Below are 56,234 nucleotides of genomic sequence, written 5' to 3' on the forward strand. Positions count from 1 at the left end.
GTCGTCACCCGCATCGCGCTGGCCGGACCGAAGCCCGAAGCCCGCGGCAAGCGTCGCCGCACCACCGCGATCAAGATCACCCCGGACACGATCGATACCTACCTGGGCGTGCGCCGCTTCGACTTCGGTCGCGCCGAAGCGCAGCCCGAGATCGGCCTGGTCACGGGCCTTGCCTGGACCGAGGTGGGCGGCGATCTGCTGCAGATCGAAGCCACCCTCATGCCGGGCAAGGGCAACCTGCAGCACACCGGCCAGCTTGGCGAAGTGATGCAGGAATCGGTCAAGGCGGCGCTGTCGGTGGTGCGCGCGCGCGCAGAACGCCTCGGCCTCGATCCGGAGTCCCACCAGAAGCACGATATCCACGTGCACGTGCCCGAAGGGGCGACGCCCAAGGATGGTCCGAGTGCGGGCATCGCCATGTGCACCGCGCTGGTGTCGGCGCTGTCGCGCGTGCCGGTGAAGCCGGGCGTGGCGATGACCGGCGAGATCACCCTGCGCGGGCGCGTGCTTCCCATCGGCGGCCTGAAGGAGAAGCTCCTGGCGGCGCTGCGTGGCGGCATCCGCACGGTGATCATTCCGCAGGAAAACGCCAAGGATCTGGCCGAGATACCGGAGAACGTCACCACCGGGCTGGAGATCATTCCGGTGCGCTGGATCGACGAGGTGCTGGACCTCGCGCTGGTGCAGCCGCTGGCACCGGTGTCGCCGCCGCAGGAACCTGCGCCGACCGAGCCGATGCCGCGCGGCAAGGCGGCCCCGGCACGCCGGGCCCACTGACTCCGGAGAGCCCGGTGCCGCACAGTTGACGAAACGCAGCAGTTGTGCCGTGTGCAAAATCGGCTGAAAACCGCATGGGGCTTGGTAATTTCGTGTTGCACGGCCTTGGGGGCGCTGGTATAAATCCAGCCCACCCGCGGGCCGGTGCAGGATGCGCAGCCCGGTGGAAATGGCCGATGGCAACGGCGCGCGACCAGGCATCGAATTCCTGGTCGCCCGGGCACCACGGCAGGTTCTCGTCTCGCACTCTGGAGTGACACATCAAATGAACAAGTCCGATTTCGTCAATGCGGTCGCCTCGGCTGCCGAACTTTCCAAGACCGACGCCGGCAACGCCGTTGACGCGGTCATCGAGGTCATCAAGAAGGCGCTCAAGAAGGGCGACAGCGTGTCGCTGGTCGGCTTCGGCACTTTCGAGGTTCGCAAGCGCGCCGCGCGCACCGGCCGCAATCCGCGCACCGGCGAGACCATCAAGATCAAGGCGTCGAAGATTCCTTCGTTCAAGGCTGGCAAAGCGCTCAAGGATGCTGTAAACTGATCGTCTTCGCAGGGTGCTTAGCTCAGCGGTAGAGCGTCGCCCTTACAAGGCGAGGGTCGGGGGTTCGAAACCCTCAGCACCCACCAAAGCACCATGCAGCGTCAATGCGCGGAGTGGTAGTTCAGTCGGTTAGAATACCGGCCTGTCACGCCGGGGGTCGCGGGTTCGAGTCCCGTCCACTCCGCCACCATACCGAGGGCGCCTGGAAGCAGGCGCCCTTTTTTTTGCTCCGTCGCGCCGCGTCTGGCGTGTGGCTTCCCTCACTGGATTTGCGAAGACTTCCCGATGTTGCAGACACTCCGTGACAAGACCACCGGCTGGGTGGCCGTGGCGATTCTGGTCCTCCTCTCCGTTCCGTTCGCGTTCTTCGGCGTGGAGAACTATTTCCAGGCGCAGGTTCCGACCTACGTCGCCAAGGTGAACAAGGTCGAGATCGACCAGGACCAGTTCCGCCAGCGCTTCGAAGACCACCGCTCCCGGATGCGGCAGATGCTTGGTGACCGCTACGACGCGCGCGAATTCGACACGCCGATCGTCAAGCGCCAGGTGCTCGAGAGCATGATCGACGAAGAGGTGTTGCGTCAGGCCGCGACCAAGTACGGCCTGGTGGTTGCTCCTGCCACGCTGCAGAAGGAAATCGCCGACATCGATGCCTTCCACGTCAACGGCAGCTTCGATGCGAACCAGTACAAGCTGGTGCTGGCTGGCGCGGGCATGACGCCGCGCGGTTTCGAGGCGCGCATGGCCAGCGACCTGCTGACCCGCACCATGCCGATGGGCGTGAGCCAGAGCAGCATCGTCACCGATGCCTACGTCAACGACTACCTCGCGCTGCGTGACCAGACCCGCAGCTTCGACTACCTGGTGCTTCCGGCACCCGCCGAGGACGCGATCGGAGAGATCAGCGACCAGGACATCGGCGCGTACTACGACGCCCACCCGGACTCCTACCAGAGCCCGGAGACCTTCGAGGTCGAGTACGTCGAACTGGATGCCTCCAAGCTGGACGTTGACGAGAGGCCGGATGAAGCGACCCTTCGCCAGCGCTATGAAGAAAACAAGGGCCGCTACATCGAGCCCGAGGAGCGTCTCGCCTCGCATATCCTGATCCAGACGCCGGCCAATGCCGACGCGGCGGCGGTGCAGGCCGCGCAGTCGAAGGCGCAGGCAATCGCGGAAAAGGCGCGCGCCGACGGCGCGGACTTCGCGGCGCTGGCGCGCGAATCCTCCGAGGACCCTGGTTCGAGCGCTGCCGGCGGCGAGTTGGGCTGGATCGAGCGCGGCGTGACCGACGCGGCGTTCGAGGCGGCGCTGTTCTCGATGGAGCCGGGCGTGAGCGATCCGGTCAAGGGCGCTGACGGCTGGCACGTCATCTGGCTGCGCGAAATCAAGGCCGAGACCGGCAAGGGTTTCGAGGATGTGCGCGTCGACCTCGAAAAGGAATACCTGGAGAGCGAGCGCGAGCGCCGCTACAGCGACCGTGCCGGTCGCCTGATCGACGCGATCTACCGTGATCCGAGCACGCTCGACAATGCCGCCGCCGAACTCGACCTCACCGTGCAGAAGGCCGGCCCCTTCACCCGCGCGGGCGAGCCGGGCCTGTTCTCAAACCCGGACGTGCTGCGCGCCCTGCTGTCGGACAGCGTGCTGGTCGAAGGTCTGGTGAGCGATGTGGTCGAGGTCGCCCCTGGCCACGGCATCGCGCTGCGCATCAGCCGGCACGTTCCCGCCGCCACGCGCCCGCTGGAAGAAGTAAAGGAGCAGGTCGAGGCCGCCGTGCGCGGCGAGCGCCTGGCCGAACTCGGTCGCGATGCGCTGGCGAAGGCGCTCGAATCGATCACGTCGATCGACACCATGAAGACCTATGCCGAAGCCCACGCGCTGGAAGTGCGGAATGCGGAGGACGTGGGCCGTATGGGTGCCACGGTGGATCCATCCATCGCGCAGGCCGCGTTCTCCCTGCCGCACCCGGTCGAAGGCGGCAGCAGCGTTGGCAGCGCGCCGCTGGTCGGCGGTGCCAGTGCAGTGATCGCGCTGACCAAGGTGACCGATGCCGATCCGACGAAGATCGATGCCGCCCAGCGCGAGATGATCCGGGACCAGTTGGCGCAGGCAATCGGTGGCGTGGAGGCAACCGAGCTGATCAAGGCGCTGCGCCGCGAGGCCAGGATCGACGTGGCGGAATCGCGCATGTGACGCGCGCGTCGATGCAGGTCGACGGCCCCGCGAAACGAAAAGGCCCGGCAATGCCGGGCCTTTTCGCATCCGGGTGCGCCGCCGTGGCGCTCACTCCATGCCGGCCATGCCCAGGATGTTGTAGCCGCCGTCCACGTAGGTGACCTCGCCGGTGACGCCGGCGGCCAGGTCCGAACACAGGAAGGCACCGACGTTGCCGACATCCTCGATCGTGACATTGCGCCGCAGCGGCGAGTGGGCTTCCACGTGGGTCAGCATCTTGCGCAGGTTGCCCACGCCGGCGGCCGCCAGGGTCTTGATCGGACCGGCGGAAATCGCGTTGACGCGGATGCCTTCCGGCCCGAGGTTGAGCGCGAGGTAGCGCACCGAGGATTCCAGCGCGGCCTTCGCCACGCCCATGACGTTGTAGTTCTCCAGCGCGCGCTCGGCACCGAGGTAGCTCAGGGTGAGGATGGCACCCTGACGCCCCTGCATCATCGGGCGCGCCGCGCCGGCCAGTGCGGCCAGGCTGTAGGCGGAGATGTCCAGCGCGATGCGGAAGCTCTCGCGCGTCAGATGGTCGAGGAAGCCGCCGTCGAGCGTCTCGCGCGGTGCGAAGCCGACCGAATGCACCAGGATGTCGAAGCCGTCCCAGCGCTCGCCCAGCGTCTTGAACGCGGTCTCGATCTGGGCGTCGTCGGCCACGTCCAGCGGCAGCACGATGTCCGAGCCGTACTCGCGCGCGGCGTCTTCCACGCGCGACTTGAGCTTGTCGTTCTGGTAGGTGAAGGCCAGTTCGGCACCTTCACGGTGCATGGCATCGGCGATGCCGTTGGCGATCGAACGCTGGCTGGCGATGCCGACGATCAGGGCGCGCTTGCCCGCAAGAAAACCCATGGTGTTGCCTCCGCGAATGCTGCAGGACGCGCCTGCAAGGTAGGTGGGACCGCAATGCGCCGGCGGCAACGGGCGGCATCGCGAGGTCGGGAAAGGCGAAGTTTGACGCCTGTTCGCTCAAGGCGCCAGACGCAGGCGCTGGCCGGGGCGCAGGATCGAGCGCGCGTTCAGCCCGTTGAGCTGGAAGAGGGTCTGCAGCCGTACCCCGTGGCGCTGCGCGATGGCACCGAGCGTATCTCCGCGGCGCACCGTGTATTCCCCGGCAAGCGGCTCGGGCGGCAGGGCTGGCGTCGGCGCGTGCGGCAGTTCGAAGCCATCGAAGCGGTCGCTCAGCGACTGCGGCACCAGCAGGGTGCGCGGTGCGTCGGGTGCGATGAATCCGCCGCGGAACGCCGGGTTGAGCGAAGCCAGCCGCTGCGGCGCGATGCCGCGATCGGCGGCGATCAGCGCGAGCGTGGACTGGCCCGGCGGCAGCGTCACCGACACCAGGGGGTCGAAGCCGGTATCGTCCGGCAGTTCCAGTCCGTGGCGCTCCGGCGCACCCAGCAGGCAGGCCAGTGCGCGGGTGCGGGCCAGGTAGTCGACGGTGCCGGCGGGAAGTCCCGATGGAGTGCCGGTGCCTGACGATTCCTGCGGCTCCGGATCGCGCTCCAGCAGGCGCGCCACGCGCTGCGGGCCGGCGTTGTAGGCGGCCGCGGCGATCTGCCACTCGCCGAAGCGGTTGTGCAGGCGCGCCAGATAATCCAGCGCCGCGTCGGTGGATGCGAGCGCATCCATGCGCCCGTCGTAGTGGCGCGTGATTGGCAGTTCCAGATACGCAGCGGTGGATCGCCCTATCTGCCAGAGCCCGACATGGTCGCCGGCCCCGCGCGCGTCGGCGCGGTACCAGCTTTCGGCAATCGGCAGCAGGGCAAACTCGCCCGGCAGGCGATAGCGATCCAACTCCGCGAGGGTCAGCGCGAGCCACGGCAGGATCGCTTCGATCTGCCCGGCGAACCGCTGCGGCGATCCGGCATAGCGACGCTGCCACAGGCGCACCTGCGGGCTGTCGCCGCAGGGGGCTTCGATCAGGCGTTCGCGCAATTGCGCCAGCACCTCGGCGCCGGTCGTGGGGAGCGATGGTTCGACGGGCAGGAAGCGTTCCGGGACAGGCTTCGGCTCAGATGCGGGAGCGGGAGCGATCACCGGCACCGGCGCGGCGACAGGATCGGCCGCGCCTTCTTCCGGGGAGGCGCGCTGCGGCATGCCCTGACAGGCGGCCAGGAGCAGCAGCGCCACGATGGCGCAGGCGCGACACCGCAAGCTCATGCGGCGAAGCCGTCTTTCCAGCGCCGCAGCGCCGCGAACACGGCCACCGGGTCCGCGGCGTCGCAACCGCCGTGCTCGGCCACACGGGCCGCAAGCCGCGGTTCGCGGCAGCGCAGGAACGGGTTGGTGCCCTGTTCCGAGCCGATGGAGATCGGCACGGTGGGGTTGCCGAGCGCGCGCGCCTCGCGCGCCTGCGCCGCGCGTCGCACCAGCGCCAGGTTGCCCGGATCCACCGTGAGCGCAAACGCGGCGTTGCCCAGGGTGTATTCGTGCCCGCAGCAGACCCGTGTTTCCGGCGGCAGGGCGGCAATCCGTTCGAGCGAGTCGAACATCTGCGCCGGCGTGCCTTCGAACAGCCGCCCGCAGCCGAGGCTGAAGAGCGTGTCGCCGGTAAAGACCAGGCCTTCGCCCGCGAAGGCGATGTGGCTCCGGGTGTGGCCGGGAACCGCCATCACCGAAAAGGACAGGTCGGCCTGGGCCACGTTGACCACATCCCCCTCACCCACGCGCACGCAGTCGCCGACGATGCGCGGATCGTCGGGCGCATACACGATCGCACCGCAGCGTTCCGCCAGGGCGTCGACGGCACCGGTGTGGTCGCGGTGGTGGTGGGTCACGAGGATGGTGCAGGGGCGCAAACCCTGTTCCATGGCCTCGAGCACGGGTGCCGCCTCGCCGGGATCCACGATGACCGCACGGCCGTTCGTTCCGGCCAGTGCCCAGATGTAATTGTCAGCCAGTGCGGGCAGGGCGGTGGGGAGTGGCATGGCAGGCAGGGTACACTGACGGCTTGTGCAGGACGTATTGGCGCAACATGCCGGCAGCTTCCCCGCCCCGTCAACCCGAGAGCCCGCCATCCTGGTTCGATGGCGGCGTCGGGCGCGCGTTCCTCGACGCCGAGCTGGGGCTGATGATGCCGCTGCTGCTGCGCCGTCCGGGCCTGCGGATGTGCTGGATCCTGCCGACCGAAGCGAGCGCGGGGCGCGCGCCGCCGGTGCTGATGCCCGGCGAGACGCGGCTGTGGCGCAAGGGTGAGGCCTGGCATGTGGGCAGTGAGCCGGTCGCGACCGTGCCGCAGCAGGAAATGGATCTGGTGGTGGCGGCGCACGTCATGGGGACGGCGATCGACGCAAAATGGCAGCTCGATGCGGTCCACGCCATGCTGCGGCCGGGCCGGACCGCTTTTTTCGTCGAACTCAACCCCTGGTCGCCGTTTCGCTGGCAGTGGCGAGGCAAGGACATGCACGCCCCGTCGGTGTGGAGTCTGGCCGAACGGGTGCGCGACAGCGGCCTGGCCGTCGAAGCCAGCTACGCGCTCAATCCCTCGGCCTCACGCGATTCGGTGGGCACGCTGCTGCGCCACGACTGGCGCACGCCGGCGTGGCTGCCGCACCGCGCCTTCGCGATCCGCGCGCAGCGCCGGGAACCGGGAATGACGGCCGTCGGATCTTCGCTTCCCGCCGGCTTCGCCTTGGGGGCACCGGGCGGATGAGCGGCGAGGATGCGGTGCTCATCCACACCGACGGCGCGTGCCTGGGAAATCCCGGGCCGGGCGGCTGGGCGGCGCTGCTGCACCATCGCGGACGCGAGCGCGAGATCTCCGGCGGCGAGTCGGACACCACCAACAACCGCATGGAGCTGATGGCCGCGATCAAGGCGCTGGAAGCCCTCAAACGCACCTGCACGATCCGGCTGCGCACCGATTCGCAGTACGTTCGCCAAGGCATCACCCAGTGGCTCCCGAACTGGATTGCGCGCGGCTGGCGCACGGCCAGCGGCGACGCGGTGAAAAACCGGGATCTCTGGGAGCGTCTGCAACGCGCTGCGGCACGCCACGAGGTCCATTGGGAATGGGTGCGCGGGCACGCCGGCGATCCGGACAACGAGCGCGTCGATCGGCTCGCGCGTGCCGCCGCCGAAGCGTTCCGGGTTGCGCCCTGATGCATCACGGATACTGGAGCGATGAGCATGCGACAGATCATTCTTGATACCGAAACCACCGGCATGTCGCTCGAAGCGGGCAACCGCGTCATCGAGATCGGCTGCCTGGAGCTGCTGGGGCGCCGCCCCAGCGGCCGGCACTTCCACCGCTACCTCAATCCCGGGCGCGACAGCGAGCCGGGCGCGCTGCGCGTGCACGGGCTGACCAGCGAGTTCCTTTGCGACAAGCCGCGCATCGAGGATGTCGTCGACGAGTTCCTCGACTTCATCCGCGGTGCGGAGCTGGTGATCCACAACGCCGACTTCGACCTCTCCTTCCTGGATGCCGAACTCAGGCACTGCGGGCCGCAGTACGGGCGCGTGATCAGCCACGTCGCCGGCGTGCTCGATACCGTGCGTCTCGCGCGCGAGCGCTTCCCCGGCCAGCGCGTCTCGCTCGATGCCCTGTGCCGGCGTTTCGGCATCGACAACACCCATCGCGCGCTGCACGGGGCGCTGCTGGATGCCGAGCTTCTGCTCGACGTGTACCTCGCGATGACCTCGGGCCAGTTCGACCTGGCCCTGGCGTCCCACGATGAACCCGTGCGGCGCGGCGACGCGACGGCGGCGTCGCCGCCGCCACGCGAGATCCGCGTGGTGCGCGCGAATGCGGACGAGCGCCTGCGCCACGAGGCGCGCCTGGACGATCTTCAAAAGATCGCCGGTGTGCGCCTGTGGCCGGTATCGGACGGAAGCTGAGGATGCCGTGAGCCGCGAAGCCGCACCGCAGGTTCCCGGGTTCCGCATCCTGCGCCGGCTGGGGGCGGGATCCAGCGGCACCGTCTACCACGCCATCCAGGACGGTACCGAGCGCGAAGTGGCGCTCAAGGTGTTCGAGCCGGCCGATGACCCGGACGCCACCACGCCGGCCCAGATCGAGCGCGAACGCGAAGTGGCCGCCTCGCTGCGGCACCGCCACCTGGCGCGTATCCATGCCATGGGCGAACACGGCGACCGGCGCTGGCTCGCCAGCGAATACCTGGCCGGCGGCAGCCTGGCCGAGCGCATTGCCGCGCGCATGCGCGTGGGCGAGGTGCTGCAGGTGGTCCGCGACGTGCTCCAGGGCCTTGGCCACGCGCATGCGCGCGGGGTCGTCCACGGCGACGTGAAGCCGGGGAACATCCTGTTTCGCGGTGCCGGCGATGCCGTGCTGGTCGATTACGGCATCGCCGCCTTCGCGCGCGAGGGCGATCGCCGGGTCAGGATGCAAGGCGGCACGCCCGAATACATGAGCCCCGAGCAGGCGCGTGGCGAGCCGGTCGACGGGCGCTCCGATTTCTTCAGCCTGGGCGTGGTGCTGCACGAAATGCTGACCGGGCGCGTGCCCTGGCCGGCGGATGCCGGCGGCGAGGCGCGCGATCGTGGCCAGGCCCCGCTGCTGCCGGCGCGGCACCGCTGGCTGCAGCCCCTGCTCGATGCCCTGCTGGCCGAGCGCCCGGAAGATCGGCCCGAGGATGCCCGCGCGCTGCTGTCCCTGCTGTCCTCGCTGTGCGCCGCCTCGCCCGAGGCCCAGAGCCTGCTGCCGCACCCCGGCGACGACATCGAAGCGGGGCGCGTACACGGCCGGTACGAATCGGTGCGGGCGCGCCGCCGGCAGCTGCGGCGCGCGTCGGCGCGAGCGCTGCTGGTTCTGGCCCTCGTCCTGATCGGCGCGTTCCTGGCGACGCGGCTTTTCGCGGGCGACTGAACGGCTGCGGCGAAGGGATCGCGCCGGTCGCCGATCACTCCGCCTCGTCGGGATCGAACAGGCGCTGCTGTGCGCTCCAGGCATCGGCATCGACGAAACCGGACAGGCCCACGCCCACGAGGCGATAGCGCGTGGCGTCGGGCAGGGCGACCCGAGCATGCAGGGCCCAGGCGGCATCGGCCAACGCCTCGGCGCTGGTGGGCGGCTCGGCGAAGGTCAGGCTGCGGGTGAGGATGCGGAAGGCCGAGGTCTTGAGTTTGAGCGTTATCGTGCGGGCGATGCGCGAGGCGTCGCGCTGGCGCTCGCGGCGGTAGTCGGCGAAGGTGCGCGCGGCCAGCTGGCGCACCAGCGGCTCCAGCTCCAGCAGGGGCAGGTCGGTTTCCAGCGTGTCCTCGCGCGAGATTTGCAGCGTCGGGCGGTCCGGCTCCACCGGATGCTCGTCGATGCCGTGCGAAAGCTCGTGCAGGCGCCGGCCCCAGCGCCCGAACAGCGACTCCAGCCGCTGCGCGCCCAGTGCGCGCAGCTGCGCCACGGTTTCCACACCCAGCGCCGCCAGGCGCGCCGTCATCACCTTGCCCACGCCAGGAATTCGGTCCACCGGCAGCGGCAGCAGTACCTCGTCGATGCGCGAGGGGCGGATCACGAACAGGCCGTCGGGCTTGTTCCAGTCCGAGGCGAGTTTGGCAAGAAACTTGTTCGGCGCGACCCCGGCCGAAGCCGTCAGCCCGGTTTCCTCACGGATCGCGGCACGGATCGCTTCCGCGCCGGCCGTGGCCGAAGGCAGCGGCAGCTTCGGTGCGGTGAGATCCAGATAGGCCTCGTCCAGCGACAGCGGCTCGATGAGATCGGTGTAGCGAGCGAAGATGCCGTGCACCTGCCGCGACACTGCCTTGTAGCGGGAAAAATCCGGCGGCACGAAGGCGGCCTGTGGGCAGAGGCGCTCCGCGGTGACCGCTGGCATCGCCGAGCGCACCCCGAAGCGGCGTGCCTCGTAGCTGGCCGCGCACACCACCGAGCGCGCGCCGCGCCAGGCCACCACCACCGGGCGACCGCGCAAGGACGGATCGTCGCGCTGCTCCACCGAGGCGTAGAACGCGTCCATGTCCACGTGCACGATCTTGCGCGGCGGGGCGTTCACGTCAGCTCGGGCGAGCGCTCCAGCAGCCGGCCGATGCCTTCCGTTTCTATCCGTGCCAGCGCGGCCGATACGGCCGCAGCCGCGACGTCGGCATCGAAGCCCAGGCGGAAGTGCACCTCGCCCGCCGGCGTGCGCGAGGAATGGATCGAGGCGATGCTCACCCCTTGACGCTCGAAGGCGTGCAGCAGGCGGCGCAGTGAGCCGGCCTGATCCTCGGGCAGGTGCATCGAGACGCTGCGTTCGCCGGCCAGATCCGCCAGCAGGTAGCCGACCCGCTCGAACGTGTAGTTGCCCTCCGCAATCGCCGGCTCACCCAGCGCCGCGTGCGCGTCGGTGAAAAAGCGCCGGCGAAAATCCGCCCGCGCCGCGTCGTCGCCGCGCGCCACCAGCCCGCGCAGACCCTCGATCTGGCGCACCAGCGCCCCGAGCATCGGGCCGGCGTAGGGGTTGCAGAACTGGATGTCCTCGTAGATCGCCGGATTCATCGCGAGGATGCGCGAGAGCATCGCGGTATCGAGCTCGAACGAGGCCGAGCGGAAGGGCAGCAGCGCCTCCAGCCCGCCGAGCCGGTCCGCGTATTCGCCCAGCACTCCGCCCTGGGCCAGATGCGTGGCGTGCACCATCGCCTGCACCAGAGCCATGATCCGGTCGTGCTGCTCGGGCGTCGCGCGCACGCACTGCGCCCGCAGCGCGCCGAGGAAACCCGCCAGCCAGCCGCGCCAGACGTCCAGCCGCGCCTCGCACACCACCATCGCCCGCCCCTTGAGCGTCGGTGCCTTGGGTGCCGCCGTCATCGGATGCAGACCCACCACCTCCGCCTGCGAGGCCAGCATCGCCGCCACCGGGGTTTCCTTGATCGAGGTGACATCCAGCCACAGCGCCCCGCGCTCGCGCCCGCCGGCCCGCTTCACGTAGTCGGCAATGATTGCCGGCGTGTGCCGGATCGGCGCGCAGAACACCAGCACCCGACAGCGCGCGATCAGTTCCTCCGGCTCGACCGTACCCGGCTTGCCCGGATCGGACCCCAGCACGGCAAGACCCATCCGCGTCTCGAAGAATCGCCGCAGCCAGCGCCCGTAGCTGCCTTCGCTGCCGATCAGGCCGATGGTGGGGGAGGATGTCATGGGGCGGGATTCCATGGGTTAACGCGCCCATGATCGCACCGCGCGTGCGTGCGGGCGACGCCATTGCCGCGCGTCATCGCCCGCTTGCGCCCCATCGCATCGGTGCGCGCCGGCCCTATGCTGCACGCCGTTCCTTCCGCCGCGTGACCGCCATGGATTCTCCCGCCTGGGCCGCCCTGCATCCGCCCGACGTGCCGCCGGTGCGCCGGCGCGAGGTATTCGCTTGGGCGATGTTCGATTTCGCCAACTCCGGCTATACGACGGTCGTGATCACGGCGGTGTTCAACGCCTGGTTCGTGGCGGTGATCGCCGCTGGTGCCACCTGGGCCACGCTGGCCTGGACGAGCGCGCTCTCGGTGTCCTATGCGCTGATCCTTTTGACCGCGCCGCTGATCGGTGCCTGGGCCGACCTGCGCGCGAACAAGCGCGAACTGCTCGTCGCCAGCAGCGCGCTGTGCGTGGTCGGCACCGCGGCGCTTTCGCTGTGCGGCCCGGGCGACGTGATGCTGGCGCTGGCGCTGGTGGTCGTCGGCAACTTCGCCTTCGGCACGGGTGAAAACCTGATCGCCGCTTTCTTGCCTGAACTGGTGAAGCCGCAGGCCATGGGCAAGGTGTCCGGCTGGGGCTGGGGATTGGGTTATCTCGGCGGCATGGCGACGCTGGGGCTATGCCTGTGGTGGATCCAGGGCACGGGCCGTGCGGCGGGCGTGGCGGTGCCCCAGACGATGGTGCTGACCGCGCTGGCGTTCGCGCTGGCGGCACTGCCCACGCTCTTTCTCCTGCGCGAACGGGCGCGCCCGCAGGTGGGCGTGGGTGCAGATGCCTGGGGGCTGGCGCGAAAGCGCGTGCGCGGGACCCTGCGCGGCAGCGAGGGTCTGACGGATCTGCGCCGCCTGCTGCTGTGCATCGTCTGTTACCAGGCCGGCGTGCAGACCGTGATCGCGCTGGCGGCGATCTACACCGAACAGGCGCTGGGTTTCACCACGGTGCAGAGCATCACCCTGATCCTGGTGGTGAACCTGACCGCCGCGGTCGGCGCGCTGGTCTTCGGCTTCGCGCAGGATCGCTTCGGCCATCGCCGCGTCCTCGCGATCACCCTGGTCGGGTGGATCATTGCGATCGCGATGATGTGGGCGGCGCAGGACATGGCGCTGGTGTGGATCGCGGCCAACCTGGTCGGCCTGTGCCTGGGCGCGTCGCAGTCGGCCGGCCGGGCGCTGGTTGGCTACATGTGCCCGCCGCAGCGCGAGGCGGAGGTCTTCGGGCTGTGGGGGCTGGCGGTGAAGCTGGCCTCGATCCTGGGCCCCTTGAGCTATGGCCTGGTCAACGCACTCACCGCGGGCAACCACCGCATCGCCATTGCGATGACGGCGGCGTTCTTCGCGGTCGGGCTGCTGCTGCTGGCGCGGGTGGACGTGGCGCGCGGGCACGCGCTGGCGCATCCACCGGGCACCGATTCCCGCGATGGCGCGGCGCGGGCGTGACCGCCTGCGAGGACCGCCGATGATTGCCTGCGTCGCGGGTGACCGATAGCATTCCATTCCTTTTCCCGCGCGATCCGGCACCCACGCAGGGCCTGGCCGGCGCGAGCGCGTCATTCCGGAGTCTTTCATGCGTACCCATTTCTGCGGCCTCGTCGACGAAGCCCTGATCGGCCAATCGGTGACCCTGTGCGGCTGGGCGGACGTCGCCCGCAACCTGGGCGGGGTCTGCTTCATCGACCTGCGCGACCACGAGGGCATCGTGCAGATCCTTGCCGAGCCCGACCAGGGCGAGGTGTTCGATGTGGCCGCCAAGGTGGGCTACGAGTACTGCCTGCGCGTGACCGGCACGGTGCGCGCGCGCCACGCGGTGAACGACAGGATCCGCTCGGGCAAGGTCGAAGTGGTGGCGACGCGCATCGAGATCCTCAACGCCGCCGACACCCTGCCGTTCTACCTGCACGAAACCCCGGGCGAGGAGGCGCGCCTGACGTATCGCTACCTCGACCTGCGCCGCCCCGAGATGCAGCGCATGATGCGCACCCGCACGCGGCTGGTGCAGGCGCTGCGGCACTGGCTGGATGCGCGCGGCTTCCAGGACATCGAGACCCCGATCCTGACCAAGGCCACGCCGGAAGGCGCGCGCGATTTCCTCGTTCCGGCGCGGATGCACGAGGGCGAGTTCTACGCCTTGCCGCAGAGCCCGCAGCTGTTCAAGCAAATCCTGATGATGGCCGGCTTCGACCGCTACTACCAGATCGCGCGCTGCTTCCGCGACGAGGCGCTGCGCGCCGACCGGCAGCTCGAATTCACCCAGCTCGACATGGAGTTCGCCTGGGTGGACGAGGCCGAGGTGCAGGGCACCACCGAAGCGATGATGCGCGACGTTTTCGCCGAGGTGATCGGCGTGGCGCTGGCCGACCCGTTCCCGCGCATGAGCTGGGCCGAGGCGATGCGCCGCTACGGTTCGGACAAGCCCGACCTGCGCATCGCGCTGGAGCTGGTCGACGTGGCCGAGGCGGTGAGGGGCTGCGAATTCAAGGTGTTCACCGATGCGGCGGAGGATCCGGGCGGCCGCGTCGCGGCGCTGCGGATTCCCGGTGGTGCCACGCTCTCGCGCAAGCAGATCGACGAATACGCCGCGCACGCGGCGAAGTTCGGTGCCAAGGGCCTGGCCTACGCCAAACTGGGCGAGGACGGTGCGGTCAACTCGCCCATTGCCAAGTTCTTCGCCGAAGGTGACTTCGCCACGCTGCTGGCCCGGGCCGGCGCGCAGCAGGGCGACATCGTGTTCTTCGGGGCCGGCGAGTACGGCGTTGTCAGCGCCTTCATGGGCGCGCTCCGGCTCAAGGCGGGCAAGGATTTCGGCCTGGTCGAGAACGCCTGGCGCCCGCTCTGGGTGACGGATTTCCCGATGTTCGAATGGGACGAGGAGGAGCGGCGCTACGTGGCGCTGCACCACCCGTTCACCGCGCCGGCCGTGGACGACATCGCGGATCTGAAGGCCAACGCCCGCACCGCGGTATCGCGCGGCTACGACATGGTGCTCAACGGCAACGAGATCGGCGGCGGCTCGATCCGCATCCACCGCAGCGACATGCAGAGCGCGGTGTTCGAGCTGCTGGGCATCGGCGAGGAGGAGGCGCGCGCCAAGTTCGGCTTCCTGCTCGACGCGCTGCGCTTCGGCGCGCCGCCGCACGGCGGGGTGGCCTTCGGTATCGACCGCATCGCGGCGCTGATGGCCGGCACCGAGTCGATCCGCGACGTGATCGCCTTCCCCAAGACCACCGGCGCGCAGTGCCTGATGACCGGCGCGCCCTCGCCGATCCCCGATGCGCAGTTGGCCGAGGTGCATATCCGGGTGCGGGAGAAGGCGCAGGACGTCGCGGGCGAATCGTAGGTCGGGGCTACGCCCCCGACGCGGTGTCTTTTTGCGTATCGTGCGCGCGGATGAAGTCGCGCACCTGCGGGTAGATCGTTTCGCGCCAGCGCCGGCCGCTGAAGATGCCGTAGTGGCCCGCGCCCTCGGCCACGAGGTGGCGCTTGCTGGCGTCGGGGATGCCGCGGCACAGGTCGATCGCCGCCTCGGTCTGGCCCAGGCCGGCGATGTCGTCCAGCTCGCCCTCGATGGTGAGGAGCGCGGTGTCGCGGATGTCCTCGGGCGCCACGCGGCGGTCGCGCACGAACCATTCGCCGCGCGGCAGCAGGTGCTTCTGGAACACGATGTCGATGGTGTCGAGGTAGAACTCGGCGTCCATGTCGAGCACCGCGTTGTATTCGTCGTAGAAGCGGCGGTGCGACTCGACGTCTTCCAGATCCCCGCGGCGCAGGTTCTGGTAGAACTCCCAGTGCGACTGGAAGTGCCGGTCCGGATTCATCGCGATGAATCCGGCGTGCTGCAGGAAGCCCGGATACACCTTGCGCCCGTGCCCGGGATAGTTGGGCGGCACTTCGTGGATGACGTTGCTGGAGAACCAGCTCAAGGGCTTGGTGGTGGCGAGCGTGTTGACCTGGGTCGGACTGCGGCGCGGATCGATCGGCCCGCCCATCATGGTCATCGAAAGCGGCGTCTCTTCGCCGGCCGAGGCCATCAGCGAAATCGCGGCCAGCACCGGCACGGTCGGCTGGCAGACCGATATCACGTGCAGCCTGCGCGCGCCGATGTGGCGGATGAAGGCCTGGATGGTCTCGATGTAGTCGGTCAGCGAGAAGGTGCCGGCCGCCTGCGGCACCATGCGCGCGTCGATCCAGTCGGTGATGTAGACCTTGTGGTCGTGCAGCAGGGTGCGCACGGTGTCGCGCAGCAGGGTGGCGTGGTGTCCGGAGAGCGGTGCCACCACCAGCACCGCGGGGTCGTCCTTGAGCTCGGCGATGCAGCCGGGATCGTCGCTGAAGCGTTTGAAGCGCAGCAGGTGGCAGAACGGGGTTTCGATCGTCGTGCGCTGCAACACGGCGATCTCGGTGCCGTGCGCCTGCACCTGGTTGAGCCCGAACTCGGGCTTCTCGTAATCCTTGCCGATCCGGTAGGCCAGCTCGAAGTCCGCCGCCAGGTGCGAGGCGCCGGGCATGCGGGCGTAGAGGCTGCCCGGCTCCGAAAAGATCCGCGAGCCGGCTTCCGCCAGGTAGGTGTAGGGCGAAAGCAGGGCGCGTTGCATCTCGTGCAGGGCGTAGAGCATCGGGTGACTCCGGACGACAATCGGCCGATTCTACTGCGATGCAGCATCCGGCGGGTTCGTACCTTGGTCACAGCCCCGGCGCCTCGCGCGCGAGGCTTGGGCTATCATGGCTGGCTTCATGAGGGCGTGATGGCATGCGGGTACTGGTAAGCAACGACGACGGGGTGGACGCGCCCGGTATCAAGGTGCTGGCGCAGGGGCTGCGCGACGCCGGCCACGGCGTGGTCACGGTGGCTCCCGACCGCGACCGCTCGGGCGCGTCCAATTCGCTCACGCTCGATCGACCGCTGCGCGCGCGCGTCGTGGACGAGGAAACCTGGTGCGTGGCCGGCACGCCGACCGATTGCGTGCACCTGGCGCTGGCCGGGCTGCTGGATTTCGAGCCGGACATCGTGGTGTCGGGCATCAACACCCACGCCAACCTCGGTGACGACGTGATCTATTCGGGCACGGTCGCGGCGGCGATGGAGGGGCGCTTCCTCGGCCTGCCGGCGATCGCGATGTCGCTGGTCTGGAACAACGGCGGCGAGCGCCACTACGCCACCGCCGCGCGCGTGGCGACGGAGCTGGTGGCGCGGCTGATCGTCGATCCGCTGCCGGCCAACACCATCCTCAACGTCAACGTGCCGGACGTGCCCTGGGCCGAGCTGCGCGGCTTCGAGGTGACCCGCCTGGGCCATCGCCAGCGCGCTGAGCCCTGCGTCGCGCAGGAAGATCCGCGCGGCCGGCCGATCTGGTGGATCGGCATGGCCGGACCGGAGCTGGACGCGGGGCCGGGCACGGATTTCCACGCGATTCGCTCGCGCTGCGTTTCGATCACGCCCATCCATGTGGACCTCACCCGCTACCAGGCGCTGGAGAAGGTGTCCGGCTGGGTCGGCGGCCTGACCCGCGCCATGGAGGCCACGCAGTGATGACGTCGCACGCGGCGCGCGACGCCGACGGATCGGGCATGACCTCGCTGCGCGCGCGCGAGCGCCTGGTCGAGAGCCTGCGCGCCAACGGCATCCGCGACGAGCGCGTGCTGGAGGCGATGCGCAGCGTGCCGCGGCATCTTTTCATCGACGAGGCGCTGGCGAGCCGTGCCTATGAGGACACCGCGCTTCCCATCGGGCGCGGCCAGACGATCTCCCAGCCCTGGGTGGTGGCGCGCATGACCGAGGCACTGCTGGAAGCCGGCGCGCGCGGCAAGGTGCTGGAGATCGGCACAGGCTCCGGTTACCAGGCCGCGGTGCTGGCGGCGCTGGTGGACGATGTCTACAGCGTCGAGCGCATCGACGAGCTGCAGCGCGCGGCGCGCCGGCGCTTCCGCGCGCTGGGGCTGCGCAACATCCACTGCCGCCATGACGACGGGCGCATCGGCTGGGCGGAACACGCGCCCTACGATGGCATCCTGGTCACGGCGGCGGCCAGCGCGCTCGATCCCGAGCTCCTGCGCCAGCTTTCGCCGCAGGGCGTACTGGTGGCACCGGTGGGCGAGCCGGGCATGCAGCGGCTGATGCGCTGGAGCGCGAAGACCGGCGACTGGCAGCCCGAGGTGCTGGGCGCGGTGTCGTTCGTGCCGCTGCTGGGAGGAACGGCGTGAAGCTTTTCGCGCCGCTCTACGAGCGCATGCTGGCCTGGTCGCGGCACCGCCGCGCGCCGGCGCTGCTGGGCGGAATCAGCTTCCTGGAGGCGATCGTTTTTCCGATCCCGCCCGAGGTGATGCTCGCCCCCATGTCGCTGGCGCAGCCGCGCCGCGCCTACCTGTTTGCCGCGATCAGCCTGCTGGGTTCGCTGCTGGGCATGTTCATCGGCTACGCCATCGGTTACTACGCGATCGAACTGGCGATGCCGCTGCTCGAGCGTTTCGGCTACGCGGCCCAGTTCGAGGAAATCAAGCGCCAGGCCGGCGAGAACGGCTTCTGGCTGCTGTTGCTGGCCGGCTTCACCCCGGTGCCGTTCAAGGTGTTCACGCTCGCCTCGGGCGCGGTATCGATGCCGCTCCTGCCGTTTTTTTTCGGAGCGCTCATCGGCCGCGGCAAGCGCGTGTTCCTGGTGGCCTGGGCGATCCGGCTCGGTGGCGCGAAGGCGGAGATGGCGCTGCGGCGACATATCGAACCGATCGGCTGGACCGCGCTTGCAGCGCTGGCCGGACTGATCCTCTGGCTTGTGCTGCGGGGAAGCGCGGGATGAGCCTGTTTCGCCTTCTTGCGCTGCTGCTGATCCTGCCGCTGCTGGCGTCCTGCGGCGTAACGCCGCGCGCCGTGGTGAAGCGTGACCCGGCGGCCGTCGCCGCGTCGAAAACCTCGCCCCGCCCGGCGGCGCAGCCGATGGCGGGCAGGACGCATCGGGTGGTTCGCGGCGACACGCTCTATGGCATCGCCTTTCGCCATGGGCTGGATTACCGCGACCTGGCGCGCTGGAACGCGATTGCGCCGCCCTACACGATCTATCCCGGCCAGCGCCTGCGGCTGGGTGCGGAACCCGCGGCCCGGGTGTCCGCGGCACCCGCACCCTCGGCGACCACGCGCGCGAACGCGCCGGCGGCCCCGCCGGTGCGGAACACCGCGCCGGCGGCACCCGCAGCGACGCCCGCAGCGGTGCCGGTGGTCGCCTCCGCGCCGAAGCCCGTCGCCGCCGCACCCGCGCCCGCGAGCGTGCCGCCGTCCAGCGGCAGCGTGGCCTGGCGCTGGCCGACCAGCGGCCAGATCATCGGCAAGTTCGTGGCGGGCGAACCCACCAGGCAGGGCATCAACATCGCCGGCAGCGCCGGACAGCCCGTGGTCGCGGCCGCCGCGGGCGAGGTCGTGTATTCCGGTTCGGGCCTGATCGGCTACGGCGAACTGATCATCATCCGCCATTCCGACACCTTCCTCTCGGCCTACGGCCACAACCGCAAGCGCCTGGTGGCCGAGGGCGAAAAGGTGAGCGCCGGCCAGCAGGTGGCCGAGATGGGACGCAGCGGCGCGAGCCGCGACATGCTGCACTTCGAGATCCGCCGCAACGGCAAGCCGATCGATCCGCTGCCGCTGCTGCCGGCGCGCTGATGCGCGTGGCACGGTTGCCGGCCGCGGTCAGGCCGAACGCCCTGATCCACCATCACGTCCGCGCGCGCCGGCGCGACGGAGTCACGCTCAAGCCCGTCGCCTGATATCCTTTCCCGCCCAGCGTATGCCGCCGCAGGAGCCACCCGACGTGGCCCGCAGCGCGGCCTTTGCCCATTGCGAGCCCATGAAAACCAGCGCCGAAATCCGCCAAGACTTTCTCGACTTCTTCCGCAGCAAGGCACACGCCATCGTGCCTTCGGCACCGCTGGTGCCGGCCAATGATCCGACCCTGTTGTTCACCAACTCGGGCATGGTGCAGTTCAAGAACGCCTTTCTGGGCAGCGAGAAGCCGCCGGCGGCGCGCGTGGCCGACGTGCAGCGCTGCCTGCGCGCGGGCGGCAAGCACAACGATCTGGACCAGGTGGGCTACACCGCGCGCCACCACACCTTCTTCGAAATGCTGGGCAACTGGTCGTTCGGCGACTACTTCAAGAAGGACGCCATCGTCTGGGCCTGGGAGCTTCTGACCGAGGTCTGGAAGCTGCCGGCCGAGCGCCTCCTGGCCACGGTCTACATCACCGACGATGAGGCCTACGCGATCTGGCGCGACGTGATCGGCCTGCCGGAAAGCCGCATCGTGCGCATCGGCGACAACAAGGGCGCGCCGTTTGCTTCCGACAACTTCTGGCAGATGGCCGACACCGGCCCCTGCGGCCCGTGTACCGAGATCTTCTACGACCACGGTGCCCACATTCCCGGCGGCCCGCCGGGGTCGCCGGATGAGGATGGCGACCGCTTCATCGAGATATGGAACCTGGTGTTCATGCAGTTCGATCGCCAGCCCGACGGCGTGCTCGTGCCGCTGCCGGCACCGTGCGTGGACACCGGCATGGGCCTGGAGCGCCTGGCCGCGATCCTGCAGGGCGTGCATTCCAACTACGAGATCGACCTGTTCCAGGCGCTGATCCGCAGGGCGGCCGAGCTTACCGCCACGGCCGACATCGAGAACAAGTCGCTGCGCGTGATTGCCGACCACATCCGCGCCTGCAGCTTCCTGATCGCCGATGGCGTGCTGCCGTCCAACGAAGGCCGTGGCTACGTGCTGCGCCGGATCATCCGCCGCGCGCTGCGTCATGGCTGGATGCTGGGTCAGCACCAGCCCTTCTTCCATCGCCTCGTCGCCACCCTGGTCGAGCAGATGGGCGCGGCCTATCCGGTGCTGGTGGAGCAGCGCCAGACCATCGAGCAGGCGCTCAAGGCCGAGGAGGAGCGTTTCGCCGAGACCCTCGAGCACGGCATGAAGCTGCTCCAGACGGTGCTTGGCGACGAAGGTTCGCTCGCGGAAAAGCAGCGTCAGGTGCCGGGCAAGACCGCCTTCACCCTGTACGACACCTACGGCTTCCCCGTCGATCTCACCGCCGACGTCGCGCGCGAGCACGGCTGGGGCGTGGACATGGCCGGCTTCGAGGCCGAGATGGAGCGCCAGCGCGAGCAGGCGCGCGCGCACAGCAAGTTCGCCGGCAGCGCCATGCTGCCGGCGGATCTCGTGGCCATGCTGTCGCCCACGCGCTTCCTGGGCTACGAGCAGACCGCGGCCGAAGGCGTGCGCGTACTGGCCGTGGTGCGCGACGGTGCGCCGCTGGTCTCGCTGTCCGCCGGCGAAAAGGGCAGCGTGATCCTGGATGCCACCCCGTTCTACGCCGAATCCGGCGGCCAGGTGGGTGATACCGGCGAGCTGACCGCAGCGGGCGTCCTGTTCAAGGTGGAGGATACCCAGAAGCTGTCCGGCAGCTATTTCGGCCACGCGGGCACGCTCATGGCCGGCAGCATCAGGGCCGGTGACGTGCTCGATGCGCGCATCGATACGGCGCGTCGCCAGGCCATCGTCCTCAACCACTCGGCCACACACCTCTTGCACGCGGTGCTGCGCGAGGTGCTGGGCACCCATGTCACCCAGAAGGGTTCGCTGGTGGCTCCCGATCGCCTGCGCTTCGACTTTTCGCACTTCCAGCCGATCGGGCGCGAGCAGCTGGCCGAGATCGAGCAGCGCGTCAACGCGCGCATCCGCGGCAACGCCGAGGCGGAAATCCGCCACATGGGGATGGCCGAAGCGCTGGAATTCGGTGCCATGGCGCTGTTTGGCGAAAAATACGGTGATGAGGTGCGCGTACTTCGGATGGGCGAGTATTCCACCGAGCTGTGCGGCGGCACCCACGTGAACAGCACCGGCGACATCGGTCTGTTCAAGATCGTTTCCGAAGGCGGCGTCGCCGCCGGCGTTCGCCGCATCGAGGCGGTGACCGGCCAGGGCGCGCTGGATCACATCGCCCACGAAGCCGGGCAGCTGGACGCGGTGAGCGAGCTGCTGGGTGGAAGCCGCGGCGACGTGGTGGAGAAGCTGCGCCAGCTGTTCGATCGCCAGAAGAAGGCCGAGAAGGAGCTGGAGTCGCTCAAGGCCCGTGCTGCCGCCGGCGCGGCCGCCGATCTCGCCGCGTCCGCGGTCCGGGTGGGCGATGTCCGCGTCGTGGCCGCGCGCCTGGAGAACATGGACGCCAAGGCGCTGCGAGAGAGCGTGGACAGCCTCAAGCAAAAGCTGCCGGACGCCGTGATCATTCTGGCGTCGGGTGATGGCACCAAGGCCGCGCTGGTGGCCGGCGTGCAGGGCAGGGCGCTGGAGCAGGTCAAGGCCGGCGACGTCGTGGCCTTCGTCGCCGCGAGGATCGACGGCAAGGGCGGTGGCCGCGCCGACATGGCGCAGGGCGGCGGCGAGGACGACGCCCGCCTGCCGGTGGCGCTGGGCGAGGTCGCGCGCTTCGTGCAGGAGCGCTTCCAGGGTTGACGAGGGAGCGCGATTGCCTCTCATCCGGGCGAGGTTCGGGCCAGCGAATTCGCCCGCTCCGGTGCGTTTGCAGAAGTTGACGCGGCTGCGCTAGTATCTGGCCAGTTTCATGCACCATTCAGGTGCGTGCCAAGGATCGGCAGCATCGCCCCGCGATGCCGCACAGTGGGCAACCCGCCGCGGTGGGTTGGGCATCGAAGGAGCGAATGCAACATGTTGATTCTTACCCGCCGGGTAGGCGAGACCCTCATGATCGGAGAGCAGGTCACCGTGACCGTCCTCGGGGTGAAGGGCAACCAGGTGCGCGTCGGGATCAGCGCCCCCAAGGATGTGTCGGTACATCGGGAAGAAATCTTCCAGCGCATCCAGCGCGTGGATGGCGAGGCCATCCTGGCGCGCGACGTTCGCGCCGAATAGAGCACGCTGCCGCGCGACTCCCGCACGCGCGGCCGGCGGTTTGGAGCGCGTTGAGAAAGCCGGCGCACATTGCTTGTCGAGGTTTGGTGCCCGTCATGCGTGCATCGCGGTGCGCGTGCGCCTGGTTGGCATGCCCATGCGCCCACGAAAAAGCCCGCGCTGGGCGGGCCTTTTGCAAACCGTCGGTTTGATGGTCGGGGAGACAGGATTTGAACCTGCGACTTCTACGTCCCGAACGTAGCGCTCTACCAGGCTGAGCTACACCCCGAATCTTCGAGCCGCCCATTCTACAGGGGAGAAAGGCGCGCAATCAAGATGTCCGAAGGGCAGGCGTCTTGATGGCCATCGCCCGGCGCGGACCTGTCGATGATCCGGCCTTTCCGGTGCGCCGGGGCGGGTCCCGCGCTCGCTCGGGCCCAAGGTGTCGTGCGCGACGCGCGGGAATGGATGCCGATGCGGACGTCCGGTGACGCGGACCCGGTGGCGGCCACGCAATAAAAAAGCCGCGGTTTCCCGCGGCTTCTTCCGGATCGGACGCTGTGCGTGAGGATCAGGCCAGGCCAGCCTGCTTCATCACTTCGGCCGCGAAGTCGTCTTCCTTCTTCTCGATGCCTTCGCCCACGACCAGGCGCTGGAACGAGAGCACTTCGGCCCCTTCCTTGGCCAGCGCCTGGGCGACGCTGATGTCGGTATCGAGCACGTAGGCCTGGCCGGTCAGGCTGATTTCCGCGAGCGTCTTGTTGAGCTTGCCGGAGATCATCTTCTCCTGGATTTCCGCCGGCTTGGCGCGGTCCTTCTCGCTCATCTGGGCGAGCGCGATTTCCTTTTCCTTGGCCACGAACTCGGCGGGGGCATCGGCCGCGGTCAGGTACTGCGGATTCATCGCGGCGATGTGCATCGCCAGACCCTTGGCCAGCTCGGGCGAGCCGCCCTTGACGTTCACCAGCACGCCGATGCGGCCGCCGTGGACGTAGCCACCCACGTTCTGGCCGCTGGCCAGCGCGGCGAGGCGGCGGACCTGCACGTTCTCGCCGACCTTGGCGATCAGCGCGGCGCGGGATTCCTCGATCGTCGCGCCGTCGGCGAGCTTGACCGCCTTGAGCGCCTCGGCGTCGGCGGCAGCGCTGGCCAGCGCTGCCTGGGTGATGGCGTCGACGAACTTCACGAAGTTCTCGTCCTTGGCCACGAAATCGGTCTCGGAGTTGACCTCGACCAGCACGGCGCGGGCACCGTCGATGGCCATCGCGATGCGGCCTTCGGCGGCGACGCGGTCAGCCTTCTTGTCGGCCTTGGCCAGGCCGGTCTTGCGCAGGTGCTCCATCGCGGCGTCGATGTCGCCGTTGTGCTCGGTCAGCGCCTTCTTGCATTCCATCATGCCGGCGCCGGAGCGCTCGCGCAGTTCCTTGACCAGGGCGGCGGTGATTTCCATGGTTACCTCGGTGTGTTCCAGAAACGTGGGGCGCGCGCCGCCGGGGCGATCGCGCGCGGGAGTGTTGGCCGCCCGCCTCGGGCCGGCGGCCGTTGGGCGGGGCCGATTATTCGGCGGCTGCGCCCTTGTCGGCGCGCGGAGCGCGCTTGGCCGGTGCCTTCTTGGCGGGCGCGCGGCGCGGTGCCTTCTTCGCTTCGGCGTCTTCCTTGACGATCGGGTTGCCCTGCTCGTCGAGTTCGATGAACTCGTCGTCGCCGGCAGACGCCATGATCGGCGCGGCGGACTTGCCTTCCAGCACCGCGTCGGCGACGGCGCGGGCGTACAGCTGCACGGCGCGGATGGCGTCGTCGTTGCCGGGGATGGCGTAGTCGACCAGGTTCGGGTCGTAGTTGGTGTCGACCACGGCCACCACCGGGATGCCGAGCTTGCGGGCTTCCTCGACCGCGATGTTCTCGTGGCCGATGTCGACCACGAACAGCGCGTCAGGCAGGCCGTTCATGTTCTTGATGCCGCCCAGCGACTTCTCGAGCTTCTCGCGCTCGCGCTGCAGGCTCAGCACTTCGTGCTTGACCAGCTTGGCGAAAGTGCCATCGGTCTCGGCCGCTTCCAGCTCCTTGAGGCGGGCGACGGACTGCTTGACGGTGCGGAAGTTGGTGAGCATGCCGCCCAGCCAGCGCGCCGACACGTAGGGCATGCCGCAGCGCGCCGCTTCCTCGGCGATGGCATCGCGCGCCGAGCGCTTGGTGCCGACGAACATGATGGTGCCGCGCTTTTGCGCCATGCCGGAAACGAAGTTCATCGCGTCGTTGAACAGCGGAACCGTCTTTTCCAGGTTGATGATGTGGATCTTGCCGCGCGCGCCGAAGATGTACGGTGCCATCTTGGGATTCCAGTAGCGGGTCTGGTGGCCGAAGTGGACGCCGGCTTCCAGCATCTGACGCATGGTGATCTGTGCCATGGTTTGCAACTCCTGAAGGTGGAACCGCTCGCCGCACGGTGGCTGTCGAAGAGAGCCGTGCGGGCCTGGCGCGGGCCGATTGGGCAGGTGCGCCACGATTCCGGGGTTGGGCCTCCGCGCGGTGCCGTTGCCGAACCCCGAAGGGCACCCCGGAACGGACGATGGCCGCGCGTGTGTATTCGCCGCTGACGTACGGCGTGGACGGCGCAGGGCAGGGTTTGCCCGGCAAAGCCGAAGCATTGTACGCGATGGGCGCGGTTGCGGCAATTGCCGTGGGTTCAGGAAAAGGCCGAAGGACGGACCGCCGTCCCTGTGCTTCAGTGATCGCCTCCAATGAGTCGGATACTTTCAGGCTGCGTGGCTAAGCGTGCCGGGTGTCGCATTTTGTCCGGCCATTTTGCTCATTTCATCGAGGCTCCCATTGCACGCTATTCTGGCCGTTGCGGAACCCGCGTGCCGGACTCACGACGTCCCGCCCGCGTAATTTGACGATGGCTGTCGGGAGAGTCGCGATGCCACTGTCTGTCCTGATCGAGTCGATGTACCAGGCCGCACTTCTGCCCGATCGCTGGCTGGTCGTGCTTGAGGCCCTGTGCCGGATTTCCGGGTCGGCCAGCAGCTCCCTGCTGGTTGCCGATGGGCGAAGCCCGCCGCTCTGGCAAACGACTGCGCGCACGCAGGCGCTGATGCAGGAGTTGTCCGGTACCGATGCCTGGAGAGCGCCGCAGCGCAGTGCGGATCACCTGCTCTCGCAAGACTCCGGAGGCGGGCGCTTTCACTGCGTCAACGATCTGATGTCGCGCCACGAGCTGGAGGCCGACGCGGTCTACCGCGCCTTCCTGCGCCTCGGGCTGTCGTGGCAGGTGGGGATGGCCATTCCCCTGCCGAGCGGCAGCACGATGATTTTGACGCTGGAGCGCGATGTCGGGGCCGGCCGACATCCCGCTGATCAGCTGGCGCGCCTGTCGCCGCTGTGGGGGCACCTGGCACAGGCCGGGCGAATTGCATGCGGCCTTTCGCAGGCGCGGGCGCGCGGTGCACTGGACGGACTGGTGGCCTTTGGCCTGTCCGCCGTCCTGCTCGACCGCCATGGTCGGCTGCTCGATTCCAACCCACCGCCATCGGGCGGATGGAACGGATGGATCAGCCTGCGAGCGGATGGACGGATCAAGCTCGGCGATGCCGCAGGCGATGCGCTGCTGGAGTCGATCCTGCGCAAGGAAACCGGGCTGCGCCCCATTGTCTTGCCCGCGGCTCCGGCCAGGCCGCGTCGCGTTGTCCACCTCATCCCCTTGCCAGGCGAAGCGCGCGAACTGTTCGGCGGTGGTCTGTGGCTGCTCACCATCCATGTTCCGGGTGCCGATGCGCGCGCCCCGGAAACGCACCTCCTGTGCACGCTCTACGACCTGTCTGCGGCCGAAAGCCAGCTCGCGGCGAAGCTCGCCACCGGCGCAACGCTCGCCGTAGCCGCGATGCAGTGCGGCATCCGGCTGAGCACGGCGCGCTCCTATCTGGAGCAGGTCTTCCACAAGACCGGCTGCCACCGCCAGGCCGAACTGGTCGCCCTGCTCGGGGGCATCGCGCGCATGACCATGTCGAACGCCTCCGACTGAACGGCACGCCTACCGGCAATTGCCGGTAGCGGCAGTTCCACAAGCCGCCTAGTGTGGCCCCCGAAGCCGGACAGATTCAGGGGGAGGGCAGGTCATGCGCACATTCTTTCTCGTCTCGATATTGCTGATTGCCGGCGCGGGATTGGCCGTGCCGCAGGTGGCGGCGCAGGCGGTGCCGTGGGAAGCGCACGCCAGCGAGCCGCAGGGCAGCAGCCTGGGGCCGGCGCTCGACCCCGATCCTGCGTTCGGCAGCGGCGGCACGGCGCTCTTTTTTCTCGACTACCCGGACGCGCTGATCGGCAATGGCCTGCGCGTCCATTCTCTCGGTGGCGCGGGCTGGTACGTCCTGGCCAGGCACAAGGCCCAATCGGGCTACTGGGATGCCGCGGTGATTCGGGTGCGCCCGAACGGCACCCAGGACGGCATCTGGCTGATCCCGACGCCGCTGAAGGACATCGCCGATGCGGTGATGGATGAGGCTACCGGCAAGTTCTATTTCGCCGGCAGCGGCAAGAGTCCGCTCCTGCCCGGATCTGATCGTGACTTCGCGGTGACCTGCGTCGATATCCAGAGCGTTCCGGGCGGCGGCACCTGCGCGGGATTCGGTAGCGCCGGCACCGCCTTCGTCGGCTTCGACCTCGGTGGAGGCAGCAACGACTACGCCCGGCGCGTCGTGGTGCGCCCGAACATCGGCCTGATCCTGATCGGCGTGGCCGAGTTGAACGATATTCGTGATGCGCCGGTGATGGCCTCGCTATACCGCGCTACCGGCGCGCTGTACGCGGGATTTGGAATCGGCGGGCGGCAGGTTGTCGGCTGGCACCTGCCGACCGATCAGGTTCGCATTCATGTCAATGACGCAGCCCTGACGAACGATCCCGATGCGCAGACGCGCCTGTATTTTGCCGGTGACCTGTGGGTCAACGATCCGCTCGACAAGACCGGATACGTCATCGACGTAAATGCCATGACCGGTGCGCCGATCGCAGTGCGCTATGCCGACCTCAGCTTTGGCAATTGCAGCACGGACTGCTCCGACGCGGTGACCGCCATCCGTGTGCTGGCCAACGGCAAGCTCGCCGTCGGCGGCTGGACTACGGACGCAGCCCTCAATCGACAGCTGATGCTCGGACGCCTCAACGTGGACGGGAGCTGGGATGCCGGCTTCAACGACGGCGGACTGTTCGCGGCGTACATGGGTCTGGAGTCCACGCTGGGTCAGGCGGTTCCCACCGCCCTCGCCGAGCGCCCCGACACGGGTGAGCTGGTCGTGGCGATGGATCACCGCCTGGATGGCGCTGCGGCAACACCGACCCGTCAGGCGCTCGGCTGGTTTACCGCCAACGGTCGGGAAATGCTGGCCTGGCACGACTTCGGCTTCGGAGCCGCCACCGACGAAACGCCCCGGACCACCGGTGCCAGTCTGCTGGTCGATCCGCAGTCCATCATGCTGGTCGGTACGCGGCGCTGGAATGCGACCGACGACGACGTCACGCTGACGCGCCTGCTGTTCCGCGACGGCGAGTCCGTGTTCGCCGACTCCTTCGAATCGCCGGCCCCCGTCCTGAGAGCCACGGCAGAGGATGCACGTTTTCCCTTGGAGTGAGCGAGACGCACTCGGCCAAGGCTACGGCGCAGCCGTGCCGGAAGCGTGTGTCGGATCGTTCATCACTCAAGAGGTCCGGCTCGCGACGGAGGGCCGCAATGGCCCTCCGCCGCGCGCTCATCACAGTTCGCCGCCGCCGAACCTGTGGGTGTACTGCAGGTAGAAGCTGCGGCCCTGGGTGTCGAACCAGGAGATGTCGTAGTACGGATAGCTGGTGTAGGTTGGGTCGACCGGCGGCATCTTGTCGAACAGGTTGACCACGGTCAGCGATAGCTGCGAACGACCGGTGAAGGCGTACTGCAGGTTGCCGTTGTAGCGCCACGTCGCAGGGATCGTCGGGCCCGGATCGCCGTCTTCCCACACCTGATCGTACGACCACCCGTTGGGCAGGCGGCCGATGCGGGTGCCCTGGACCGACGCCGCCCATGCGCTGCGCGACCAGGACAGGCGCACGCTGCTCTTGGTGCGCGGGATGTCGTAGCCGCTGTTCACCGCGAACATGTCGATCACCGGGGCGTCGGAATAGAGCCGGATCTCGTGGCGGTCCACCCAGGTGTGCTGGGCACTGAGGCGGAAGGTGCCGATGGGGCTGTCCCAGCGGACGTTGGCGCTGGCGTCCGCGCCGCTGGTGGTCTCGCGCGCGACGTTGACGGGGTTGACGTGGACGCCGTAGATCGCGCCGCCCGCGGTGCGGGTGATGCGCGACAGCATGTCGGCGCAGGTTTCCGGGCTGCCGCCGGCATTGCCGAGGCGGCAGTCCCGCTCCCAGCGCATCACGTCGTTGGCGCGCATGTCCTGGACCTGATCGCGCATGTCGATGTCGAACCAGTCGAGCGAGAGGTCCAGGAACGAGGTCGGCGACCACACCAGGCCCATTGTCCACGACGTGCTGGTCTCGGGCTCGAGATCCTTGCTGCCAGTGCGGCTGCGGATGATGCCCTCGTCGCTGTAGCTGCAGTCCTCGATGCTCTCGTCAGGCTCCTCGCTGGCGCAGCGGTAGTAGTCGATGACCGAGGTTTCATCGTTGCCCGGGCCGGCGAAGACGTAGTGCAGGTCGGGCGCGCGGAAGGCGGTGCCGTAGGAGCCGCGGACCAGCAGGCTGTCGAGCGGGCGCCACTCCAGGCCGGTGCTCCAGGTGAACTTGCCGGGGCTGCGTCCCGCGAAGCGGTACTGGTCCTGGCGGCCGGCGACGCTGAGGCTGAGGGTATCGAGCACGGGCATGCGCAGTTCGCCGGCGACCGCCCAGCGGTTGCGGCTGCCCTTGCCGTCGGAATCCTTCCAGCTGTAGTAGTAGTACTGCGTCGCCAGCGGATCGGGCTTCAGGTCATAGCCCTGGTGTCCCACTTCTGCCGTCGCCGAGAAGCCCGCCGCGCCGCCGCGCAGTTCGAACAGTTCGGCCTGGGTCAGGGTGAAGGAGAGGGTCTGGCTGTCGGACTGCGGATGGTAGGTGGTGTAGGCGAAAATGCTGTCGTACTCGCTCCGGCTCAGCGGGGTGTAGAGGCGGTTCGGATCGGCATTGAAGATGGGGTATTCGTCGCCGCGCCAGGTGTGGCTGCCCGGCTGCTGCTCGCCCAGGAACAGCCGGTTGGCGCTCGCGGCCACGATCTGCGGCCAGCTGATCCTGGCCTTGTACTGCGAATGGCTGAAGGCCGCCTCGTAATCCCAGTTGCCCCGGAGGATGCCTTTGAAGCCGGTGGTCAGGCCGAAGGTGTCCTGGGTGGTGTCGACCATGCCGCTGTCGAGGCCGCCCATTTCCTCCAGGGTGAAGCGGCGCTGCCAGTACTCGATCTGCTCGGTGGCCTGGTTGTAGAAATATCCCTCCTCGTTGCCGTCGGGCATCATCAGCGACCAGGTGCGCGGCGCGCGGAACAGGGACACCTTGTGGTGGCCGGCCTGCACGTCGGCGAACCACTCGCTGCCGTTGCCCAGTTGATAGCTCATCGAGGCATAGCCGTTGGCACCGCGCCGCTCGCTGATCATGGTGCGATAGGCCACGCCGCGCTCGCTGCCGCAGTAGTTGCCGTAGTTGCGCCGATAGGCGTAGCCCATCGTGCCGCCGTTGAGGTGCGAGAGCGCGGCGCAGGTGTCCTCGCCCGGGTCGAGGTAGTCGTCCCACCAGTCGGTGATCAAAAAGTCGCGCGGCGGGTAGCCGTAGCGCGCGGGGTTGGGCGCATCGGCGCTCGAATCCTGCTGCTCGCGCTGGTAACCCCAGAGCGGGCGCTGGTCGCGGTATTCCAGCCCGGCGACCAGGTTGAAGTTGCCGCGGGAAAAACCGCTGGAGAGGTTCAGCACGCTCGACTGCCCGCCGCCTTCCTCTGTCCAGCCGTAGCGGTAGTCGATCGTGGTGCCGTCGGCCTGCTTCTTCAGGATGAAGTTGACCACGCCGGAAATGGCGTCCGAGCCGTAGATGGCCGAGGCGCTTCCGGTGAGAATCTCCACCCGGTCGATCATGCCCAGCGGGATGCTGGAGATGTCGGTGAAATTGCTGCGGCCCTGGAAGGGCAGGGGAAAGTCGGCGATGCGGCGACCGTTGACCAGCACCAGGGTATGGTTCGGGCCGAGGCCGCGCAGGTCGACCTGCTGGGCACCGGGCGAAAAATCGGCACCGCCGGCCGATTGCTGGCTCTGGGTTTCGCCGCCGTTGACGGTGAGCGAGCGCAGGAGGTCGGGGATGGTGGTGAAGCCGCTGGCCTTGATTTCCTGCGCCGTGACTACCGAAATCGGGGCCGGACCTTCGACCTGCGCGCGCGGGATGCGCGAGCCAGTGACCTGGATGGTCTCCAGGGTTTCCGGTTCCTCCTGCACCGGCGCGGGCGGCGGTGCGGGCGTGTCGATCTGGACCGCGGCCTCGGCGGAACGGCTATCGGATGCGGGCGCGCCGGCCAGGACCAGCACCGCGCCGGAGTCATCCCGATTCGCCCGCAGCCCGCTGCCTGCAAGCAGCTGTTGCAGCGCCTGGTCGGCGCTGGCGGCACCGCGCGCGCCGCCGGTCCGGTGTCCGCGCACCTGCTCGGCACGGTAGACCAGCTGCAGGTCCGACTGCCGCGCCAGCGCGTTGAGGGCCGTCGCCAGATCGCCGGCAGGCACGTCGAACGGGCCGGGCGGCGTTTGCGCCTGGGCCGCCAGCGCGGCGGAGCAGGCCAGGCTCAGGAGCAGGTGTCGGATCGGATAGCGCATGATGTTTTCCCCAGTGAGGCGCTCGGGGCGGCGCCTTTCAGGAGGGATGACGAACAAGCGATGCCGATCCCGCCCCGCGCGTCGGCATCGCTTCAAAGCGAGTGCAGGACGATGCGGTCGGGCAGGCGCTCGGCCCGTACCGGAAAACCGCGCTCCAGCAGGTGGATGAAACCCTCGAGATTGTCCCAGCGGAAGTTTCCGCCGATCCGGAGGTCCGCCACGCGGGCGTCGGCCAGCTCCAGTTTGCGCAGGTTGAAGCGGTTGAATTCGGCGGCGGCGTTGGCGAGCGAGGTATCGTCGAAGCCGAGGTAGCCGCTGCGCCATTCCAGCAGGCGCTCGGCCTCGGCCGGCGTCATGGATTCGATCCGTACGCCCGCGCCGTCGGCGAAGGCGACGTGGCCGGCCGAGAGCAGGGTTACGGGCGGCGCGATGCCGTTGCCGTCGGCATCGCGTTCGAATCTGACGCGGCCTTCGGTCACCACCACCCGCGCGTCCGGGCCGGCGCGACGCACCGAGAAGCGGGTACCGACGGCGGTGATGCGGGTGGCATCCAGCGCCACCACGAAGGGCCGGGCCGGGTCGTGGGCCACGGTGAAGATCGCTTCGCCCTGCAGCAGCCGCACGCTGCGGCGGCGGCGCTTCATGGTCACCTCGATGCGGCTGTCGCTGCTCAGGGTCACCCGTGTGCCGTCGGCCAGCGCGACCGATTCGACCTGTCCCAGACTACTGGCGAACAGCGCGTGATGCCGACCTCCGGCCTGCCAGCCGAGGACGCCGGCGACGCCGACGGCCGCCAGCACCAGCATCGCCGCGATGCCGCGCCTCCAGCCGCCGCCGCCGTCGTCCGGGCGGTGGTAGGTCATGTGGATACCGCGCAGGTCCGGCGGGAACGGCGGCATGACGCCATCACCGGCCGGCGCGGCACCGTACTCGTGCCAATTGCCGCGTTCGGGAACGTGGCCCGACGGGATTCCCGCCCCCAGCGCGCGCAGGCGAGCGGCCTCGCTCCAGGCTTCCTGCAGGCGCAGGAAGGCAATCCGATGTGCGGTGGATTCCTGCAGCCAGGCGCGCAGCTGCGCCTCCTCGCGCGCAGTCCAGCGGCCCGATTCGCGCTGCGCGAGCCAGCGCGATGCCTCGCGCTCAGTCTCCGCCGTGCTGGTCATGCCGCGCCTCCCGCTGGCTCGCTCCGGGCGTTTCGCGCCCTGCCGCACTGCCGTAGAGGCGGTCGGCAAGCAGGCGCATTCCCTTGGCAAGGTGTTTTTCCACGGTTTTCTCGGCGATGCCCAGATGGCGGGCGACGTCCTTTTGCGGCAGTTCCTCCACCCGGCGCAGCCACACCACCTCGCGGCAGCGGTCGGGCAGGGCGTCGAAGGCTTCGGCCAGTCGCCTGAGCAGCTGGCGACCGCCCGCCCAGCGTTCGGGCGAGACGTCCTCGATCAGGTAGACGTTCGAAGATTCCAAATCACCCATCGCCTCGATCGACACCACCTTCTGCCGCCGGATCCGGTCGGCCATCAGATTGCGCGCGGTGGTGAAAAGGAAGGCGCGCGGGGACAGCGGGCGCTCGCGCAGCGCCGCTTCGTAGACGCGCACGTAGATTTCCTGGCGCAGGTCCGCGACCTCGTCGCGCTGGTTCCATCGCCGGAGCAGGAAGTGCATGAGCGCCGGCTCGTGCACGAGCACCTCGGAGGCAAACCAGCGGTCAAGGTCATTGAGCATGCGGGCACTCTAGCGCAGAGCGATGGTGCCGCGGCATGGGGGAATCGGACGGGCGATTCGTCTACATTGGACGAGCCGCCATCGTGGCGGAACCCGTCCGATGGGAAACATGCACATGCAAAAAGCTGGCCTCCGGTTTGCGACGCATCTGGCTTTGGGTTTCATCTGCCTGCTCTTGGCGGGGCAGGCGCTGGCGGCGGGGCGGTTCGATCACCACGTCATCGGCGACCTGCGCGCCCGCACGCCCGGTGCGGTGGAACCGGGCCTGCTGCTGATGGGCGGCGGCGACCGCAATCTCGAGGCGCTGCGCTGGTTCATGGGCAAGGCCGGCCACGGCCACATCGTGGTGCTGCGCGCCTCGCAGGGTGGCGAGATCGGCGAAGAGTTCTTCAACGAGGTCGGCGGCATCGCCTCGGTGGAAACGTTCGTGTTCCATGATCGGGAAGCCGCCTTCGACAAAGCCATTCTCAAACGCCTCCGGCGTGCCGACGGCATCTTCATCGCCGGAGGCGACCAGTCGCGCTACGTGCGCTACTGGCGCGGCACGCCCGTGGCCGAAACGCTGGACGCCCACGTCCGCGCCGGCAAGCCGCTGGGCGGCACCAGCGCCGGGCTGGCGATCCTGGGCGAATACCTCTACGGCGCGATGGACGGAGGCAGCCTCATCAGCCCCAATGCGCTGGCCGATCCGCACGGCGCGGAAAACACCATCGAAAGCGGTTTTCTCCATATCGCCGCGCTGCACGGATTCGTCACCGACACGCATTTTTCCGAACGCAATCGCCTGGGTCGCCTGTTCGCCTTCATCGCCAAGGCCGAGCGGATCGCTGGAAAGCCGATCCGCGGCCTGGGCGTGGACGAGGATGCCGCCGTGGTGGTGGAGGGCGACGGCAGCGCGCGCGTGCATGCGACGGCACCGGGCGCGGGTGCGAGCCTGGTGCTGGGCGGCTTCCCCGAAACCGCCGAGGACGATCCCCTGCACCTGCCGCGCGTCGAGGTGATCGGCGTGGGGCCGGATTCGCTGCTGCACCTGCCCTCCGCGCGGGTGGAGCGCCCATCTTTCCGCCGCCACTACGCGGTCGATCGCGGCATCCTGATGGCGCTCGACCAGCCGCTGCTCGCCATCCACGGTGGCGCGGGTGTGGAAAAGGGCGACCTGTCGCCGGAGGACGCCGCCGCGGCGCGCGCCGCGCTCGAGGCGGCCCTGCGCGCGGGTCACGCGCGCCTGCGCGAGGGTGCGGCGGCGCTCGATGCCGTCACCGCCGCCATCACCGTTCTGGAAGACGCGCCGCAGTTCAACGCCGCGCGCGGTGCGGTGTTCACCCACGATGGCCGCAACGAACTGGACACCTCGATCATGGACGGTGCCAGCGGCAAGGCCGGTGCGGCGGCCGGTCTGCATCGGGTGAAAAACCCCATCCAGCTGGCGCGCGCCATCATGGACCACTCGCGCCACGTGATGATGGTGGGCGAAGGCGCGGAGAGGTTCGCGGCCGAGCAGGGCATCGAACTGGTCGATCCTTCCTGGTTCCGCACCGAGAAGCGCTGGGAACAGCTGCAGCGCGCACTGAAGGCCGAGACTGAATCGACCGCACGCGGCGAAGCGCCGATCAAGCTTCCCGGCAAGGCCTATTTCGGCACCGTGGGTGCGCTCGCACTGGATGCCACAGGTCACCTGGCAGCAGGCACCTCGACCGGCGGCATGACCAACAAGCGTTACGGCCGCGTGGGCGACTCCCCCATCATCGGCGCGGGCACCTGGGCTGACGCGCGCTGCGCGGTATCGGGCACCGGCTGGGGCGAGTTCTACATCCGCCATGCCGCCGCGCACGATATCTGCGCGCGCATGGCCTATGCCGGCCAGTCGCTGCAGCGCGCGGCCGATGCGGTGATCAACAAAGTCATCGTTGAAGCCGGCGGCGACGGTGGCGCGATCGCCCTGGCCGCCGATGGCACGGTGGCGTTTCCGTTCAATACCGAGGGCATGTACCGCGGCTGGATCGGTGCCGACGGAGTGCCGCATGTGGCGATCTTTGCGGACGAGGCGCTGTTGATGCCGCGGTGAGGGGCGGTGTCGGCGGGTTTTTGCCTGGCGCGCGGCTTCTTTCGCCTGCGCTTGGGTACTGTCGCAGGGTTTCGACCGCCTCGGCGGCCGCCGGGGATGGCGAAATCCTGCGACCACGCACAGTCAGAAGCAAAAAAACCACACAGGGCAGGTCAAACCTGCGAAGCGCCAGACCTCCGGCTCAGGACACCGGCAGCGCCCGCATCCGCTGGATCAGCGCATCGAGCTCAGGGTCTTCCGGCCGCTCGCGGCCCAGCAGCCAAGGCCACAGGCGGGTGTCCTCGCACTCCAGCAGGCGGACATAGCTGGCGCGCTCGGCGGCATCGGCCTGCGACCAGCGCTGGTCGAGGTAGCGGCGCAGCAGGAGGTCCAACTCCATCATCCCGCGTCGGCTGCGCCAGCGGATGCGGGAGAACAGTTCGGATTCGTCGCTCACGAGGATCGGGCGTCGCGGCTCAGACGCCGCGACGCTCCACGATGAGCTTCTTGATTTCCGCGATCGCCTTGGCCGGGTTCAGGCCCTTGGGGCAGGTGCGGGTGCAGTTCATGATGGTATGGCAGCGGTAGAGCTTGAACGGGTCTTCCAGCTCGTCCAGACGCGCGCCGGTGTCCTCGTCGCGCGAATCGATGATCCAGCGGTAGGCCTGCAGCAGGATGGCCGGACCGAGGTAGCGGTCGCCGTTCCACCAGTAGCTCGGGCAGGCGGTGGAGCAGCAGGCGCACAGGATGCACTCGTAGAGTCCGTCGAGTTTTTTGCGGTCGGCCGGGGACTGCAGTCGCTCCTTGGTCGGCGTCGGACTCTGGGTGCGGACCCAGGGACGGATCGAGGCGTATTGGGCGTAGAAGTGAGTGAGGTCGGGGACCAGATCCTTGACCACCGGCATGTGCGGCAGCGGGTAGAGCGGGACCTCTTCCTTGGCGCAGTCGGCGATCTCGCGCGTGCAGGCCAGGGTGTTGGTGCCGTCGATGTTCATCGCGCACGAACCGCAGATGCCTTCGCGGCAGGAGCGGCGGAAGGTGAGCGTCGGATCGACCTCGTTCTTGATCTTGATCAGCGCATCCAGAACCATCGGCCCGCAGCTGCCCAGATCCACCTCGTAGGTGTCGGTACGCGGGTTGGCGTCGTCGTCCGGACTCCAGCGGTAGATCTTGAAGGTGCGCACCGGGCCCTTGGGGTTCTCCACCGGGTAGTGCTTGCCCTTCTGGACGCGGGAGTTTCTGGGAAGTCGGAAGTCGGCCATGGTTTCGGATCCGGGAATCGTGAATGGAGGATGGTGGGACGGGGAGGCGGGGTTCAGGCTTTTTCGATTCCCGATTCCCGACTCCCGATTCCCGCCATCAATACACGCGCTTCTTCGGCGGGACGACGTCCACGTCGCTGCTGAGCGTGTACATGTGAACCGGGCGGTAGTCGAAGCGCACCGTGCCGTCGGCGTCGAGCCAGGAGCAGGTGTGCTTGAGCCAGTTGGCGTCGTCGCGCTCGGGATAGTCCTCGCGCGCGTGCGCGCCGCGTGATTCGGTGCGGTTCAAGGCCGAACTCATCGTGACCACGGCCTGCGAGAGGAGGTTCTCCAGCTCCAGGGTTTCCATGAGGTCGGTGTTCCAGATCAGCGAGCGGTCGGTGACGTGCACATCCTTGAAGCTGGCGTGCACCTTGCCGATGCGCTCGACACCCTCCTGCAGGGTGCTTTGGGTGCGGAATACCGCCGCGTCGGATTGCATGGTGCGCTGCATGTCGAGGCGGATCTCCGCGGTCGGGCGCGAGCCCTTGGCGTGGCGGATCGCGTCGAAGCGCGAGAGCGCCTTGTCGATGCTGGCCTGCGAGGCCAGCTTGGGCTTGCCGAACTTGACCAGGGTTTCTTCACAGCGATTGGCCACGGCGCGGCCGAACACCACGAGGTCGAGCAGGGAGTTGGAGCCGAGGCGGTTGGCACCGTGCACCGAGACGCAGCCGGCTTCGCCCACCGCGTACAGGCCCGGTACCACCGCGTCGGGGTTGCCGGCGCGCGGCTGCACCACTTCGCCGTGGCGGTTGGTGGGAATGCCGCCCATGTTGTAGTGGGCCGTGGGCAGCACCGGGATCGGCTGCTTCTCCACGTCCACGCCGGCGAAGATGCGCGCGCTTTCCGCGATGCCGGGCAGGCGCTCGTGGATGACCTCCGGCCCCAGGTGGGTGAGGTCGAGCAGGATGTGGTCCTTGTGCTCGCCCACGCCGCGGCCCTCGCGGATTTCGATGGTCATGGCGCGGCTGACCACGTCGCGCGAGGCCAGGTCCTTCACGTGCGGGGCGTAGCGCTCCATGAAGCGCTCGCCGCTGGCGTTGCGCAGGATGCCGCCTTCGCCGCGCACCCCTTCGGTAATCAGGCAGCCGGCACCATAGATGCCGGTGGGGTGGAACTGCACGAATTCCATGTCCTGCAGCGCCAGCCCGGCGCGCAGCGCCATGCCACCGCCGTCGCCGGTGCAGGTGTGCGCCGAGGTGCAGCTGAAGTAGATGCGGCCGTAGCCGCCCGTGGCCAGCACCACGCCCTGGGCGTGGAACACGTGGATGTCGCCGGTGGCCAGCTCCAGCGCGATCACGCCGCGACAGATGCCGTCGTCATCCATCAGGAGGTCGAGCGCGAAGAACTCGATGAAAAAGCGCGCATCGTGCGCCAGCGCCTGCTGATAGAGCGTGTGCAGCATGGCGTGGCCGGTGCGGTCGGCGGCCGCGCAGGTGCGCTGCGCCGGCGGGCCTTCGCCGAACTGGGTGGTCATGCCGCCGAAGGGGCGCTGGTAGATCTTGCCTTCCTCGGTGCGCGAGAACGGCACGCCGTAGTGCTCCAGCTCGTAGATCGCCGGAATCGCCTCGCGGCACATGTACTCGATGGCGTCCTGGTCGCCCAGCCAGTCCGAGCCCTTGATGGTGTCGTAGAAGTGGTAGCGCCAGTCGTCGTCGCTCATGTTGCCCAGCGCGCCGGCGATGCCGCCCTGCGCGGCCACGGTGTGCGAGCGGGTGGGGAAGAGCTTGCTGATGCAGGCGACGTTGAGGCCTTTCTCGGCCATGCCGAAAGTGGCGCGCAGCCCGGCACCGCCGGCACCGACGACCACGACGTCGAACTCGTGATGGATGATTTTGTATGCGGACATGGAAGGCTCAGGCGGAAAGGACGATGCGGCCGACGGCCACGATGGAAGCCAGTGCGCCCAGCGAACAGGCGAACAGCACCAGAAGCTGCACAACCACGTTGAGTCCGTGGCGGTGGACGTAGTCGTCGATTACCACCTGCAGGCCCATGCGCAGGTGCCAGAAGAGCGCGACGAGGAAGGAAATCATCAGCACGCCGTGGACCGGATTGGCCAGGGTGGCGCGCACGGTGGCGTAATCGGCCGGCATCAGGGTGATGACCAGCCACACCAGCCAGGGCGTGAGCAGGGCCAGCGCCACGGCGGTGATGCGCTGCCAGATGAAATGCTCGGCCCCGCTCTTGGCCGAACCCCAGTTGCGGGCCTTCGCCAGCGGATCGCGCAACGGATCGCGGGAGATCATGCCGCACCTCCCGCCGCGAAGCCGAAGTACCACACCAGCAGGGTGAAAAGCGTCGTGAGCGCCACCACGATGTAGCCGCCCTTGTAGAGGCCGGGAATCGAGAAGCCCACGCCGGCATCCCACACCAGGTGCCGGATGCCGTTGAAGAAGTGGAATGCCAGCGCGAAGACGAAGGCCGCCAGCACGAGGCGACCGGGCAGCGAGCCGATGCACGCCGCGAAGCTCGCGTACGCCTCGGGGCCGCGCATGACGGCGATCAGCCAGGCTGCCATCAGGAAGGCACCGACCGACAGGGCAACGCCCGTCGCACGGTGCAGGAACGACATCACCGATGTGATCTGCCAGCGGTACAGCGACCCCAGCATGAAGGGTGACAAGGGGCGTTCGCGTTGCGACATGGACACGCTCTCGTTGACGGGAAACGAAAAAAGCCAATCGCCGCCGTCGCCCGGGCGGGCGACGCCGGGCTCAGAAATCGATGCAACGTCCGTTCATTTCCCAGTCGCCATAGCGCGTGGGATCAAGGCCCTCGCGGCCTCCAACCTCGGGCGACTGCGACGCGGGCGCGTCCTGTGTCAGCCGCTCGTTCGGGGTGGGTGCTGGCTCGGGAGCTGGCGGGGTTTGGCCTATCATGGCGAACCGTTCGTGCAATGCACAAAGAGTAGTACCGCGCCCCATGATGATCAAGCCGGAACCCGCGCTGAACCTGCCCCATCTTCTGGAAACCGGCGGCGTGCTGCAGCTTTCAGGCCGCGATGCGCTGGCTTTTGCTCAGGCGCAGTTCGCCAACGATGCCGCGTCGCTTGCCGACGGGCACTGGCAGTGGAGCCTGTGGCTGTCCGCCAAGGGGCGGGTGCTGGCGCTGTTCGCGCTGGTGCGGATCGATGCCCAGCGCCTGGTGCTGTGGCTGCCCGATGTTTTCGCCGAATCGTTCGCCGATGCGCTGCAGCGTTTCCGCTTCCGCAGCAAGGTCGAGATCACCGCGCTGCCCGAGGCGCAGGCCGCGATCGGATTCGACGCGCCGGCGCACTGGGGATTCGATGCCCGCGGCAATCGCACCGACCTTGCGCGCGACGCGCAGGGCGACTGGGCGCGCATCGCGCTTGACATGGGCGGAGCCGGCGCGCGAACGCTTTGCCTGTACTCGAACGCGCGGGCGGGGTTTTCCGTCGATGCCGACGCCAGCGCGCGCTGGCGCATGGACGACATCGCCCACGGCTTGCCGCGGCTGGATGCCGCCGGTGCCGACGCCTTCACCCCGCACATGCTGGGTCTGGATCGCCTGGGTGCCTTCAGCGTGAAAAAGGGCTGCTATCCGGGCCAGGAAATCGTCGCACGCACGCATTTCCTCGGTCAGGCCAAGCGCGGGCCGCTGCGCTTCCTGCTGGCGGCCGAACCGGCGGTGGGCGCGCGCCTCACCGCTGCGGACGGCGCGATCGCGCAGCTCGTGAGCGTGGCGCGATGGGGTGGGCGCATCGAGGCGCTGGCGGTGGGTCCGCAAGCGGCATCGCCGCAGTCATGGCACGCGGAAGACGGCAGCGAGGCGACCGTCCTGCCATTGCTCGACGGGCTGGCGCGCTGATCCGCTACGCGGCGCGGTAGTTGTCCACCACCCGATACCTGCGCGCCACCAGCCCGAACACGAGGGCGGCCACCAGCGCGAAGACGGCGAAGAAGAACATCAGGAACGCGGTTTCGCTCAATCCGGTGCGGGCGATCTGGCCGGTGACCGCATCGTTGCGCACCGCCGCGTTGGACAGCAGCACCCACAGGTTGCCGACGGTGGTGGTGAGATTCCAGAAGCTCATCACCACGCCCTTCATCGCCTGCGGTGCCTGGCTGTAGGCGAACTCCAGCCCGGTGGCAGAAACCAGCACCTCGCCGAAGGTGAGGAGCGCGTAGGGCAGCACCTGCCAGACGATGCTCATCGCGTTGCCCTCGTCCATCATCACCTGGATGCCGCCGACCACGATCCACGCCAGGCCGCTGAAGGCGATGCCTGCCGTCATCCGGCGCAGCGCGGTCGGTTCCCAGCCCAATTTGCGCAGCATCGGATAGAGCACGAGGTTGTTGAACGGGATCAGGATCATCACCAGCGCCGGGTTCAGCGCCTGCATCTGCGAGGAGACGAACCAGCCCGGTTTGGTCATCGCCTCGCCCTGGATCACCCAGGTCGAGGCTTTCTGGTCGAACAGCGAAAAGAACGGCGTGGTGAGCGCGAAGATCACCAGCACCTTGAGCACGCTGCGCACCCCATCCACCGCCGTATCCGGGTGGATGCCGCGGGCGCGGTCGAGCTGCAGCCAGGTGCCGCCGCCCACGCCGGCCAGGATCGCCACCAGCGCCAGGCAGGCGCAGATCACGAAGCCCAGCGTGGGCATCAGCGCGAACGAAGCCGCCGCCAGCAGCACGCCCGCCGCGGCAATCCAGTAGCCCGGCCCGAGCGCGCCGCGGCCGTCGCGCGCCAAGAGCGCGGTGCGCACGACCTTGGAAAAGGAATGCGGATCGGAGTTGCCCACCGGCGGCACCATCACATAGTGCTTGCGGCCCAGCCAGAACACGAAGGTGGCGATGAACATCAGCACGCCGGGAATGCCGAAGGCCACCGAGGGGCCGAAGTGCTTGAGGAACAGCGGCATCGACAGGGAGGCGAACAGCGAGCCGAAGTTGATGATCCAGTAGAAGCCGTCGAAGACGATCTTGGCCAGGTGCTTGTTCGACTGGTCGAACTGGTCGCCCACGAAGGAAGCCACCAGCGGCTTGATGCCGCCTGCGCCCAGCGCGATCAGGCCCAGCCCGGTGAAGAACCCCGTGCGGCTGTCCTCGAACATCGCCAGGCAGGCGTGACCGGCGCAGTAGATGAGCGAGAACCACAGGATGGTGTTGTACTTGCCGAAGAACCGGTCTGCCAGCCAGCCGCCCAGCAGCGGGAAGAAGTACACCCCGATCATGAAGCTGTGCATCAGGTCCTTCGCCGCCAGCGCGCGTTCCCCGTCGCTGAGGATGTGCTGCAGCAGGGTGGATGTGATCAGGAACTGCACCAGGATGTTGCGCATCCCGTAGAAGCTGAAGCGCTCGCAGCCCTCGTTGCCGATGATGTAGGGAATCTGGCGAGGGAAGCGGGCGCGCGGCGCGGCTGCGGTTGAACTCATGCGTGAGGGCCTGGAAACAGGGGAAAGCGCGGCAGTGTGCCCAAAGTGGCGGCAAAGCCCAAGCCGCAGCGCCGCATGGATGCTGCGTCGATGCTTCGGGTGATTGCGCATTACGCGCGGGCTGCCGCGCACCGCGTTTTTGCCGTGCATCAAGCTTTCGCCTCACATGGCGGCCTGCAGCGGCGAACGCCTGTGCGCAGCGGAAGCGATGGGTGAAAGTGTGAACCAGCCGGCATCTGTGGCACGCCGTTGCCGCGAGCAGCGGCAAAGCGGCGGCGCATGGCTTGCGGGAACGTGCTGTCACAACGATCATCGACCGCCCCTGACTGGAACAGGAGATCGCGTGTCGGAGCCGACAACGAACGCGGTCGCGCCGGCACCCAATCCCATGCCATGGAGGTATTCGGGCACGCTGCTGCTGGGGGCACTGCTGCTGCTGTTCGCGCTGAACGCGCTGATGGACACCGGTGCGCGCGTCGAGGATGTCGGGGTGCAGCGTTTCGACAGCGCGTGGCGCGCCGTTGGCGACGGCGGCGAGGAATTCGGGCCGGTGCCGATGCGGCTGCCCAGGAACTGCCACTCGCGGGATGAGTGCGAGCACGTCTACCGGATCAGGTTCGAGCATGATCGGACCGGGGACGGGCCGTTCGCGCTGTACGTGCCGCAGTTCACCGGGCGCATCCAGGTCGCGCTCAACGGCGTGCCGATGGCGGACAGCACCCTGGCCGAAACCTCGTTGCGCCAGGGCCAGGGCGCCCCGCAGATCGCCACTGTGCCCGAGCGCCTGCTGCAGCCTGGTTTCAACGAAATCAGCGTGGTGCTGAGCGGGCGACTGGGTCAGGGCGCGGTCGGCCCGGTGTTCTTCGGCCCGGAGAACCGGCTGCGCGACGACTACGAAACCGCGCATTTTCTGGTCGTGGGCCTGTCGCGCCTGATGGATGGGGCGCTGCTGGCGATCGGTTCGATCCTGCTGCTGATCTGGCTCGCGCGTCGCCAGGACCAGCTCTACCTGCTGTGCGCGACGATCTCGCTGAGCTTTGCGCTGACCTCACTGGCACCGCTGATCGCCAGCGCCTTCGGCGACTTCCTTCTGATGCCGCTGAACACGCTGCGCTTCGTTGCCGTCTGCCTGTTGCTGCCCTTCGTCTGGCAGCTGACCGGGCGCACGCCGCCGGTGCGCACGCGCTGGTTCCTCGTGCCTGGCGCGCTGATGATGCTCTGCTTCCACGTCCTGCCTGCGGCCTGGTCGATGTTCCTGCTGCTGGCGCTGTTCATGCCGCTGGCGCTGGGCCTGGCGGTGCTGGCGCTGTGGCAACTGTGGCGGGCCGGCGTGCGCGGACGCGATCGCACCGCGCTGACCCTGCTGGTGGCGGTCGTGGTCCTGCTGGCGCTTGCTGTGCGCGACCATCTGGTGCTGAGCACCGGCGTTGGCCGGGCGTACGTGCTGCTGGCGCGCTTCAATGGCCCGATCCTCGCTTTCATGATGGGCGCGATCGTGCTGCGCGGCTTCGCCGAGGGCCTGTCTCTGCTGGAGGACTTCAACGCGCGCCTGCGTCACGATGTGGCCGCCGCACGGGTGAAGCTGCAGCAGGCGTTTGCGCGCGAGCAGGCGCAGGCGCAGCGCGAGACGCTGGCGGCCGAGCGCATGCGCCTGATGGGCGACCTGCACGACGGCATTGCCGGGCAACTGGTATCCATCGTTTCGCTGTCCGAGCGCGCCCAGGGGCCGGTGGCCGAGGAAGTATCGCGCGCCTGCCACAGCGCCCTGACCGATCTGCGCCTGGTGGTGGACTCGATGGAGGACTTCGGCGACGACCTGGGGATGATGCTGGTGGCTTTCCGCGACAGGATCCAGCCGCAGCTGCGTCGCTCCGGCGTGCGCCTGGACTGGAGGGTGCACGACCTGCCCGACCTGCCGGGGCTGACGCCGACGCTCACCCTGGGGCTGTTCCGGCTGCTGCAGGAAGCGGTCAACAATGCGGTGCGCCATTCCGGCTCGGACGTGGTCGAGATCGAATCGCCGCAGCAGCCCGGACAGGGCGTGCGTCTGGTGGTGCGCGATCACGGCGCGGGAGGCGCACAGCCACGGCGCGGCCACTACGGCATGGAGAACATGCAGCGCCGTGCCGTCGACCTGGGCGCGCGGCTGATCGTGGAAAGCGACGCGACCGGCACCCGCGTGATCGTGGACCTGCCGCAACGCTTCGGCGCTGCGGACGAGGCCGCGCTCAAAGGCTGATGAGCTTGCGTGACACCGCCTCGAATACCGCCTCGCCCCGGCTGTTCACTTCGAGCTTGCGGTAGATGCTCTTGATGTGATTGGGCAGGGTCTTGCGTGAAATGCCCAGGCTGTCGGCGATCTCGTTGTAGCTCATGCCCTTGGCGATGCCCCACAGGATATCGGTCTCGCGCCCGGTCAGGATCAGAGCGGCATTTTCCGCGTGTTCCGGATCTGTGTGCGGTGCCGACCGCAGGCGGCGCAGCAGGTAACGCGCGATGCCTGCCGACAGTGGCGACTGGCCGTCGAGCACCTGCCGCACGGTGTTTCCGATGTCTTCGGGCAGGGCATCCTTGACGATGTAGCCGCTGGCACCGGCGGCGATTGCCGCGATCACGCTGGCCTCGTCGCACAGGACGGAGATCACCAGGATTTCCACCTCCGGATGCGCGGTGTGGACTTCGGCGGTGAGGTCGGCACCGTGGCCATCGGGCAGCTCCAGATCGGTCAGCAGGACCCGCGGCGGCGTGCTGCTGATCGCGGCGCGCGCGGCAGCCAGGCTGCCGACAGACTCGACCGCGAATCCGGGATCGGCCGCCAGCGCATCGTGCAGGCGCTGGCGCGTCGGGGCGTCGTCTTCGACCAGCAGGATTCGGATCATTTCCATGGTGGCGACATCGTGCTCGCAACGGCTCCGTAAAGTCGATCCCGGGTGCCTTCGACGGCAGCCGCGCGGTCCGGTGCCTGCTGCCCCGCGTCGGCGAAGCAGGAGATGGCCGATGGGCGGATTCATGTGGCTTGCGGGGGTTTGGCGCGCCAATCATTGCGCCCATGCGAGACGCGGCGCATGCCATGTTCATGGTGTTGTCCGTTTCGGTCACCGGCGGTTTCATGGGCTGCATCACGCCACGTCTCCGGGGGAAACCATGAAGCGTCTGCCTCGCTCATCGAAATTGCGGCATGGGCTGCTGCCGATCTTTCTGCTGGCGACGCTCGCACGGGCGGGCGGCGGCGAGGGGGTTTTCGCGGACGGGTTCGAGGACGCCGGCGCGGCCCGGCCGCCCAACATCCTGTTCATCGTCATTGACGATTTCGGCCTGGACCAGCTCGACTTCTACGGCCACGGCGGCCTGGTGCCGCCGCGCACGCCGAACCTTGCAGCCATCGCACAGGCCGGCCTGAAGTTCCGCAATGCCTGGGCCATGCCCACCTGCACACCGACCCGCGCGACCTTCTTCACCGGGCGCTATCCCTCCAGCACCAACATCCTCAACGCGGTGGTGCAGACCGATCTGGCCAATTCGGAAATCTCGCCCTACGAGATGACCCTGCCCAAGCTGCTGAAAACCGCCGGCTACACCAACGCCATGATCGGCAAGATGCACCTGACCGGCACCAATCTGGGCAGTTCGGCCAATCTGCCCTATGGCCTGCAGACGATGTGGAAGCTGGGCTGGGACCACTTCGACGGCTACCTGGATGGCGCGCCTTATCCGATCGATACCCGCGCCGGCCTCGGCACCTTTGGCGATGATCCTGCCGGCGGACCTTTCCTTTGCGGCTTCGTGCCCAACACCACCATGGATCCGACCCACGGTGCCGACACGGGCGCCTGCTATTTCGTGGACAACAGCTGCGAGCAGATCGTGCGCGACAATGTCGCCGGCCCGCGCACGCCGGGCCGCGCCTGCCTGGATCGCGGCGGCATCTTCGACCCCAACCAGTCCTGCCAGGCGGCCGCGCCGGCACACATCGACTTCACCGAACAGAACGGCTACTACACCGGCAAGTTCGTCTGGAGCGATGCCGACGGCAACAGCGGCGAAGTGCTGGCGACCGATGCGTCGGCGCGCGGCTATCGCAGCACGCTGGAAACCGACCGTGCCGTCGCCTGGGCGAACGCGCAGCCGGCGAACAAGCCCTGGATGATGTCGCTGGGGTATTCGGCCATCCACACGCCGCTGCAGGTGCCCCCGCTGGCGCTGATCGCCGCCGATACGCCGGGGCGCAACGACAACCTGGTCTGCTCGCCGGCCTCGGACGTGGAAGGCGCGCCCGGCCAGATCATCGGCATGATCGATGATCGCCTGATCACCAACCTGATGGTCGAAGCGATGGACCGGGAGATTGGCCGCCTGCTGGTGGAAATCGGGCTCGCCGCATGGAACCCGGATGGCACGCTGCACTACGATCCGGCCGGCACCAATACCCTGCTGGTGGTCATGGGCGACAACGGCACCTACGTCAACAGCGTGAAGTTCACCTCGCCCGGGCGTTTCGATCCGGCGCGCGCCAAGGCTTCCCCCTACCAGACCGGCGTCGGCGTGCCGCTGCTGGTGGCCGGCCCGATGGTCGCCTCCCCCGGCCGCGACGTAACCCACCAGGTCAGTTCGCCCGACCTCTACCGCCTGTTCGCGGATATCGTCGGTGCGGACATCGGCGCGCACGTTTCCCCGGACCGCCCGCTGGACGCCCAGCCGATGCTGGCCTACCTGACCGATCCCGGCCAGGGCGCATTGCGCACGATCAACTTCACCGAGATGGGTGCCAACTTCCCCAACCCGGCCGCCGGCGTCGTGGCCCAGCCCTGTGTGGTGGAGGCTGCCGACACCTGCTTCGTGATCTTCCCGAACAAGGCCCTGTGCGACGATCAGGGCGGGGTCTGGTATGGCGCGGGGTCCGTGTTCAGCGGCGTACCTGCCGCCGGATTCGACCACTGCGGCCAGGTCATGTCCTATCGCCGTGCGCTGGATCCGGCGGACGTCACCCGGGTGCTGCCCGATGCGTCCAAGGCGGCCAGCGACGGCACCTACAAACTGGTCCGCCAGAACCGCAAAACCTATACCCTGGACCTTGCCAATCCCGTCAACTCCACCTACACCGGCGTCAATACGAATGTCGACGAGCTCTACCGGATCGACATGCTGGCCTTGCCCGATCCGGTGCTCGACAAGGAGGGGACCGAGCTTGCCATCGGCGAGCCCCCGCTGGACGTATCCGCCCTCAGCCCCGAGGCGCAGACGGCCTATGGCGTGCTCTCCGCCGAACTGGACCGGCGCGATGCGGTGGCCGCCTACAACTACAGCTACGACGCCATCCAGTGCCCCGGCGATGGCAACCGCGATTTCAGGGTGGACAACGACGACCTGCTCAACTGGATCGAGCTGAACGGACTGAACCAGCTCAACGGTGCGGGCCAGTCGACCTGGTACGACTTCAACCACGACGGCAAGACCGACGAGCTTGACCTGAACATCATCGTTGCCAACCTCGGTGCCACCTGCGTGCCGCCGCAGCCCTGAGACAGGAGTCAGCCGTACCATGCACATTTTCTTGCCCAGGCGCGTTGTCCTGACGCTCGTCATCTCCATGCTGCCGCTGGGCGCATCGATGGCGCAGGATGGAATCTTCGGCGATGGCTTCGAGAGCCCGCCGCCCAACATCCTGTTCGTGGTCATGGACGATGTCGGCATCGACCAGATGGCGGCCTTCGGCTATGGCGGAGGAAGTGCGCCGCCGATGCCCAACATCGGGGCCGTTGCCGAGGCCGGGGTGAAGTTCCGCAACACCTGGTCGATGCCCGAGTGTTCGCCCGGCCGCGCGGCGTTCTTCACCGGGCGCTTCCCGCTGCGCACCAACATGTATCAGGCGCTGGGACCGAACGACCTGGCCAATTCCCAGCTCTCCCCGCACGATCTGACCGTGCCCAAGCTGCTGAAGAAAGCGGGCTACGAGAGCGCCATGTTCGGCAAATTCCACTTGGCCGGACCGGAGCACAACGAAGCCGGCAACGCCACCCCGGCGGCGCTGGGCTGGGACCATTTCCACGGCTGGGTCGGCGGTCTGCCCGGCTCGATCGACACCAGCGCCGGCGGTGCCTACGGTGCCGGCCAGTGGAGCTGCGGCTTCTATCCGCATCACCTGGCGGGTAGCTGCCACTACAGCGACGGTTCCTGCGTATCCATGGCGCGTCCGCCGGTGATCGGCAATGACAGCAGCGGCCTTGCCTGCATGGCCGAGGGCGGCATCTTCGTGCGCGAGCAGGCCAGCTGCAGTGATCCATTGCCGCCCGGCGTGACGCTGGAATTCAACCGGGAAAACGCCTTCTACGTTTCACCGCTGGTGATCGTGGAGAACGGCGTGGTCGAAGAAGTGCCGCTGTCCGACTCGCGTGCACGCGGCTACCGCACCACGATCGAAACCGACGCCGCGATCGACTGGATCAACTCGCGTCCGGGCAACGCGCCGTGGATGGCCACGGTCAGCTATTCGGCCGCGCACACGCCCTGGCAGCCCGCGCCGATGCAGCTGGCGCCGCAAAGCAGCACGCTGATCGCGCAACTGCTGCCGGACATGCCGGGCTTTTCCGGCAACGTCATGGACTGCACCAGCACCGTGCACGGGCGCATCATCCAGAACCAGATGACCGAGGCCATGGATACCGAGTTCGGCCGCCTGCTGGTGGAGACGGGCCTGGCCACGCGCGACGCTCAGGGGGATCTGGTGTATGACCCGCAGGCCGCCAACACGGTGATCGTGATCGTCGGCGACAACGGTTCACTGGGCTTTGCGGTCAAGCTGCCTTTCAGCCTGTCGCTGGCAAAGGGAACCTCGTACCAGACCGGCGTGTGGGTGCCGCTCATCGTGGCCGGGGCGCCGGTGACGCAGCCGGGCAGGGAGGTCGAGCACATGGTCAACACCGTGGATCTGTTCCAGTTCTTCGGCGAGCTGGCGGGCCTGGACGCGCAGCAGGAATCGCCGCGCACGATCGATTCGGTGCCGCTGCTCCCCTACCTGCAAAATCCCGCGCAGGAGAGCCTGCGCAGCATCAACTTCACCCAGGCGGGCATCAACATCCAGGCCAACGATGGCCGCAATGGTCCCTGCATCCTGAACCGGACCAGCCAGGCTGGCGGCAGCTGCACCCAGATCCCGACCTCGAAAAGCGTGTGCGAGGACAACCTCGGCGTCTGGTGGGGCGCGGGCTACACCGACCCCATGGTGGTGGACAACGGCGGCGCGGGCTACGCGCGCTGCTGGCAGGTGAACCAGGCCATCCTCGCCGCCGATCCGGGCGGCCTGCCGGTCGAGGTGCTGGCGGAAAGCTCGGTCGCCATCCGCGATGCCGACTACAAGCTGGTGCGCAACACCGCAGTCAACTACGACAGCGCCACGAATGACGCCCGCGAGGACACCAGCATCGAGTTCTATCGGGTCGATCAGGCCGTGCCCGTGCCCATGCTGGAAGACCCGGCCAGCAACAACCTGCTCGACGGCGCACTGACTCCCGCGCAGCAGGCCGCCTATGACCATCTGGCGGCCAGGCTGGACGATCTGCTGGCCTCTCAGCCCGACTGTCCGGGCGATGGCAACCAGGACGGCGTGGTCGACGCGGCCGACTTCGCCGAGTGGCAGCGCATCGCCAACCAATGGGGCCTGTCCAGCGTTTACGATTTCATCGTCGGTGGCGTATTCGACGGCGTGACCGACGCCACCGACGGCGCCATCGTGCTGTCCAATCTTGGAACCACCTGTGCGCCAAGCCATGCCGTTCATTGAGCAGACATCGCGTCGCAAGCTGCTGCTCGGCGGCGTGGCGCTGGGTGCCGCCGCCGTCGCCGGCGCACTGGGCGGGCGTTTCCTGGCGCGCTCGCAGGCACCGCGAGTCATCCTCGGCGACGGCGCGAGCGGCCCGCTGGGCATGGCCTGGATTCCCGGCGGCACCTTCCTGATGGGCAGCGAACACAGGCTGGCGCAGGAAAACGAACGACCCGCACATCCGGTGCGCGTGGACGGTTTCTGGATGGACACGACCCACGTCACCAACGATCAGTTCGCCCGATTCGTGCGCGAGACCGGCTATGTCACCACCGCCGAGCGCAAGCCCGACTGGGAAACCATCCGCGTGCAGCTGCCGCCGGGCGTGCCCAGGCCGCCGGACGAGGTGCTGGTGCCCGGTGCCATGGTGTTCACCGGCACCAGCGCGCCGGTGCGGCTGGACGACTATTCACGCTGGTGGAGCTATGTGCCCGGCGCACAATGGCGTCATCCGCAAGGCCCGGGCAGCACGATCCAGGGCAAGGGTGAACATCCGGTGGTGCAGGTCAGCCACGAGGACGCGCTGGCCTACGCCCGCTGGGTCGGCAAGCGGCTGCCGACCGAGGCCGAATGGGAGTTTGCCGCGCGCGGCGGTCTGGAGCAGGCCACCTACGCCTGGGGCGACGAGCCGATGGGGGCCGGCGGCGCGCTGCTGGCCAACTACTGGGATGTGAAGCAGCGTCCATTCCCCGTGGTAAAGCCCGGGGCGGGCGGTGCGGAAGGCACCCTGCCGGCCGGAACCTTCCCGGCCAACGGATACGGCCTCTACGACATGACCGGCAACGCCTGGCAGTGGGTGGCCGACTGGTACCGCGCCGACTATTTCGCGGGCCAGGCGCAGCGCGCGAGCGATCCCATCGACAACCCGCAGGGGCCGGACGACTGCTACGACCCGGCCGATCCGGGCGTCCCCGTCGATGCGCCGAAAAAGGTCATCCGCGGTGGTTCTTTCCTGTGCAACGAGGACTATTGCCTGTCCTATCGCCCCAGCGCGCGTCGCGGCTGCGATCCGCACAGCCCCATGTCGCACTTGGGCTTTCGGCTGATCAGCGCGGCGTGAGGGTGCAGCCGTTTCCTGCCCCGGTCGCGGCAACACCTGCGGCAGTGCTCTGACCCGAGGCCGACCGCCGGCATCCCCTTGCGCCGCGGGGCCGTTGCCTGACCGCACGGTTCATCGGGCGTGCCACGGCGGCACCCGCAAACCGCTACAATGGCGGGCTGAATTCTTCCGCATTGGAGCGACCATGTCTCACGCCATCCTGAAGGCCCTGGGCCTGTCCGACGTCAATTCCGGTACCTATCTGGGTCGCGGGGAATGGTCCAGTGCCAGCGCCGGCAGGATCACGCCGAAAAACCCCACCACGAACGAAGTGATCGCGACGGTGGAGGCCACCACGGCGGCCGATTACGAAACCGTCATCGCGCGCGCCCAGGAGGTTTTCAAGATCTGGCGCACCACCCCCGCGCCGCGCCGCGGCGAGGCCATCCGCCTGTGCGGCGAGGCGCTGCGCCGCAACAAGGACGCGCTGGGCTCGCTGGTGGCGCTGGAAATGGGCAAGTCCAAGCCCGAAGGCGATGGCGAAGTGCAGGAGATGATCGACATCGCCGATTTCGCCGTCGGCCAGAGCCGCATGATGTACGGCTATACCATGCACTCCGAGCGCCCCGGCCACCGCATGTACGACCAGTACCACCCGCTCGGCCTGGTCGGCATCATCAGCGCCTTCAACTTCCCCGTGGCGGTGTGGAGCTGGAACAGCTTCCTGGCCGCGGTGTGCGGCGACATCTGCATCTGGAAGCCATCCAACAAGGTGCCGCTGAGTGCGATCGCGGCCATGAAGGTCTGCAACGAGGCGCTGCGCGAGGGCGGCTTCCCGGACCTCTTCTTCCTGATCAACGATGTCGACCATTCGCTCGCCGAAACGCTGGTGGACGATCGCCGCGTGGGTCTCATTTCCTTCACCGGCTCGACCCGCGTGGGCCGCCGCGTGAACGAGCGCGTGGCGCACCGCATGGGCCGCTGCCTGCTGGAGCTGGGCGGCAACAACGCGATCATCCTCGATGAAACCGCCGACCTGAAGCTGGCCGTTCCCGGCATCGTGTTCGGCGCGGTCGGCACCGCCGGCCAGCGTTGCACCACCACCCGCCGCCTGATCGTGCACGAATCCATCTACGACAACGTGCTGGCTACCCTGGTCAAGGCCTACAGGCAGGTCGAGACCAAGATCGGCGATCCCACCGATCCGGCCAACCTGATGGGCCCGCTCAACAGCCCCGAGGCGGTCGACGAATTCCTTGCCGCCATCGAAAAGGCCAAGGCCAGCGGCGGCACCGTGGAGACCGGCGGCACGCGCATCGATCGCCCCGGCAACTTCGTGCTGCCGGCGATCGTGACGGGCCTGAAGAACGCCGACGAGATCGTCCAGCACGAAACCTTCGCACCGATCCTCTACGTGATGAAGTTCAAGACCCTGGACGAGGCCATCGACATGCAGAACGGCGTGCCGCAGGGCCTGTCGTCGTCGATCTTCACCACCAACCTCAAGAGCGCCGAGCGGTTCCTCTCGGCGGCCGGCAGCGACTGCGGCATCGCCAACGTCAACATCGGCACCTCGGGCGCGGAAATCGGCGGTGCCTTCGGCGGCGAGAAGGACACCGGCGGCGGGCGCGAGTCCGGTTCGGACGCATGGAAGGTGTACATGCGCCGCCAGACCAATACCATCAACTACTCCGATTCGCTGCCGCTGGCGCAGGGCATCAAGTTCGACCTGTGATCCACGCCCGGCGCGCGCCATGGGGCCTGCGCCGGGCTGCTTCATCCACCCTGGAGGCCGATCCGCATGAACACACCGACATCTTCCGCCCGGACCACCAGCACCCTGGCTGTGGTAAGCCTGATTTCGGGCATCGTGTCCTGGCTGGCACTTCCCATGGTGGGCGCCATCGTGGCGATCATCACCGGGCACATGGGCCGCAGCGAGATCAGGCGCAGCGGCGGTACGGTGGATGGCGACGGGCTGGCCATCGCCGGGCTCGTCCTGGGCTACCTGCAGCTGACGCTGGTGGTCCTTGGGGTCATCGCGCTCTTCGTGTTCTTTGGCGGGCTGGCGTTCCTGTCAACCCTGGCCCAGTGATCTGAAGAGGCTGGAGCGCTGGCGCTGCCGGCGTCGATTCCGCTAACGTTCCGACGTGATTCGCGGCACGAATCACATTTTGCGCGCCGAGGCCCGAGGCCGATGTACCCATTGCTGCGACCTCTGCTGTTTTGCGGTGATCCCGAGACCGTGCACGAGCGCAGCCTGGCCTGGGCCGATGCCGCGCACCGGCTGGGCCTGGCCGGACTGGCGGCGCGTCGCCCCAAGCCGCTGCCGACCCGGGCCTTCGGGCTGACCTTCGAGAACCCCGTCGGGCTCGCCGCGGGCATGGACAAGAACGGCGCGCACGTCGACGCGCTCTCGCATCTGGGCTTCGGCTTCATCGAAGTCGGCACCGTCACCCCGCGCCCGCAGCCCGGGAATCCGCGGCCGCGGCTGTTCCGCCTGCCGGAAAAGCAGGCCATCATCAACCGCATGGGCTTCAACAACGAGGGCGTCGATGCGCTGGTGAAGAACCTCGAGCGCACCCGCTGGAAGGGCGTGATCGGCGTCAACATCGGCAAGAACAAGGACACGCCAAACGACCATGCGCTGCGCGACTACCTGCACTGCCTGGAGCGGGTGTGGGACGCTGCCGGCTACATCGTGGTCAACATTTCCTCACCCAACACCGCCGGGCTGCGCGAACTGCAGCACGGCGATCCGCTGCGCGCGCTGCTGGCCGGGCTGCGCGAGGCGCAGGAGCGCCTGGCCGCGCAGCGCGGCGCGCGCCGCCCCGTGCTGGTCAAGATCGCGCCGGACCTGGACGAGGCCGCGCTGCATGCGGTGGCTTCGGCGCTGGGTGCGGCCGGTGTGGATGGCGTCGTTGCCACCAACACCACGATCGATCGCAGCGAAGTGGCGGGCCTGCGCCACGCCGGGGAAGCCGGCGGGTTGTCCGGGGCACCGCTGTACGGGCTGGCGACCGAGGCGCTGCGCCGGCTGCGTGCGCATCTTGATTCCAGTATCCCGATCATCGGCGTGGGCGGCATCCTGAGCGGTGCCGATGCGGTCGGCAAACTCGCGGCCGGCGCGCTCCTGGTGCAGTGCTACAGTGGCCTGGTCTATCGCGGGCCGGCTCTGGTGCGCGAGTGCGTCGAGGCGATCCGGCGGCGGCGCGAACAGGGCGTGCGACGCTGATGGCACCGGCCTACCATCTCGCCGAGCGCGTTTCCCTGGCCGGCCGCAACGGCTTTCGCGTGGCGTCCCGGGCCGAGCTTTTCATCGACGTGCGCCGCGCCGAGGCCTTGCCCGAGCTTTTCGCCATGCCCTACCTGCAGCGCGCACCGCTGCTGGTGCTGGGCGAGGGCAGCAATACCCTGATCGTGGGCGACGTGCCCGGCGTGGTGATGGCCATCGGCGGCATGGGCCGCGAAGTGCTGGCGCGCGACGACGACGGTGCGCTGCTGCGCGCGGGCGCGGGCGAGCGCTGGGACGACGTGGTGGCCTGGAGCCTGGGCCTTGGCTACGCGGGGCTGGAAAACCTGGTCCTGATCCCGGGGCTTGCCGGTGCCGCGCCGATCCAGAACATCGGCGCGTACGGCACCGAGGTGGGTGAATTCATCCAGACCGTCGAAGCCTGGGACCGGCAGGCCGGCGCGCTGGTGCGGCTGGATCGCGCCGACTGCGCCTTCGGCTACCGTGATTCCGTATTCAAGCGCGATCCCGCGCGCTGGCTGGTGACGGCGATCGAGCTGCGGTTGCCGCGCCGGCATCCTCCGCGCATCGGCTATCCGGGCCTGCCGGAGGAACTGGCGCTGCTGGGTGCCGGCGATGCGCCGCGTCCGGCACAGATCGCCGAGGCCGTGTCGCGCCTTCGCACCCGCAAATTGCCCAATCCGTCCATGGTGCCCAACGTCGGCAGTTTTTTCCGCAATCCGGTGGTCGCCTCGGCGCATGCGCTGGACCTTCAGCGCGACGAGCCCTCGATGCCGGCCTGGACGGTCGATGATGGCGCGTTGCGCAAGCTCTCGGCCGCCTGGCTGATCGAGCGCGCCGGCTGGAAGGGGTTTCGCGAAGGCGATGCCGGCGTGTCGGCACAGCACGCGCTGGTGCTGGTCAACCACGGGCAGGCCAGCGGCGCAGAGATGTTCGCGCTGGCGCAGCGCGTGGCGCTGTCGGTGCACGAGCGCTTCGGCGTGTGGCTGGAGCCGGAAGCGCGCATCGTGGGCGCGCGCTGGGACGCGCCGGGCGCGCGCGCCGCGTTCGCGTCCGCCGCCGCGCCCGCGTGAAGCGCGCGCCCGTCCGAGCATCGATGAACACCGCTGCCAGCGCCGCGAGCCGCGACTTGCGCCGTGCCATCGTGATGATGCTGGTGAGCACGTTTTTTTTCGGTTCGATGGCGGTGATGATCCGGCTGGCCTCGGCGGAACTTCATCCCTTCGAGATCGCGTTCTTCCGCAACCTTTTCGGCTTCGCGTTCGCGCTGCCGCTGCTGCTCCGCCACGGCATCGGGCTGCTGCGCACCAGCCACCTGTCGCTGTACTTCGTGCGCTGCCTGATCGGCATCGGCTCGATGCTGTGCGGCTTCTGGGCGATCGTGCACCTGCCGCTGGCCGAGGCGATCTCGATTTCCTATGCGGCACCGCTGTTCGTGACGATCGGCGCGGCCCTGGTGCTGGGAGAAGTCGTCCGGATACGCCGCTGGACCGCGGTGGTGGTCGGCTTCCTCGGCGTGCTCCTGATCGTCCGCCCCGGCGCGGCGAGCTTCAACGTGCATACCCTGGCGGCGCTGGCGGCGGCGGTGCTGAGCGGCAGCGTGGCGATCAGCATCAAGTTCCTTTCGCGCACCGAGAAGCCCGACGCCATCGTGCTTTACACCACGCTGCTGTGGGTGCCGATGTCGCTGGTTCCGGCGCTGTTCGTCTGGACCTGGCCGCACGGCATCACCTGGCTGTGGGTGGTGCTGGCGGGATTCTTCGGCACCGCCGGGCACATGTTCTGGACCCGCGCGCTCAAGCTCGGCGACGCCTCCCTGCTCACCCCGATCAGCTTCGTGCAGGTGCTGGTCGTTGGCGTCTACGGCTGGCTGCTGTTCGATGAAACCGTGGATCGCTGGACCGCCGCCGGTGCCACCGTCGTGCTCGCATCGAACTACTACATCGCCTACCGCGAGACGAAACTGGCGCGCCAGACGGTGACCGATCCCGAGGTGGGTTCGCAGAGCCGGCTGTCGGGTTGACGCGCGCGCGCACTCGTCGCATCGTTCATCGTTTCCCGCATCCCGCATCCCGCATCCCGCATCCCGCATCCCGCATCCCGCCAAGGCCGATACACGGTTCGCCTCCTGCCATGACGCCATCCGATCCAGACACGACCCAGCGCACCCTGATTTCTCCCGGCCCCGCGCGGCCGGAAGAGCAGGGAGCCTGCCTGATCGTGATCCACGGTGCCGGCCTCGGACAGCGGGTCGACGTGGGCACGTGTCCCACGCGGATCGGCCGCGACCGCGAGTGCGGGCTGTACATCGC

At 68.4% G+C, this 56,234-nt stretch carries 48 protein-coding genes, 3 tRNA genes and 1 pseudogene (2 of these 52 cut by a window edge); 32 read left to right on the forward strand and 20 right to left on the reverse strand.

The features are described from left to right. The 5 genes from lon to WB794_RS05080 all read left to right on the forward strand — a co-directional run. Positions 1-777 carry the 3' end of an endopeptidase La gene (lon, locus tag WB794_RS05060; protein ID WP_415926644.1) on the forward strand. The gene continues 1,668 nt to the left of window position 1, outside the view, so the window shows 777 of its 2,445 coding nt (coding positions 1,669-2,445); its start codon lies beyond the left edge, outside the window; its stop codon occupies positions 775-777. Between the two features lie 169 nt (positions 778-946). Beyond that, entirely contained in the window at positions 947-1,315 is a 369-nt protein-coding gene (locus WB794_RS05065; protein WP_337334819.1) for an HU family DNA-binding protein, read from the forward strand. Between the two features lie 11 nt (positions 1,316-1,326). Continuing rightward, a tRNA-Val gene (locus tag WB794_RS05070) sits at positions 1,327-1,401 on the forward strand. A 24-nt stretch (positions 1,402-1,425) separates the two neighbouring features. Further along, positions 1,426-1,502: transfer RNA gene (locus WB794_RS05075), tRNA-Asp, on the forward strand. Between the two features lie 98 nt (positions 1,503-1,600). Then, positions 1,601-3,511: a SurA N-terminal domain-containing protein gene (locus tag WB794_RS05080; RefSeq protein WP_337334762.1), complete on the forward strand. Its 1,911-nt coding sequence runs from the start codon at positions 1,601-1,603 to the stop codon at positions 3,509-3,511. Between the two features lie 90 nt (positions 3,512-3,601). Here WB794_RS05080 and WB794_RS05085 read toward each other — a convergent pair whose 3' ends face one another. From WB794_RS05085 to gloB, 3 genes are all read right to left on the reverse strand, one after another. Continuing rightward, positions 3,602-4,387 carry an enoyl-ACP reductase FabI gene (locus WB794_RS05085; RefSeq protein WP_337334763.1) on the reverse strand — a complete coding sequence of 262 codons (786 nt, stop codon included), beginning with the start codon at positions 4,385-4,387 and terminating at the stop codon, positions 3,602-3,604. A 117-nt stretch (positions 4,388-4,504) separates the two neighbouring features. Then, positions 4,505-5,695 carry a transglycosylase SLT domain-containing protein gene (locus WB794_RS05090; protein WP_337334764.1) on the reverse strand — a complete coding sequence of 397 codons (1,191 nt, stop codon included), beginning with the start codon at positions 5,693-5,695 and terminating at the stop codon, positions 4,505-4,507. Then, the gene (gene gloB / locus WB794_RS05095; RefSeq protein WP_337334765.1) at positions 5,692-6,462 is read right to left on the reverse strand and encodes a hydroxyacylglutathione hydrolase; all 771 of its coding nucleotides are present in this window, start codon (positions 6,460-6,462) and stop codon (positions 5,692-5,694) included. Before gloB ends, WB794_RS05090 begins: the two co-directional genes overlap by 4 nt. A 47-nt stretch (positions 6,463-6,509) precedes the next feature. Here gloB and WB794_RS05100 point away from each other — a divergent pair, with 47 nt between their 5' ends. The 4 genes from WB794_RS05100 to WB794_RS05115 are packed head-to-tail and all read left to right on the forward strand — an operon-like array spanning position 6,510 to position 9,362. Beyond that, a complete protein-coding gene (locus WB794_RS05100; RefSeq protein WP_337334766.1) occupies positions 6,510-7,187 on the forward strand; it encodes a hypothetical protein in 678 nt (225 codons plus the stop codon). After that, on the forward strand, positions 7,184-7,636 hold the full coding sequence (rnhA, locus tag WB794_RS05105; protein ID WP_337334767.1) for a ribonuclease HI: 453 nt from the start codon (positions 7,184-7,186) through the stop codon (positions 7,634-7,636). The genes WB794_RS05100 and rnhA overlap by 4 nt, the downstream gene beginning before the upstream one ends. 27 nt (positions 7,637-7,663) lie before the next feature. Beyond that, a complete protein-coding gene (dnaQ, locus tag WB794_RS05110; RefSeq protein WP_337334820.1) occupies positions 7,664-8,374 on the forward strand; it encodes a DNA polymerase III subunit epsilon in 711 nt (236 codons plus the stop codon). Positions 8,375-8,381: 7 nt separating this feature from the next. Beyond that, positions 8,382-9,362: a serine/threonine-protein kinase gene (locus WB794_RS05115; RefSeq protein ID WP_337334768.1), complete on the forward strand. Its 981-nt coding sequence runs from the start codon at positions 8,382-8,384 to the stop codon at positions 9,360-9,362. Between the two features lie 34 nt (positions 9,363-9,396). Here the strand turns inward: WB794_RS05115 and dinB are convergent, their stop codons facing one another. Beyond that, complete coding sequence (dinB, locus tag WB794_RS05120; protein ID WP_337334769.1) at positions 9,397-10,500, reverse strand: DNA polymerase IV; 1,104 nt, start codon at positions 10,498-10,500, stop codon at positions 9,397-9,399. Then, positions 10,497-11,624, reverse strand: a complete 1,128-nt coding sequence (locus tag WB794_RS05125) for a prephenate dehydrogenase (protein ID WP_337334770.1) — start codon at positions 11,622-11,624, stop codon at positions 10,497-10,499. Before WB794_RS05125 ends, dinB begins: the two co-directional genes overlap by 4 nt. Positions 11,625-11,653: 29 nt before the next feature. Between WB794_RS05125 and WB794_RS05130 the strand changes: the two genes are divergently transcribed. Beyond that, on the forward strand, positions 11,654-13,108 hold the full coding sequence (locus WB794_RS05130; RefSeq protein WP_337334771.1) for an MFS transporter: 1,455 nt from the start codon (positions 11,654-11,656) through the stop codon (positions 13,106-13,108). A gap of 127 nt (positions 13,109-13,235) precedes the next feature. Next, on the forward strand, positions 13,236-15,005 hold the full coding sequence (gene aspS / locus WB794_RS05135) for an aspartate--tRNA ligase (RefSeq protein ID WP_337334772.1): 1,770 nt from the start codon (positions 13,236-13,238) through the stop codon (positions 15,003-15,005). Positions 15,006-15,012: 7 nt separating this feature from the next. Here the strand turns inward: aspS and WB794_RS05140 are convergent, their stop codons facing one another. Then, positions 15,013-16,281, reverse strand: coding sequence for a polyhydroxyalkanoate depolymerase (locus WB794_RS05140; protein ID WP_337334773.1), 1,269 nt, complete (start codon positions 16,279-16,281; stop codon positions 15,013-15,015). A gap of 134 nt (positions 16,282-16,415) precedes the next feature. Here WB794_RS05140 and surE point away from each other — a divergent pair, with 134 nt between their 5' ends. The 6 genes from surE to csrA all read left to right on the forward strand — a co-directional run bounded on the left by surE (position 16,416) and on the right by csrA (position 22,566). Next, positions 16,416-17,195, forward strand: a complete 780-nt coding sequence (gene surE, locus WB794_RS05145; RefSeq protein ID WP_337334774.1) for a 5'/3'-nucleotidase SurE — start codon at positions 16,416-16,418, stop codon at positions 17,193-17,195. Beyond that, positions 17,195-17,866, forward strand: coding sequence for a protein-L-isoaspartate(D-aspartate) O-methyltransferase (locus WB794_RS05150; RefSeq protein ID WP_337334821.1), 672 nt, complete (start codon positions 17,195-17,197; stop codon positions 17,864-17,866). Before surE ends, WB794_RS05150 begins: the two co-directional genes overlap by 1 nt. Continuing rightward, positions 17,863-18,456 carry a YqaA family protein gene (locus tag WB794_RS05155; protein WP_337334775.1) on the forward strand — a complete coding sequence of 198 codons (594 nt, stop codon included), beginning with the start codon at positions 17,863-17,865 and terminating at the stop codon, positions 18,454-18,456. Before WB794_RS05150 ends, WB794_RS05155 begins: the two co-directional genes overlap by 4 nt. Next, the gene (locus WB794_RS05160) at positions 18,453-19,310 is read left to right on the forward strand and encodes a peptidoglycan DD-metalloendopeptidase family protein (RefSeq protein WP_337334776.1); all 858 of its coding nucleotides are present in this window, start codon (positions 18,453-18,455) and stop codon (positions 19,308-19,310) included. Before WB794_RS05155 ends, WB794_RS05160 begins: the two co-directional genes overlap by 4 nt. A 184-nt stretch (positions 19,311-19,494) precedes the next feature. Beyond that, positions 19,495-22,149: an alanine--tRNA ligase gene (alaS, locus tag WB794_RS05165; RefSeq protein ID WP_337334777.1), complete on the forward strand. Its 2,655-nt coding sequence runs from the start codon at positions 19,495-19,497 to the stop codon at positions 22,147-22,149. Between the two features lie 213 nt (positions 22,150-22,362). After that, positions 22,363-22,566 (forward strand): carbon storage regulator CsrA, encoded by a 204-nt coding sequence (gene csrA, locus WB794_RS05170; RefSeq protein WP_337334778.1) that lies wholly within the window; start codon positions 22,363-22,365, stop codon positions 22,564-22,566. Between the two features lie 191 nt (positions 22,567-22,757). On the opposite strand, the gene WB794_RS05175 is transcribed toward csrA, so the two are convergent. The 3 genes from WB794_RS05175 to rpsB form a co-directional block, all read right to left on the reverse strand. Further along, positions 22,758-22,834: transfer RNA gene (locus WB794_RS05175), tRNA-Pro, on the reverse strand. Positions 22,835-23,116: 282 nt separating this feature from the next. Then, positions 23,117-23,995 carry a translation elongation factor Ts gene (gene tsf / locus WB794_RS05180; RefSeq protein WP_337334779.1) on the reverse strand — a complete coding sequence of 293 codons (879 nt, stop codon included), beginning with the start codon at positions 23,993-23,995 and terminating at the stop codon, positions 23,117-23,119. A gap of 106 nt (positions 23,996-24,101) precedes the next feature. Next, positions 24,102-24,953 (reverse strand): 30S ribosomal protein S2, encoded by an 852-nt coding sequence (gene rpsB / locus WB794_RS05185; RefSeq protein WP_337334780.1) that lies wholly within the window; start codon positions 24,951-24,953, stop codon positions 24,102-24,104. Positions 24,954-25,465: 512 nt separating this feature from the next. Here rpsB and WB794_RS05190 point away from each other — a divergent pair. Beyond that, positions 25,466-26,566 (forward strand): helix-turn-helix transcriptional regulator, encoded by a 1,101-nt coding sequence (locus WB794_RS05190; RefSeq protein ID WP_337334781.1) that lies wholly within the window; start codon positions 25,466-25,468, stop codon positions 26,564-26,566. A gap of 94 nt (positions 26,567-26,660) precedes the next feature. Beyond that, a complete protein-coding gene (locus WB794_RS05195; RefSeq protein ID WP_337334782.1) occupies positions 26,661-28,172 on the forward strand; it encodes an NHL repeat-containing protein in 1,512 nt (503 codons plus the stop codon). A 120-nt stretch (positions 28,173-28,292) separates the two neighbouring features. Here the strand turns inward: WB794_RS05195 and WB794_RS05200 are convergent, their stop codons facing one another. The 3 genes from WB794_RS05200 to WB794_RS05210 form a co-directional block, all read right to left on the reverse strand. Beyond that, positions 28,293-31,349: a TonB-dependent receptor domain-containing protein gene (locus WB794_RS05200; RefSeq protein ID WP_337334783.1), complete on the reverse strand. Its 3,057-nt coding sequence runs from the start codon at positions 31,347-31,349 to the stop codon at positions 28,293-28,295. 92 nt (positions 31,350-31,441) lie between these two features. Then, the gene (locus WB794_RS05205; protein ID WP_337334784.1) at positions 31,442-32,512 is read right to left on the reverse strand and encodes a FecR family protein; all 1,071 of its coding nucleotides are present in this window, start codon (positions 32,510-32,512) and stop codon (positions 31,442-31,444) included. Continuing rightward, positions 32,490-33,068, reverse strand: coding sequence for an RNA polymerase sigma factor (locus WB794_RS05210; RefSeq protein ID WP_337334785.1), 579 nt, complete (start codon positions 33,066-33,068; stop codon positions 32,490-32,492). The genes WB794_RS05205 and WB794_RS05210 overlap by 23 nt, the downstream gene beginning before the upstream one ends. Before the next feature lie 316 nt (positions 33,069-33,384). Between WB794_RS05210 and WB794_RS05215 the strand changes: the two are divergent. Both WB794_RS05215 and WB794_RS05220 read left to right on the forward strand, forming a co-directional pair. Further along, positions 33,385-33,948, forward strand: a pseudogene (locus tag WB794_RS05215) (cyanophycinase); the annotation flags it as partial. 216 nt (positions 33,949-34,164) lie between these two features. Then, positions 34,165-35,133: an isoaspartyl peptidase/L-asparaginase family protein gene (locus tag WB794_RS05220; RefSeq protein ID WP_337334822.1), complete on the forward strand. Its 969-nt coding sequence runs from the start codon at positions 34,165-34,167 to the stop codon at positions 35,131-35,133. A gap of 181 nt (positions 35,134-35,314) precedes the next feature. Here the strand turns inward: WB794_RS05220 and WB794_RS05225 are convergent, their stop codons facing one another. The 6 genes from WB794_RS05225 to WB794_RS05250 all read right to left on the reverse strand — a co-directional run bounded on the left by WB794_RS05225 (position 35,315) and on the right by WB794_RS05250 (position 39,340). Continuing rightward, the gene (locus tag WB794_RS05225) at positions 35,315-35,569 is read right to left on the reverse strand and encodes an FAD assembly factor SdhE (RefSeq protein WP_337334786.1); all 255 of its coding nucleotides are present in this window, start codon (positions 35,567-35,569) and stop codon (positions 35,315-35,317) included. A 19-nt stretch (positions 35,570-35,588) separates the two neighbouring features. After that, entirely contained in the window at positions 35,589-36,374 is a 786-nt protein-coding gene (locus WB794_RS05230; RefSeq protein ID WP_337334787.1) for a succinate dehydrogenase iron-sulfur subunit, read from the reverse strand. A 97-nt stretch (positions 36,375-36,471) separates the two neighbouring features. Then, complete coding sequence (gene sdhA / locus WB794_RS05235) at positions 36,472-38,262, reverse strand: succinate dehydrogenase flavoprotein subunit (protein ID WP_337334788.1); 1,791 nt, start codon at positions 38,260-38,262, stop codon at positions 36,472-36,474. 7 nt (positions 38,263-38,269) lie between these two features. After that, positions 38,270-38,662, reverse strand: coding sequence for a succinate dehydrogenase, hydrophobic membrane anchor protein (gene sdhD / locus WB794_RS05240; protein ID WP_337334789.1), 393 nt, complete (start codon positions 38,660-38,662; stop codon positions 38,270-38,272). Next, positions 38,659-39,060, reverse strand: a complete 402-nt coding sequence (gene sdhC / locus WB794_RS05245) for a succinate dehydrogenase, cytochrome b556 subunit (protein WP_337334790.1) — start codon at positions 39,058-39,060, stop codon at positions 38,659-38,661. Before sdhC ends, sdhD begins: the two co-directional genes overlap by 4 nt. Positions 39,061-39,130: 70 nt before the next feature. Then, the gene (locus WB794_RS05250) at positions 39,131-39,340 is read right to left on the reverse strand and encodes a DUF1674 domain-containing protein (RefSeq protein WP_337334823.1); all 210 of its coding nucleotides are present in this window, start codon (positions 39,338-39,340) and stop codon (positions 39,131-39,133) included. On the opposite strand from WB794_RS05250, the gene ygfZ reads away from it, so the two are divergent. After that, positions 39,339-40,244: a CAF17-like 4Fe-4S cluster assembly/insertion protein YgfZ gene (ygfZ, locus tag WB794_RS05255; RefSeq protein ID WP_337334791.1), complete on the forward strand. Its 906-nt coding sequence runs from the start codon at positions 39,339-39,341 to the stop codon at positions 40,242-40,244. The genes WB794_RS05250 and ygfZ overlap by 2 nt on opposite strands. A gap of 4 nt (positions 40,245-40,248) precedes the next feature. On the opposite strand, the gene WB794_RS05260 is transcribed toward ygfZ, so the two are convergent. Further along, complete coding sequence (locus WB794_RS05260) at positions 40,249-41,814, reverse strand: POT-type proton-dependent oligopeptide transporter (RefSeq protein ID WP_337334792.1); 1,566 nt, start codon at positions 41,812-41,814, stop codon at positions 40,249-40,251. A gap of 388 nt (positions 41,815-42,202) precedes the next feature. Here WB794_RS05260 and WB794_RS05265 point away from each other — a divergent pair, with 388 nt between their 5' ends. Continuing rightward, complete coding sequence (locus WB794_RS05265; protein ID WP_337334793.1) at positions 42,203-44,053, forward strand: sensor histidine kinase; 1,851 nt, start codon at positions 42,203-42,205, stop codon at positions 44,051-44,053. On the opposite strand, the gene WB794_RS05270 is transcribed toward WB794_RS05265, so the two are convergent. Beyond that, positions 44,043-44,699: a response regulator gene (locus WB794_RS05270; RefSeq protein WP_337334794.1), complete on the reverse strand. Its 657-nt coding sequence runs from the start codon at positions 44,697-44,699 to the stop codon at positions 44,043-44,045. The two genes, WB794_RS05265 and WB794_RS05270, sit on opposite strands and share 11 nt — an antisense overlap. Positions 44,700-44,958: 259 nt before the next feature. Here WB794_RS05270 and WB794_RS05275 point away from each other — a divergent pair, with 259 nt between their 5' ends. The 9 genes from WB794_RS05275 to WB794_RS05315 form a co-directional block, all read left to right on the forward strand. Further along, complete coding sequence (locus tag WB794_RS05275; RefSeq protein WP_337334795.1) at positions 44,959-47,334, forward strand: sulfatase-like hydrolase/transferase; 2,376 nt, start codon at positions 44,959-44,961, stop codon at positions 47,332-47,334. Between the two features lie 19 nt (positions 47,335-47,353). Then, entirely contained in the window at positions 47,354-49,591 is a 2,238-nt protein-coding gene (locus WB794_RS05280; protein ID WP_337334796.1) for a sulfatase-like hydrolase/transferase, read from the forward strand. Next, a complete protein-coding gene (locus WB794_RS05285; RefSeq protein WP_337334797.1) occupies positions 49,578-50,690 on the forward strand; it encodes a formylglycine-generating enzyme family protein in 1,113 nt (370 codons plus the stop codon). Before WB794_RS05280 ends, WB794_RS05285 begins: the two co-directional genes overlap by 14 nt. A gap of 184 nt (positions 50,691-50,874) precedes the next feature. Next, entirely contained in the window at positions 50,875-52,404 is a 1,530-nt protein-coding gene (amaB, locus tag WB794_RS05290; RefSeq protein WP_337334798.1) for an L-piperidine-6-carboxylate dehydrogenase, read from the forward strand. A 66-nt stretch (positions 52,405-52,470) separates the two neighbouring features. After that, positions 52,471-52,764: a DUF4190 domain-containing protein gene (locus WB794_RS05295; protein WP_337334799.1), complete on the forward strand. Its 294-nt coding sequence runs from the start codon at positions 52,471-52,473 to the stop codon at positions 52,762-52,764. 102 nt (positions 52,765-52,866) lie between these two features. Further along, positions 52,867-53,904, forward strand: coding sequence for a quinone-dependent dihydroorotate dehydrogenase (locus WB794_RS05300; protein WP_337334800.1), 1,038 nt, complete (start codon positions 52,867-52,869; stop codon positions 53,902-53,904). After that, entirely contained in the window at positions 53,904-54,995 is a 1,092-nt protein-coding gene (murB, locus tag WB794_RS05305) for a UDP-N-acetylmuramate dehydrogenase (protein ID WP_337334801.1), read from the forward strand. The genes WB794_RS05300 and murB overlap by 1 nt, the downstream gene beginning before the upstream one ends. Before the next feature lie 23 nt (positions 54,996-55,018). Further along, positions 55,019-55,945, forward strand: a complete 927-nt coding sequence (locus WB794_RS05310; RefSeq protein ID WP_337334802.1) for a DMT family transporter — start codon at positions 55,019-55,021, stop codon at positions 55,943-55,945. A gap of 110 nt (positions 55,946-56,055) precedes the next feature. After that, positions 56,056-56,234, forward strand: partial view of a diguanylate cyclase gene (locus tag WB794_RS05315; protein ID WP_337334803.1) — the 5' end (the start) only. The gene runs 712 nt beyond the window's last position; 179 of the gene's 891 nt are visible here — the first part of the coding sequence; it begins with the start codon at positions 56,056-56,058; its stop codon lies beyond the right edge, outside the window.

The sequence above is a fragment of the Denitratimonas tolerans genome (assembly GCF_037203605.1).
Lineage (GTDB): Bacteria > Pseudomonadota > Gammaproteobacteria > Xanthomonadales > Xanthomonadaceae > Denitratimonas > Denitratimonas tolerans.

What these genes read in the sequence shown, in the direction of transcription:
- WB794_RS05300 (WP_337334800.1), top strand. Translation starts at nt 52,867, where the DNA reads ATGTACCCATTGCTGCGACCTCTGCTGTTTTGCGGTGATCCCGAGACC.
- sdhA (WP_337334788.1), bottom strand. Translation starts at nt 38,262, where the DNA reads ATGTCCGCATACAAAATCATCCATCACGAGTTCGACGTCGTGGTCGTC.
- WB794_RS05130 (WP_337334771.1), top strand. Translation starts at nt 11,654, where the DNA reads ATGATCGCACCGCGCGTGCGTGCGGGCGACGCCATTGCCGCGCGTCAT.
- WB794_RS05190 (WP_337334781.1), top strand. Translation starts at nt 25,466, where the DNA reads ATGCCACTGTCTGTCCTGATCGAGTCGATGTACCAGGCCGCACTTCTG.
- WB794_RS05285 (WP_337334797.1), top strand. Translation starts at nt 49,578, where the DNA reads ATGCCGTTCATTGAGCAGACATCGCGTCGCAAGCTGCTGCTCGGCGGC.
- WB794_RS05195 (WP_337334782.1), top strand. Translation starts at nt 26,661, where the DNA reads ATGCGCACATTCTTTCTCGTCTCGATATTGCTGATTGCCGGCGCGGGA.
- sdhC (WP_337334790.1), bottom strand. Translation starts at nt 39,060, where the DNA reads ATGTCGCAACGCGAACGCCCCTTGTCACCCTTCATGCTGGGGTCGCTG.
- gloB (WP_337334765.1), bottom strand. Translation starts at nt 6,462, where the DNA reads ATGCCACTCCCCACCGCCCTGCCCGCACTGGCTGACAATTACATCTGG.
- amaB (WP_337334798.1), top strand. Translation starts at nt 50,875, where the DNA reads ATGTCTCACGCCATCCTGAAGGCCCTGGGCCTGTCCGACGTCAATTCC.
- sdhD (WP_337334789.1), bottom strand. Translation starts at nt 38,662, where the DNA reads ATGATCTCCCGCGATCCGTTGCGCGATCCGCTGGCGAAGGCCCGCAAC.
- WB794_RS05295 (WP_337334799.1), top strand. Translation starts at nt 52,471, where the DNA reads ATGAACACACCGACATCTTCCGCCCGGACCACCAGCACCCTGGCTGTG.
- WB794_RS05160 (WP_337334776.1), top strand. Translation starts at nt 18,453, where the DNA reads ATGAGCCTGTTTCGCCTTCTTGCGCTGCTGCTGATCCTGCCGCTGCTG.
- WB794_RS05150 (WP_337334821.1), top strand. Translation starts at nt 17,195, where the DNA reads ATGACGTCGCACGCGGCGCGCGACGCCGACGGATCGGGCATGACCTCG.
- WB794_RS05210 (WP_337334785.1), bottom strand. Translation starts at nt 33,068, where the DNA reads ATGCTCAATGACCTTGACCGCTGGTTTGCCTCCGAGGTGCTCGTGCAC.
- WB794_RS05230 (WP_337334787.1), bottom strand. Translation starts at nt 36,374, where the DNA reads ATGGCCGACTTCCGACTTCCCAGAAACTCCCGCGTCCAGAAGGGCAAG.
- WB794_RS05080 (WP_337334762.1), top strand. Translation starts at nt 1,601, where the DNA reads ATGTTGCAGACACTCCGTGACAAGACCACCGGCTGGGTGGCCGTGGCG.
- aspS (WP_337334772.1), top strand. Translation starts at nt 13,236, where the DNA reads ATGCGTACCCATTTCTGCGGCCTCGTCGACGAAGCCCTGATCGGCCAA.
- csrA (WP_337334778.1), top strand. Translation starts at nt 22,363, where the DNA reads ATGTTGATTCTTACCCGCCGGGTAGGCGAGACCCTCATGATCGGAGAG.
- WB794_RS05100 (WP_337334766.1), top strand. Translation starts at nt 6,510, where the DNA reads ATGCCGGCAGCTTCCCCGCCCCGTCAACCCGAGAGCCCGCCATCCTGG.
- WB794_RS05085 (WP_337334763.1), bottom strand. Translation starts at nt 4,387, where the DNA reads ATGGGTTTTCTTGCGGGCAAGCGCGCCCTGATCGTCGGCATCGCCAGC.
- WB794_RS05065 (WP_337334819.1), top strand. Translation starts at nt 947, where the DNA reads ATGGCCGATGGCAACGGCGCGCGACCAGGCATCGAATTCCTGGTCGCC.
- ygfZ (WP_337334791.1), top strand. Translation starts at nt 39,339, where the DNA reads ATGATGATCAAGCCGGAACCCGCGCTGAACCTGCCCCATCTTCTGGAA.
- WB794_RS05125 (WP_337334770.1), bottom strand. Translation starts at nt 11,624, where the DNA reads ATGACATCCTCCCCCACCATCGGCCTGATCGGCAGCGAAGGCAGCTAC.
- WB794_RS05265 (WP_337334793.1), top strand. Translation starts at nt 42,203, where the DNA reads ATGCCATGGAGGTATTCGGGCACGCTGCTGCTGGGGGCACTGCTGCTG.
- WB794_RS05275 (WP_337334795.1), top strand. Translation starts at nt 44,959, where the DNA reads ATGAAGCGTCTGCCTCGCTCATCGAAATTGCGGCATGGGCTGCTGCCG.
- WB794_RS05250 (WP_337334823.1), bottom strand. Translation starts at nt 39,340, where the DNA reads ATGGGGCGCGGTACTACTCTTTGTGCATTGCACGAACGGTTCGCCATG.
- WB794_RS05090 (WP_337334764.1), bottom strand. Translation starts at nt 5,695, where the DNA reads ATGAGCTTGCGGTGTCGCGCCTGCGCCATCGTGGCGCTGCTGCTCCTG.
- WB794_RS05140 (WP_337334773.1), bottom strand. Translation starts at nt 16,281, where the DNA reads ATGCTCTACGCCCTGCACGAGATGCAACGCGCCCTGCTTTCGCCCTAC.
- alaS (WP_337334777.1), top strand. Translation starts at nt 19,495, where the DNA reads ATGAAAACCAGCGCCGAAATCCGCCAAGACTTTCTCGACTTCTTCCGC.
- WB794_RS05310 (WP_337334802.1), top strand. Translation starts at nt 55,019, where the DNA reads ATGAACACCGCTGCCAGCGCCGCGAGCCGCGACTTGCGCCGTGCCATC.
- tsf (WP_337334779.1), bottom strand. Translation starts at nt 23,995, where the DNA reads ATGGAAATCACCGCCGCCCTGGTCAAGGAACTGCGCGAGCGCTCCGGC.
- WB794_RS05200 (WP_337334783.1), bottom strand. Translation starts at nt 31,349, where the DNA reads ATGCGCTATCCGATCCGACACCTGCTCCTGAGCCTGGCCTGCTCCGCC.
- dnaQ (WP_337334820.1), top strand. Translation starts at nt 7,664, where the DNA reads ATGCGACAGATCATTCTTGATACCGAAACCACCGGCATGTCGCTCGAA.
- WB794_RS05260 (WP_337334792.1), bottom strand. Translation starts at nt 41,814, where the DNA reads ATGAGTTCAACCGCAGCCGCGCCGCGCGCCCGCTTCCCTCGCCAGATT.
- WB794_RS05270 (WP_337334794.1), bottom strand. Translation starts at nt 44,699, where the DNA reads ATGGAAATGATCCGAATCCTGCTGGTCGAAGACGACGCCCCGACGCGC.
- rpsB (WP_337334780.1), bottom strand. Translation starts at nt 24,953, where the DNA reads ATGGCACAGATCACCATGCGTCAGATGCTGGAAGCCGGCGTCCACTTC.
- murB (WP_337334801.1), top strand. Translation starts at nt 53,904, where the DNA reads ATGGCACCGGCCTACCATCTCGCCGAGCGCGTTTCCCTGGCCGGCCGC.
- WB794_RS05280 (WP_337334796.1), top strand. Translation starts at nt 47,354, where the DNA reads ATGCACATTTTCTTGCCCAGGCGCGTTGTCCTGACGCTCGTCATCTCC.
- WB794_RS05220 (WP_337334822.1), top strand. Translation starts at nt 34,165, where the DNA reads ATGGCGCTCGACCAGCCGCTGCTCGCCATCCACGGTGGCGCGGGTGTG.
- WB794_RS05205 (WP_337334784.1), bottom strand. Translation starts at nt 32,512, where the DNA reads ATGACCAGCACGGCGGAGACTGAGCGCGAGGCATCGCGCTGGCTCGCG.
- surE (WP_337334774.1), top strand. Translation starts at nt 16,416, where the DNA reads ATGCGGGTACTGGTAAGCAACGACGACGGGGTGGACGCGCCCGGTATC.
- rnhA (WP_337334767.1), top strand. Translation starts at nt 7,184, where the DNA reads ATGAGCGGCGAGGATGCGGTGCTCATCCACACCGACGGCGCGTGCCTG.